Raw genomic sequence first — 53976 nt, forward strand, 5'->3', positions numbered from 1 at the left:
AGATGGCGTCCGCGCGGGTGAAATCGTCAAGCGTGACGGTGCCCTTGCCAACGCCGATGCTGCCCCGCATGCCCGTGCCGGAGGGCTCGTGGCACATGTTGGAGCAGTCGGGGAAGTTGTTCGTGCCATAGGCGCGCACGAACAACTGGTAGAGGAAGGCGGCCTCATTGCTGGTGCGGCCAGAGGTGTAGAAGATCGCCTGGTTCGGATCGGGCAACGCACGCAGGTGCTGCGCGACGAGCGCGAAGGCGGCGTTCCAGTCGATCGGGACGTACTTGTCGCTGGCTGCGTCGTAGGCCATCGGGTGCGTCAGGCGCCCCTGATCTTCCAGCGCGTAGTCGGACCACTCCGCCAGTTCGCGCACGGTGTGCTGTGCGAAGAACTCCGGCGTGGTGCGGCGGGACGTGGCTTCGGCAGCCACGGCTTTGACGCCGTTTTCGCAGAACTCGAAGGTGGAGGCGTGGTCCCGGTCAGGCCAGGCGCAGCCGGGGCAGTCGAAGCCGTCGGGCTGGTTGGCTGACAGCATCGTCTTGGCGCCCTTGGCCGCGATGCCCTGAGACAGCAATTGATGTGCAACGCTCTTGAGCGCGCCCCAGCCACCGGCCGGATGACGGTAGAACTCGATTTTCTGGTGCTTCATGGGTGGCGGGGCGGCTTTGAATCACGTATTAGGAGAACAGAACGGCAGCTTTTTGGAGTGTAATCCAAACCCCCCAGCCTAACGGCAGGCCCACGGCAGCCCAAGCCAGCACGACGGCCACGGCTGAGCCGGGATGCGCGTTCCATTCCAGCGACGTTTCCGGCGCGATCACCGACGGCGTCGGGCTCTTGGTGGCCGCAGCGTGACGCAGCTCGTCGAGTTGCGCTTCGGTCATGAAGTGCTTCGCGTTGACGGGGCGCACCAGCAGGTTGCAGATGAAGCCGAGGATCAGCAGGCCGGCCAGGATCATCATCGTGATGTCGTACACGGCCGCGCGTTCCACGCCATGGGCGATCTGGTATTCGCGCAGGTAGTTCACCAGCACGGGGCCCAGAATGCCGGCCGTCGACCACGCCGTGAGCAGGCGGCCGTGGATGGCGCCCACCATTTGCGTGCCGAACATGTCAGCCAGATAGGCCGGCACGGTCGCAAAACCGCCGCCGTACATCGACAGGATCACGCAAAAGGCCAGTGCGAACAGGGCGATATTGCCCGTGTGCGACGTCCACGGAATCGATGCGTACAGCACGAAGCCGAGCACGAAAAAGATCGCGTACGTCATCTTGCGGCCCAGGCGGTCTGACAGCGATGCCCAGAAGAAACGGCCGCCGATATTGAACAGGCTCAGCAGACCCGTGAAGCCAGCAGCGATGGCCGCGATCTGGCCCTTTTGCACAGCGGTCAGGTCCATGAACGACGTCGTCACGCCCAGCAGCTTTCCACCGAAGACTTCCTGCAGCAGCGGCGAGGCCATGCCCAGCACGCCAATACCGGCCGATACGTTCAGGCACAGCACGGCCCAGATCAGCCAGAACTGCGGCGTCTTCAGGGCTTCATTGGCGTGGACGTGGCGTTGCGTGACCATCGTGTCTTTCGCCTTGGCGGGCGAGGGTGTCCATCCCGCAGGTTTCCAGCCCGTGGGCGGTACGCGGTAACCCAGCGCACCGGCCATCATGAACACGAAGTAGATGCCGGCCAGTACGATAAACGTTTGCGACACGCCGACCGATTCGGGCGTGGCAAACAGCTTCATCAAGCGGTCAGCCAGCGGGGCGCCGATCATCGCGCCGCCGCCGAAGCCCATGATGGCCATGCCGGTCGCCATGCCGCGCTTGTCTGGAAACCACTTGATCAGCGTCGACACGGGTGAGATGTAGCCCAGCCCAAGGCCGATGCCGCCGATCACGCCCGAGCCAACCCAGAGCAGCCACAGCTGGTGCATCTGGATGCCAAGCGCGGAAATCAGCAAGCCGCCGCACCAGCACACAGCCGACACGACGCCAGCCTTGCGCGGGCCAACGCGCTCGAGCCAGCCGCCCCACATGGCTGCGGATGCGCCCAGGAAAACGAAGAACAGCGTGAACATCCAGCCCAGGCTGGACACGCGCCAATCACAAGTGGTGGTGAACAGCTCGGCGATCAACGAGACATCGGCGCCGCAGGTGAGCGGCTTGGTGATGCCCAGCGCGCGGCCAAGCGGCAGCCAGAAGACGGAGAAACCGTAGGCCATGCCGATGCACAGATGGATGGCCAGCGCGGCAGGCGGAACCAGCCAGCGGTTGAAACCAACCGCGGCGACGGTGCGCTCGCGCGAAAAAAATGGATGCAGGACTGCTTCGGACATCGAATCCCCCCGGATAAGTTGAGCCCGTGTTGTGACGTATGTTGTGAAACGTTGCGGCCGCGCCGGTCATTGCCGGTGCGTGCCAGTCGACTGCAGTTGGACTGCGCCGACATTGCCCGCGAAAGATAGTGGGGCAGCATGTTCTAGATCAATAGTTGTAGTCACCCGTTGTATTGCGAATTGCGCAACGTACAGCCTAATTGCTTAATTTATGTGACTTAAAACATAAATATCCGGGTGGGAAAGGTGGCGCTGCTGTTCAACCGATAACCGCCGGAGCGTGGTGTGCCGTCAGCCCCTAACCGCTGCGTTTGACCACGGGCAGGCGATTGCTCGCTGGCGGAACTCATCTGCCAACGCGCGCAAGCAGGTGAGGGCGGATTGCATTTCCTCTGCCCGCTGCGGATATGGCCCAATGCTCTGCGCAGCGCGCTCGATGCGGCGGGCAGCATCGCCAATCGACTGATGCCCCAGCATGCGCGCGGAGCCGACGATGCGGTGCGCCGCTTCAACAATCTGCGCATCTTCGCCGCCGTGGATGGCGTTCTCCAGGTTGGCGAGATCCTGTTCTGCCGTCTCGCAAAATAGATCGACGATAAAACGCCATTGCTGCAGATCATTGCCAAACAGCTCGATGAGTGTGGCGACAACCTGCGGCGGGAACTGGGCGGCGACGCTGGGGGGGACATTGGACGTGGGGAGCATGGTGGCGATGCGTGCGATGAGAACCAGAGGCGCACTCTGCTCGCCTCGGCTACGCGTCACCATGAGATTGGTCCGATTCTGGCGTGGGCCCAAATGAAAACGGGCACACCGCCGGTTAAGCGATGTGCCCGTTGTGCATTCAGCACCCGCGCGGCCTAAGGCAGCATGGCCGCTGTCGGATTGACGTCCGCATCGCGCGAGGGCGGCCGGCGATGACGGTGCGCCCACGTAAAGACCACCGGCAGCACCAGCAGCGTGAGAATCGTCGTGGTGACCATGCCGCCGACGATGACCAGCGCCAGCGGGCGCTGCGCCTCCGAGCCGATGCTGTGCGACAGCGCCGCCGGCAACAGGCCCAGGCCGGCCAGCATGGCCGTCATGATCACCGGGCGCAGGCGCAGTGCGGCGCCGTCCACGGTGGCTTCGCGCACGTTTTCGGATTGCGCCAGCCGATTGACGTACGAGATCAGGATCACCCCGTCCTGGATGGCGATGCCGAACAACGACAGGAAGCCAATCCCCGCCGAAATTGATAACGTTTCATGCGCGATATGCAGCGCCAGCAGCCCCCCGATGGCGGCAAACGGCACATTCAGCACCACCATCAGCGCATCCTTGAAGTTGCCGAACGTGCTGTACAGCAGCAGGAAGATCACGAGAATCGTCAACGGCACGATCACCATCAGCTTGCTCTGGGCGACCTTCATCTCGTTGAACTGGCCATCCCACTTGACGGTGTAGCCCTCGGGCAACTGCACGCCGTCGCCCACTACGCGCTGTGCTTCGTCCACGGCGCTGCCCAGGTCACGGCCGCGCACACCGAACTTGATGGCGATGTAGCGCTTGCCGAGTTCGCGGTAGATGAAGAACGGGCCGTCGGTCATTTCCACCTTGGCGATCATCGACAACGGGATGTGCTGGCCATCGGGCGTGTCGATCAGCAGTTCGCGGATGGCGTCGTACGACGCGCGTGCCTGCTGGTTCAGCCGCACCGCCAGGCCGAACGACTTTTCGCCCTCCAGGATCTGCGTGACCGGTGCGCCGCCGATGGCGTATTGCACGAGGTTCTGCACGTCGCTCACGTTGATGTTGAAGCGAGCAGCCGCCTGGCGGTCGATCGAAACGTTCAGCGTCGGCTGGCCCAGCTCGCGGAAGATGCCCACGTCCACCAGGCCCGAGACCTTCTTGAGCTGCGCCTGGATTTCGTTGGCCTTGGCTTCGAGCATGTTGAGGTCATTGCCGAACAGCTTGACCGAGTTCTCGCCCTTCACGCCCGAGAGCGCTTCATCCACGTTGTCCTGGATGTATTGCGAGAAGTTGTATTCGATGCCTGGGATCTTCTCCAGATGCTTGGATAGCCGTTCGACGAGTTGCCCCTTCGTCATGCCGGCGGGCCATTGGTCGGGCGGTGCGAAATACAGACCGTATTCCTGGTTGAACACGCCGGTGGAATCGGTGCCGTCATCGGGGCGGCCGATCTGCACCGAAACCTGGTTGATTTCCGGCTGCTTGACGAAGTACGCGCGTAGGTCGTTGGCTACTGACGACGAGTAGTCCAGGTCGACCGTGTTGGGCAACGTAATGCGCAGCCACAGGTTGTTTTCTTCCAGCGTCGGGAGGAACTCCGTACCGAGGAAGGTGGCGCTATACAACGTCAGAACGAGCGCCGTGATGGCCGTGGCAAAGACGGCCATTGGGCGTGCAATCAGCTTGCGCAGCAGTGGTTTGTACCAGCGCAGAATCGCCGTAATAAACGCCGGCGAATGCGGATGCAGCGTCTTGCCGAACACGAACGACGTGGTGGCCGGCACGAAGGTCAGACTCAGCACGATCGACGCCATCAGCGCAAAGCCCATCGTGAACGCCATCGGCTTGAAGATGATGCCTTCCACGCCCCCGATGAAGAACAGCGGCGAATACGCCACGATGATGATGCCGGTGGAAAAGATCATCGCGCGTTGCACTTCGCTGGTCGCCTTGACGATGGCGTCATCCAGTTTCTCGGCGCCTTCTTCCAGGTGCCGCATGATGTTTTCCATCACGATCACGGCCGCGTCGACAATCACCCCAAAGTCGATCGCCCCAAGCGAGATCAAATTGGCCGGCACATGGAAGTGCTCCATGCTGATGAATGACACGCACAGCGCCAGCGGAATCACCGCCGCCACCACAGCCGCCGCCCGGAAGTTGCCCAGGAAGACGAACAGCACGGCGAGCACCAGCGAGATGCCGACCACCAGCGTGTGTTCGACCGTGCCCATGGTGATGTCGAGCAGCACCTGGCGGTCGTAGAACGGCTTGATCTGAATGCTCTTGGGCAGGATGCCGTTGTTCAGCTCCGTTACCTTTTCGCGCACCTTGGCCAGCACCTCGCTGGCGTTGGCGTCGCGCTTGAGCAGCACGATGCCTTCCACCACGTCGGGCTGATCGTTGTATTGCACCTGGCCCAGACGCTGCACGTTGCCGACTTCCACCTCGGCAATATCGCGCACGCGCACCGGCACGCCGTTGTTGGCGGCCACCACCACGTTGCGGATGTCATCTACCGTTTGCAGCAGGCCGACGCCCCGCACGACGAACTGCTGCTCGCCGTCGCGCAGCAGATTGCCGCCGGTGTTGTTGTTGGCGTTGCCGATGGCCGCGATGAGCTGTGACAGCGTGATGCCGTACGACTGCAGCTTCGCCGGCGACGGCACGATGTGATACTCCTTCACCTTGCCGCCGAAGGAGCTGACGTCCGCCACGCCCTGCACGTGCTTCAGCTCTTTGGTGATGTCGTAGTCCTGATAGCTCTTGAGCGTGGTGAGGTCTACGCCGTTGCCCACCAGGCGAAAACGCATGATCTCGCCTGTGGCGTCGGAGTCCGGACTCAGCGATGGCTGCACGCCAGTCGGCAGATTGGCTGCCGCTACATATTGCGAGAAGTTCTGCCGCGCCTTGAAGCTGTCGGTGCCTTCCTTGAACTTGAGCGTCACCACCGACAGCCCGAACAGCGATACCGAGCGGAACGACTGCACATCCGGCACGCCGGCCAGCGCGTTTTCAATCGGGATGGTGATCTGCTGTTCGACTTCGGTCGTGCTGCGGCCCGGCCATTGCGTGATGGCCTGAACCGACAACGGCGCCACGCCTGGATACGCCTGCAGCGGCAGCTCGCGGAACGCCAGCACGCCCGCTACCAGCAGCGCGATCGCCAGGAAAACGATCAGCAGCCGCCGCTTGAGAATGCCCGCGATGGGGTTGAAGCCCATGCCTACGCCCCCGCCTTGACAATCATCTCATTGAGCAGGGCGGCGCCGCGCACGACCACCTGCGACGAGGCCTCAAGCCCGGCCGTCACGGCAAAGTTGCCGTCGGTGCCGGTGTCTTTACCGTGCACTTCCACGCGCTTGAAGTGCGTGGCATCGCTCTGCACGATCACGTAGTAGCTGCCGTGGTCTTTCACCAAGGCGGCCTTCGGCACCACCGTGGCTTGGCCGCTGCCGGTCTGGATGCGCGCGGTGGCGTACATCTCGGGGCGCAGCAAGCCGTCGGTGTTGGGCACGTCGCAGCGCACCGTCAGGGTGTGCGTGGCGGGGTCGATGTTCGGGGCGATAAAGCTCACTCGGCCAGTGAACTCGCGGTCCGGATACGCCGCCGTGTGCAGCGAGATCGGCTGGCCGATCCGCACGCTGGCAATGTCGTTCTCGTACACATTGCCCGTGAACCACAGCACACGCGTATCGACGATGCTCATGAACGAGTCGCCCACGTTCAGGAAGGCGCCCGGGTCCATGTTGCGCTTGACGATCGTGCCCGAGATGGGCGCGCGCAGCGTGAGGTGTTCAGCGGGCGTGCCGCGCTTGGCAATCTGCGCGACATCGGCATCGGACATGCCCAGCACATGCAGGCGGCCCGCGGCGGACTGCACAGTGGCGTCTGCATCGTCCTGCAGATCCTTCATGTTGGAACCCTTGAGCTGGCGGGCGGTATTCAGCGCCAGCAGGTATTCCTTCTGTGCCGAGATGAAGTCTGGCGAGTAGAGCTGAGCAATCGGTTGGCCCTCACGCACCAGCGCACCTTCGAACAGAAGAATCTGGTCCAGCCGCCCAGCCACGCGCGCCGATGCCAGCTTGGTGCGCTCGGCGTTATAGGCGAGCTTGCCGGGCGTGGAGAGCTCCACCGGCACTGAAAGCTGACCGACCTGCGCAACCTTCACCTGCTGCGGGTCGAAGCCGCCGGCCGGAATTTCCACGGAATCCGGCTTCGCGCGCGCCGTGGCCGCAGGAGCGGATGCCGCGGTGGCAGCGGGTTTTGCGGTCTCGGCGGGCGCAGCGGCAGGCCATTTGCGTCCGACCACCACACCAACAGCCAGAGCTGCGGCCAAGGCGATGACTGCAACAACGGGAGAGAACTTCTTCATGATGTTATTGAGCTTGAACCGGCGAGCGACCCGTGGCCGCGAGCAGCGCGTGATAGGCCTGCAAGGCCGTGGCCTGCGCCTGCGCGACCGCCAGTTCGGCGTTCTTGAGCGCGCCCTGGGCGGTGAGCAGGTCGTTGAAATCGGCGTTGTTGCTGGCGTAGTTGGTCATCGTCACGCGATAGGCCGCCAGCGCCTGCGGCAGTTGACGCTGCCTGTTGAAATCGAGCTGCGCAAGCGTCTGGCGCAGCGTGTTGTAGGAGGTATCAACGGCCAATAACGTCTGCTGGCGCACCGACACGTCATTCGCCTCGGTGGCAATCTGGCTTTCCACCGCCTGGTTCACGCCGTACTTCTCTTTGGTCAGGAACCAGAACGGGATGATCACGTCCAGCTCGATCTGGTAGCTGTTCGGGCGCACGCCATACGGCGGGTTGTCCGTCGTGACTGTGGCGATGACCTGGAAGTCGGGCAGGTAGGCCTTGCGAGCAAGCGTCACGCTCTTGCGTGCGGCGTCCATCAGGTCTGCCGACGCCTTGATCGACGGGTGCTCGCGCAGCGCCTGGTTTTCCAGCTCGGGCAGCGGTTCCTCCGGCAGGTGCACGGACTCGTCGTCAGCGCGCAGCACAAGCGGGAAGCTCGGCTCCTTGCCGATGAGCGTGTTGAGGGTCTGCAGCGTGCTGTCGTACTGGCGTTGCGCGGCAAACAGGTCGTTCTGCGCGCTGCTCTGCATGACCTGCGCGTTGAGGAAGTCGGCATACGCAGCGGCGTTGTTGGCGTAGCGCACACGCGTGATCTGCTTGACCTGCTCCAGGCGCGTGATGGTCAGCTTCTGCACATCGATCTGTTTCTGCAGCGCGATCGCCTGGTAGTACGTGGTGGAAAGCTGGGCGTAGAGCTGCAGGTACAGCGCGTCGTTTTGCGCGTTCAACGATTCCGCCTGGCGATCGGCAATCTCGGCCGCCAGCGCTTTCTTGCCCGGAAACGGGATCTGCTGCGTCAGGTTGTACTGGCTGCCGCCTGCGCGGTTGACCGCCAGCGGAAACCCCTTGGGGATGCTGTTCCAGATGTAGCCGAGCTGCGGGTTGTTGGGCGACGCAAGCTGCGGGGGGATCGACTTGGCCGAGAGATAGTTATGGCGCGCCTGGATTAGCTGCGGGTTGTTGCCCTTCAGTTCTTGCAGCAGCTCGACCAGATTGAAGCCGGCGCCCGTCACGCCCGGCACGGAAGGCTTGATCGGCGGCATGGTGGCGACCGGCATGCTGGCCGCGGCCGGGCCCGTTGCCGGCGTGGCTGCCCAGGCAGCGGCAAATGGCAGGCAGGCCACCGCGCACAGCACGGCCCTTACCCGTGGATGGAACGCACCCCGATGTTTCACTGCAGCAGACTCCCCTTGAGACGGGAGCGTTTTTACCGGCGCGAACTTTCAAGCGCCTTTCACGACTCAGCTAGCCGTCAGGGCGTGGGAAAAACGCGCCAAACCTGCCCTGCGGCGGCAGTCTGCGACAGTTATATGACAAGACATGACGGCCGTCTCAGGCCGGTGCAAGCGGGCATGGCATCCCGACGCGGGCGGCTAGAGCATCACGCGTGGCCTGCAAGCTGGCGATGCGGATATCAATGGCGGCAAGTTTCTCCCGCAGTAGCGCCGTAACGGCGGCATCGATGTCGGGTTGCTGCCACACCTGCGTCATCCCTTCGCCAATTTCTGCCAGCGTGAAGCCCAGTTGCTGAGCCGTGCGCACGTAGTTCACGAGTTCGACGGTTTCGGGCGGGTAAGCGCGGTAGCCATTACTGCGGCGTCGAGCACGGATCAGGCCTCGTGCTTCGTAAAAGCGCAGGCCGTCCCGCGAGACGCCGGTGGCGGCGGCCAGGTCGCCGATGGAAAGGTCGCCGGTACGCGCGTTGGGAGCGGAAGCAGCAAGTGCAGCAGGCATGGTGGCTTGGAAGAGTGAGACGGCCGAGGGCTTGACCTTGGAGCGTACACCAGGCTTTACCGTGGCGACTCCTTCACTTCACTCCTGGAGTTTCATCATGGTTTCTGAATCGACCTTCCTGCGTGTGGTGCGCGCCAGCGGCTGGTATGACCTGATCGTGACCGCGCCGTTTGCCACGCCGTGGACGTTCGCGCTGTTGCACCAGGCGCTCAGCGCATTGGCGCATGCGCTGGGCATCGGCAGCTTGCCGGCATTTGAGCCGACGCATCTGCTGATGGCCAATCTGATGGGATCGGTTGTGTGCGTGTGGTCGGTGTTGCGTATCCGGCAGCCGAGTGTGGCGCTGGGCCGGTACGACGCCGTGGCGCGCGGCCTCTTTGCGGCGTGGCTGGCCTATGCGCTGGCATCGGGTGCCACGCTGCTGGTGTTGCCGTTCCTGATTGTGGAGATCGGCTTCGGCCTGCTGCAATCGGTGCCCGTGGGCCGCTTGCCACGGCGGACTGGCACGCAGGCCGTTTAAGAGCTTGAATGCGTCAGCGCGCGGCCGGCGCGCTGGCCGGTGCTTCGGGCGGCAAGCCGGCCGGGATGTACGGGCCGCCGCCCAGCACCTGCATGCGCGAGAGCACGCGCAGCTGGTTGTCGAGCTTGGTCGGGTCGACAAAGCGTTTGACGTCGTCGCCGGCTCGGCGGGCCATCTCGGGCGTATCGACCCAGCCTGTCAGCGTGACCTTGCCGTCTGGGGTGGAGCGGATGCGGATCTGGCGCGTGCTGAGCGCCGTATCCTGATCCAGCGCCGCCTTGACCTGGTACGACAGCAGCGAATCGTCGAGCATGCGCGCGCCGGTGGTGTTCGGGCTATCGCCCCACGCGCAGGCAGTGAGAACAGTTGCGGCGGCGATTGCAGCCAGCACACCGGTCGAGGCAGCGAAGGGCAACTGAAGGAAACGCATCGATGCTCCTGAAGAGAGGGCGACAGGACCACATCATAAGCCTGCTGCCCACCCAATCTGCTTAATGCGTGCGGCGCTCCCAAAGGGTCTGCACCGCCAGCCAGCCCGGTCCCACCGTTGCCACGAGCGCAATCAGCACGCCCCACACAAAATGAAACTCGATGGCCGATGCCGACAGATTGGCCCAGTACGACACCGCCGCCACCACGTTGACGAAGAATAGCCCCGCTGCCGCCAACCGCGGCACGATGCCGACCAGCATGAGAGACGGGAAAACCAGTTCGCCAAACGTGCCGAGCGCAGCTGCAAGGGCGGGCGGCAACAGCGGCACCCTGTATTCCTCGGTGAACAGCAGCACGGTTGTGTCCCAGTCGTGCAGCTTGGTCAGGCCCGAGCGGAAGAACACGTAGAAGAGATATGCCCGCGCGATCAACAGGACGAGCGAGCAGAGCGTGCTTTGCGGCCCGGCAAACCGGTCAAGCGTTGTGCGGAGGCGCGTGAGCGGGGCGAAGGTCGTGGCGAGGGTGTTCATGGCGTGCCTCCAGTAAGCGGTGTTGTTGGGCATGCAGTGAGTGCGAGCAGCCCCGATCGATAGAGGCCAGACAGGCATGCGGTCAAATCAAAATCCGGCCGTTCAGCCAGCGTGGTTTCGAGCGCGGCCTGAAGCGACGGCGTAGCGTCGCAAGCTGCGAGGAACGTGGCAGTCGGGGCATCGAGATCGAGCACAGCAACGCGGTGCCCGTGCACGGCAATCACAGCCGCTTCGCCCACACCCAGGTCGATTTCGTTGAGTGCGATGGTTGCGCCGGGCTGGTGGGCGCGCCAGATCGAAACCGTGGGCCATGGAGAAACCACCCACTGCGCACGTTCGACCAGCCCGGCGCGGATGGTGTCGGCGGGCTGCGCGAGCAGGGTGGCGTTCGCCGCTTCCACGTGTGCATCCGGCGCGTAATGTGCCCAGTGCACGCACCATTCCAGCCGCGCCACGTCAGCGAGATACGGCACGCTGTGCGCCAACGGAGATTGCGCAATGACATCCGGCAGCGCATTTCCATAGCGATGCAGATTCGGCGATGTAGACGCTTGCACGGCAAGCGTGTCGCGCACCAGCGCATCAAAGCAGTCTTCACCGACGAGCGCGCGGCAGACGGGATACGCCCCCGCTAGTGCAGTGCGCAGAATGGCCCGACGCGCATTGCGGTAAATGGCAATACCGCGCGCATCTTCGTGGCTTGCCGGGTTGGTCAGTGCGCCGATGAGGTGCGTTTCCCAGTCAGGCAGTCGCATGGCGTGGCTCCTGCATGGGTGCATTGGCGTGGCGATCGAGTACCGCCTGCGCGCGGGCCGCTTCTTCCAGCAACACCTGCACGGGCGGCAGTTCGGCATCCCATTCGATCAGCGTCGGGCGCGGGCCATGGTTGGCAATCCACGCCTCGTACAACGCCCAGACGGGCGCGTGAACCGGCGCGCTATGCGTGTCGATCAGCATGCCGTCTTCCACGCTGAAGCCCGCCAGGTGAATCTCGCCGACCAGCGCAGGGTCGATATCGGCCAATACCGATTCGACGGTCACGCCATGGTTGACGTTGTTCACGTACAGATTGTTCAGGTCCAACAAGACGCCGCAGCCCGTACGCCGGGCGAGGGCGGTCAGGAATGCACCCTCGGAGAGGGCCTCGTCGGCATCGACCAACGCGCGGCAGTCGATGTACGCGGCGATGTTCTCGATCAGCAGCGGTCGCTTGAGGATGTCCTGTGCACGCATGACGTTGGCGCAGACGATGTCGAGCGATTCGCGGGAATAAGGCAGCGGCAGCAGATCATTGACGACCTGCGCGCCGCTGCGGTTGAAGCACAGGTGCTCGGAAATGGCGGCGGGCGCCACGGCATCGGCCAACGTGGCGATGGCGTGTACGTGCTCGACGTCCAGTCCATCCGCATTGCCCAGCCCCATGCCCACGCCGTGCAGGCTCACCGGCTGGCGCTCTCGCGCGGCCAGCAGCGCTGCGCGGGCGGGGCCGCCATACAGATAGTTCTCGCTGTGCACTTCCACCCAGGGGAAGCGGGCTTCCCCGTGTAACAGAGCGGGAAAGTGCGGTGCGCGCAGGCCTGCGCCGGCGCAGGTGGGCAGAGCGGTCTGCATGGCGGTCACCCGGCGTCGCGCGTTACTTGGACGGGGCCTGCATCGTGCCGCCCATCTGCGCGCAGGTGCCGGCCGGCACGTACTTCCACGACATTGGGTCCTTGTCCATCTTCGATTGGCCGGCGCAGGCGTGGGCGCTGCCCGGGCTGGCGCAATCGTTCTGGCCGGCCTTGGCGACGCCGTAGCACTTTTCCTTGCCGGCGGCATCAGCGGCCTGCACCGGTGTCGACAGAGCGCCCAGCGCGAGCAGGCTACCCAGAGCGGCGGCGATCATGGCGTGTTGTTTCATTTGTGTTCTCCTTGAGTGGCAGGTGTCGTTGAACGGCGGACAGGGCCAAATCCCTCGCCGTACGGTGCACTGCGGCATCGCGCAGATGTGTTCCGTGCACCTTCGTCGGCGCACGTGGGCGTTCCTGACACGGAGAACAGAAATTTTTTGATTTTTTTTTGAGGCAAACCGCCAATAAAAAAGGCGACCCCAATGGGCCGCCTTCAGGCTGAACAGAAAAGATTTACCTGGCGTGCGCGGCGCGCGTGCGTGCCGCCTTCTTGGCGGCGGCGGATCGGCCGGCTGCGCCCTTGGTAGCAGCGCCCTTCTTGGCCGCCGCCGAGCGCTCACTGCTCGAACGCTTCGAGGCAGCGCTATGCGCCTGCTTGGACAGCGACGACTTGGAAGCCGCCGAATGGCCTTCCTTCTTCAGCGTGCGTGTTGTGGTTTTGCTGCGCTTGGCAGTGGATTCCTTGCTGGCACTGGCGCGGCTGCCGGTCTTGTTGCCCGCCTTGCTGCCGGCCTTGACGTCATGTTCCGCCTTCTTGCGCGTGGCGGCCGACGCCTTGCCTTCCCCCGGCGGCTTGACGGCAACGCCAGAGCGGCGTGCCTTCGATAGACCGATCGCAATGGCCTGCTTGGTGTTTTTCGCACCGTGCTTGCCTTCGCGGATGTGATCCATCTCTTCCTTCACGAAGTTACCCGCCTGGGTCGAGGCGGCTTTGCCGTGGCGCTTGTCGGCGCGCGCACGTTCTACGGTTTTGCGTTCCGGCATGATGACGTCCTCCGTTGGGTTGGAGCGCCGGCCGGTCATGCTGGGCATCAGTCCACAGATCAACAAACCGGCAGCGCTTGCACACAACCACGCAACCGGCGTACCTGCATTGTTTGCGTTCAGCCCACGCGGAAATGCTCGATGCTCTGTCCTGCGTTGACGGCGCGCTTCAGCCAGTCGGGCATGTCGCCCATGCCGTCCCAGTGCTGGCCGTCGGCGCTCATGTAGACCGGGCCGATGGGGGCGGATGGTGCGGGCGGCGGCGGTGGCGCGTCAAAGCAGCCATGCGCCTGCAAATCTTCGACAGACAGGTCGTAGGTTTGCATTTGTTCCAGGATCCAAGCGATCGCGGTTTCGCGACCCGGCTCCGGCGGGTGACCTTCCTTCATCTTGTACGTATGTTTGGGGTTTCTGTCCGCTGGCTGCCAAAGGGAGAGAGAGGCAGGCGCAGGGCGCGCCGGGCGCCAGCGGAAAACGCACAAGAATAACAGCAGTTGGGCTGCTCATTCGTGTTGCAAATGTGGAGGCCTATTGCGTGTAGTGCCTTATTTGGCCGCTGGCGAATCGCTCTGTGCCCGCAACCACCGATACGGCGACCACCCCAGGTTCATGCCCGCCGCCGCCAGCAGGATCGCCCCCGCGCCCAAAAACTGCGCCAGTTGCAGGCGATGCCCGAACGCAACGATATCCACCACGATGGCAACAATCGGATAGATGAACGACAACGACCCCGTCAGATGCGTCGGCAGACGCTGGATGGCGCCATACAGCAGGATGTACATCAACCCCGTATGCACCACGCCCAGCGTGATCAACATCCCCCATGTGTGCGCATCAGCCGGCAGATGCCGCAGATTGGCCAGCGGCGCCAGCATCAGCACGCCCACGCACACCTGGATGAGGGCAATCAGGTGCGGCGGCGTACCGGCCAGCTTCTTGATCAGGAGCGCGGCCACCGCATAGGCAAACGCCGCGCCCAGCGCCATCGCAATGCCCGTCAGGTAATCGGTGCCCACGCTGGCCGCAGGTCCCACCTGAACAATCAGGACGACGCCGATAAAGGCGATGACCAGCCATGTGAGCTTGGCCGCGGTGAGCTTTTCTGACAGAAACAGCGCGCCCAGCCCGACCAGCATGAACGGCTGCGTGTTGTAGACCGCCGTGGCAATCGAGATGGATGCGCGCGGATACGCCGCGAACAGCAGCAGCCAATTGATGACGATTGCCACGCCGCCCAACGCGGCAATGCCCGCACGGCGCCACGTGATGGCACCGCGCAGCAGCCCCAGTCCGGCGCAAACCCCCAGCAGCGTCAGCGCGCCGAACACGCAGCGCCAGAACACAACGTCGGCCACGGGCTGGCCGGAGCGGACGACGAACCAGCCGATCGTCCCGGAAATGACCATGGCGGTGGTCATCTCGACCGTGCCGCGCGTCTTATCGTTCATGCGAACCACCTTGAGCGTTGGATGCAACAAGGATCGCATGCAGATTGGCTGACTTCCATTGCTTTTCTAAGGCAAAATCCACGTTGCTTCTCATGAAATAAGGCGAAACGCCGGAATGGATCACAGAAGGAAAAATGAACGCGATCGACGCCCTGGACCAACGCATTCTTGACGTCCTGCTAACCGATTCCCGCATCTCGCTCAAGCAGCTGGCCGAGCAGGTGGGGTTATCGTCCCCCAGCGTGTCGGAGCGCCTGCGGCGGCTGGAGGAGCGCGGCGTGATCCGGCATTACACCGTCGACATCGACCCGGCGGCGCTGGGCTACACGCTGCAGGCCATCGTGCGCGTGCGGCCCATGCCGGGCAAGCTGCATATCGTGCAGCAGCTGATCGAAGAGATTCCCGAGATCGGCGAATGCGACAAGGTCACGGGCGAGGACTGTTTCATCGCCCGGCTGTATGTGCGCTCGATCGATCAGCTCGACCAGATTCTCGATCGCGTGGCGTATCACGCCGAGACCAACACAGCCATCGTCAAGACGCAGCCGGTCAAGCGGCGTGCGCCGCCGTTTGCACCGGCTGACTGAGGTGCTGGCGGTTATTCGACAACAGCGGGCTCCTGGATGGCTGCATGCGCCATGGCTTGCCGCAGATCGGCAATCAGGTCTTGCGGTGCCTCCAGCCCGACATTGAGCCGCACCAGGCGGCCGCGATAGTGGCGGTTCGGTCGCGCCAGATCAGGATATGGCATCACCAGGCTGCTCGTGCCGCCCCAGCTCATGCCGATCCGGAACATGCGCAGCGCATCGATGAATGCGTTGACCTGCTCGGCCGAGACGCTTTCCTGGAATACCACCGAAAACACGCTCGTTGCGCCGGTAAAGTCGCGCTTCCAGAGTTCGTGGCCGGGGCATGACGGCAGCGCCGGATGGAGCACGGTGGCAACGCAATCCTGCAGATGAAGCCAGCGCGCCACCGCCAGCGTGGAGGCTTGCAGGCGCTCCAGCCGCAGCCCCAGCGTTTGCAGGCCACGCAGCGCCAGGCTGCAATCGTCGGGCGAGGCGCCCATGCCAAGGTCGGCAAATGCGCTGCCCACACGTTCGAACATCGCTTCCGAGTTGACCGAGACCGAGCCGAGCAACAGGTCGCTGTGCCCGCCCACGTACTTCGTCAGCGCCTGCATGCTGACGTCCACGCCGTGCGCAAAGGCATCGAAATACACGCCGGCCGTGTACGTGTTGTCGAGCGCCACCGGCACGCCGCGCGCGTGCGCCGCTGCCACGATGGCCGGCACGTCCTGCACTTCCATCGTGACCGACCCGGGGCTTTCAGTCCAAACCAGTGTGGTGTTTGGGCGGATGAGCCCGCCGATGCCCGCGCCGATGAGCGGGTCATAGGTTTCGACTTCGATGCCCATGCGTTTGAGCAAGCCGGCGGCCATGCTGCGGTTGGGCCCGTACGCGCTGAACGGCACCAGCGCATGGCTGCCCGCGCCGCAGCACGCGAGGTAGACGAGCGCGATGGCAGCCTGCCCGCCAGGGACGATAAAGCTGTGGCGCGCGCGTTCCAGTTGCGCAATCCGCGCGCCAAGTTCAATGGCCGTCGGTGTGCCGTAGAGGCCGTAGGTGTAGCCGTGCTGCGCATGGCGCCAGTCGTCCACGACCTGCGCGGCGTTGTCGAACAACACAGTTGAACCACGGTAGACCGGGGTGACCAATGACCGGAAACCGCCAGGGGCAAGCGTTTCGGGGTTGACGAGCTGGGATTGCCAATGCATGGGATGGCCCTCTGCGAACTTGTGGACCGTGAAATCCTATGTCACGTCAGTAGAGCAATTTCAGCTATTCTGCCCAGCCAGACGCAAAAATTTCTCGCTCCCCGCCCGTTATGGCCACACAGAAATCGCTCGAACTCGACGCATTCGACATCGCCATTCTCAATGCCGTGCAGCGGTGCTACACCACGCCGCTGCGCGTGATCGGGGAGCAGGTCAATCTATCGACGGCCGCGGTACAGCGGCGCATCAAGCGGATGGAGGAAGCGGGCGTTATCGTCGGCAACGTGGCGGTGGTCGACCCCGAACGGGTAGGCAAACCCATCACCGTGGTCGTTGAAGTGCATGCCGAGCGCACCAATACCGCGGCAATGGCCGCGCTCAAGAAGGCGCTCTCCGGCCCCGAGGTTCAGCAGTGCTACTACGTGACGGGCGAGGCCGATTTCGTCCTCATCCTGAACGTGGCCACGATGACGGAGTACGAAGCCCTTGGGCGTCGCCTGTTCGACGACAACGACAACATCAAGTGGTACCGCACGGCCGTGGTGCTCAACCGCGTGAAGGTCGGGCTCGAGGTGCCGCTGGGCTAGCGGTGCGCGCCGTTCCACCGCCCGCACAATGCGTCAATACGGGGATGAGGCTATAGTGCCCCAGCGCAGCGCCTGATAAGGTTCGCGCGCCATAACACGTACGCTGGCACGACCGGCGTCCTTGAAGGTACCAAAGGAGCTCCTATGCAGAATCCAAGAACAGGCATGCGGTGGATCGCCGCCGCAATCGCATCGATCAGCATCACGACCGTCACACACGCGGCATCCGTCGCACCCGTGGCCGCAGAAAACGGCATGGTCGTTGCGGCACAGCATCTGGCCAGCAAGGTCGGTGTGGAAGTACTCAAGCGCGGCGGCAATGCGGTGGATGCCGCAGTGGCCGTGGGTTACGCGCTGGCCGTGGTCTATCCGGCAGCCGGCAACCTGGGCGGCGGTGGTTTCATGACAATCCAACTGGCCGATGGCCGCAAGACCTTCCTCGACTTCCGTGAAGTCGCGCCGAAGGCCGCCACCGCCAACATGTATCTGGACAAGGACGGCAACGTCATCAAGGGTGCGTCCACCAAGGGCCACTTGGCCGTGGGTGTGCCGGGCACCGTGTCCGGCATGGAGTATGCGCGCCAGAAGTACGGCACCATGCAACGCGCTGCACTGATCGCGCCGGCCATCACGCTGGCCGACAAGGGCTTCGTCCTCGATCAGGGCGACGTCGACATGCTGCACACCTCAACCAAGGACTTCCAGGAAGACGCTGCATCGGGGGCGATCTTCCTGAACAAGGGGCAGCCGTTCCAGGTGGGCGAGAAGCTCGTCCAGCGCGATCTGGCCAAGACGCTGCGCGAGATCAGCAACAAGGGCACCGACGGTTTCTACAAGGGCTGGGTCGGGCAGGCCATTGCTGCGTCGAGCAAGGCGGGCGGTGGCCTGATCACGCAAGAGGACCTCATCGGCTACAAAACACGTGAACTGGCGCCGGTCGAGTGCGACTACCGTGGCTATCACGTGGTGTCGGCACCGCCCCCGAGCTCGGGCGGCGTGATCATCTGCGAAATGCTGAACATCCTGGAAGGCTATCCGCTCAAGGAGCTGGGCTGGCATTCCGCGCAGGCCACGCACTACCAGATCGAAGCCATGCGCCACGCCTATGTGGACCGCAACAGCTACCTGGGCGACCCGGACTTCGTGAAGAACCCGCTGGACCGCCTGCTGAGCAAGGACTATGCGGCCAAGATCCGTGCTGTGATCGACCCGAAGAAGGCTGGTGTGTCGAAGGACATCAAGCCAGGCGTCGAGCCGCATGAAGGCAGCAACACGACGCACTACTCGATTGCCGACAAGTACGGCAACGCGGTGTCGGTCACGTACACGCTCAACGACTGGTTTGGTGCGAAGGTCACGGCCGCCAAGACGGGCGTGATCCTGAACGACGAGATGGACGACTTCACGGCCAAGGTCGGCGTGCCGAACCTGTACGGCCTGGTGCAGGGGGAGGCCAACTCGATTGCCCCGGGCAAGCGTCCGCTGTCGTCGATGAGCCCGACCATCGTTACCAAGGATGGCAAGCCTGTCATGGTGGTGGGCACGCCGGGCGGCAGCCGCATCATCACGGCCGTCATGCTGACCATGATCAACGCGATCGACTACGGCATGAACGTGCAGGAAGCCGTCGACATGCCGCGCTTCCACCAGCAATGGCTGCCGGACGTGACCAACGTGGAGCCGTACGCGCTGTCGGAAGATACGCGCAAGCTCCTGACGTCGATGGGCCACAACCTGGGGGCGCCGCAGCCGGCCAACCACTTGGCTGCGATTATCGTCGGCGCACCGTCGCTGGGTGGCAAGCCGGTCGGCAACAACCGCTTCTATGGTGCGAATGACCCGCGTCGCAACACGGGGCTGGCGGCCGGTTATTGATCGGCATTGCACCACCGGCAGTACGAAAAAAGCCCGCCAAGTTTCGGCGGGCTTTTTTCTTTGCGACGTTTTCGGGGTCAGGTCGCCGCAGTCAACACCGGCAGATTGCCTTCGCCAAAGCCGTGGTGCCCACGGCGCTGCACGATCTCGAAGAAGATCTCGCCTGGATGGCGCTTGATGAACGTTTGCAGGAACAGTTTGGGCACGCCGTCGACGATCTCGCCGTCGACCAGAATGCCGTATCGGCGCAAGGCTGCCAGATCCAATCCGTGACCGGGCAGGCGTGCGTCGACGGTGTCGTAGTAGTGCGCCGGGGGCTCGACAAAGGTGAGGCCGTTGGCGGCCAGCGCGGCGGCTGTGCGCAAGATGTCGTCGGTGGCCAGCGCAATGTGTTGCACGCCTTCACCGGGGTGGTCGGGCAGGTAGGCGTGCATGAGGTGCGCGCGGTGCGTGCCTTCTTCATAAAGCGGGATGCGGATCATGCCGCACGACGACACCATCACGCGGGAATCCGCCGCGACGTGCCAGTTGGCATGCAATTCGTGGATTTCGCTGAAGCCGAGCTGGTTGCGGTAGAAGTCGATCCAATCCTGCAGGCGACCCGCGCCGACGGTCTGCGTCAGGTGGTCGACGCGTGCCAGCCCAACGCCGGCGTGGTGCCAGTCCTCATGTGCGGTCTCTGCGTCCAGCGGGCGGAAGTCGATGTCGTAGATGGAAATGTCGCCCAGGCCGCCTCTGGCACCGTGCTTGCCGCGCCAGCGATCGACAAAATGCAGGTGCGTATCGCCCACGCCCTGGATGGCGGGGATCACCAGTTCGCTCGGGCCGATGGGCTCGGCCTCGGCCGGCCATGCCCCCAGTTCGACGGCGCGGTCGTAGGCGTGCTGGGCATCGTCGACGCGAATACCGATGGCGCAGATGCCCACGCCATATTCCTCGGCCCAGCGGTGTGCGAAGGAATCGGCTTCGGCGTTGACGAGGAAGTTCATGTCGCCTTGCCGATACAGCGTGACGTCCTTGCTTACGTGCCGCGCGATGGCCTTGAAGCCGAGCGATGCAAACACCTGGCCGAGCGCAGCCGGCGCTTGCGTGGCGAACTCGATGAACTCCAAGCCGGCGGTCTTGAATGGCAGGTCGGCGTTGCGGCTCATGGTGAAACTCCTGTGGCTGAAGCAAAGAATGCAGACACCGCATTGTGTACCACGCGGGTGGCAATGCGCATCCCACAGTCGCTATGCGGCAGCCCTTTGTGGATCCGGCTGGCTCTGCAGCTTCGGTAGCCAAAGGAAAGCGATGGACGCCAACACGGCGCCGGCAAGCATCATCGGCACCACCATGGGCCAGGCGCCAAGGCTGTGCGATGTATCGTCAAAGGCGGCCGCGGTCTGCCCCAGGCAGAAGGCCGCCAGCATCATGATGAAGCCTGACCATGACACCGCGCGCCCCGCAAGATGCGGCAGCTCGCCCACCGCACCTGCCTGGCCGCAAGGCTGGTGAATGCCGTGGCCCATGCAATAGATGCCGTGTCCGAGCAGCAGCGGCCACGCTTGCCCGGGAAGCAGCCAGCAGCCCAAGCCCTGGATGCCCGCGCCGAGCAGGCTGAGCGTTGCGCCTTGCTGCACCGTCCGCACGAGGCTCTGCCGGCGCAGCAGGCGCCGGCAGCCCGTTGTACTGAGGATATAGACGAGCGATCCGCCGGCCGGTATCCAGCCATAAAGCTCGGGAGACAGGCCTAGGTAAGCGATATAGACCATCGGCGAAAGCAGCAGGAAGCAGAAGATGCCGGCGTAGGTCGTGGCTGCCAGCAACCCCCAGGCGCGAAAATCCGCGCTGGCGAAGATCTCGCGCACGCTGCCTGCCTGGGTCTGCGTCTCTTGCCGGGTTTCGGCAAAGCCGTGCCAGCACATCACCCATAGAACGATCGCATAGAAGCTCATGCCGGCCAGCACCCAGCGCCAACCCGCGTGTTGCGCGACAAAGGCACCCAGAATCGGTGCCACCAACGCAACGAAACCCAGCCCCGTGAGGCCACGCGCCATGACGTGCGGACCGTCGCGTGCCGGGTGCAGATCGCGTACGGCTGCGCGTGCGCACACCAGGATGGCGGCCATCGAAAACCCCTGCAGGGCGCGTGCAGCGGTCAACATGGAAGCGGTTACCGCCAGCGCTCCGGCCAGTGCAGCCACGGCATAGCACGCGAGCCCGATCAGCAGCACCTGACGACGGCCAAAACGATCGGCAAGGCTGCCCATCGGCAGTTGTCCAATGCCAAAGGCCAGCGCGAAGACCGTGAGGCTCGTGCTGGCCGAGCCCAGCGTCTGGGCAATGGCGGGAAGGGCGGGGAGATAACTGTCAGTCGCAACCGGCTGTGCCGACAGCAATAGCGGCAGCAGCAGGGCAAAGCTCAAAGGGCGACGCGTCATCGGCTCAGTATGCAATGGCTGCGCTGCGCCGCAACTCATCTGCGGTGGCGGTGCCGAAACCGAAGAACTCCAGGTACGCGGGAATCATTTCGAACAGCATGTCGGTGCCGACCTGGACATCGCAACCCTTGTCGAGCGCTGCGCGCAGCAACGGCGTGTACTCGGATTTCATCACCACCTCGCCAACAAAGCAGCTTGGCGCGATGCGTGCCACGTCGAAGGGCAGCGGATCGTCTTCTTTCATGCCCACCGGCGTGGCGTTGACCACGACATCGAAGCCGTCCGGATCATTCGAACCGGTGCGCACCACCAGCGCAGGATAGTGCTCGCGCAGACGTCGGCCCAGCGATTCCGCCGATTCTGCGCGGGTGTCATACAAAGCAAGCTCGCCCACACCCGCAGCGGCCAGCGACGCGGCAATCGCCGAGCCGACGCCGCCGGCCCCTGAAAGCAGCACACGCGCCCCTTCCAGTTGGCGCCCCTTGCGAAGCACGCCGCGCACGAAGCCTGCGCCATCGAACTGGTCGCCCAGCAACGTGCCGTCATCGCGCTTGAGCACCGCGTTGCAGGCCCCCGCGATGCGCACGGCCGGCGTGACCTCATCGACCAGATCCACCGTGGTGACCTTGTGCGGCATCGTGATCAGTGCGCCACGCAGGTTGGTGAAGCGGCAGATCGACTGGAAGCTCTGCGCGTAATCCTCTGCCTTGACCCCCATGGGCACCACAACGGCGTCGATGCCTTTTTGCTCGAACCAGGGGTTGTAGATCATCGGCGACTTGAACGTTTCGGTCGGGTAGCCGATGTGGGCGATGAGGGTGGTTTTTCCAGAAATCATGGTTCAGGGGTGCGGGTTTCAGGCGGCCAAGGCTCCGGCCCGCTGGCGGGCATATTCAGCCTTGTCGACGGGTTGGGCGGCTGGCTGGCCCAGGTCGTCCATATGGATGCGGTAGGTCTCGCGTGCGGTCATGGCGGCCACGGCGGCAATCACCGTGACGCCAAAGGCAATGGCGCCCACGGTTAGCCAGATGTTGGTGGCTCCCGGTGGGGCCACGGCGGTGAAGAGGGCCGGCAGCATGGCAGTGATGGCCGTGCCGATGTTCTGCGAAATCGCCATGGCCGACACACGGGTGCGCGTCGGGAACAACTCCGGATAGAAGCTCGGGAACACCGCGTTGTAGCCCTGGTAGACCACGCCCCACATCAGGATCGACATGAAAAAGGCGAGCGGCACGTTCTTGATGCTGATGGCGTACAGGTAGGCAAAAGCAAGCACCCCGGCGAGCAGCGAACCGAGCACGATCGGCGGCTTGCGGCCGATGCGGTCAGACAGGTCACCAACATACGGAATGACCAGCACTGCAACGATGTTGCCCACCACCGGAATCCACAGGTAGATGTCTTTGGCAAAGCCGATGCCGTATGCCGGCTGCACCGCATAGGCGGCGCCAAAGATGGTCGCGACCACCGGAATCACGTTCATCAGCGCCATGCAAACCACGCGCAGCATGTCAGGCGTGCTGTATTTGAAGGCGTCGAGCACTGGCGAGCGCGGGCGGCCTTGTTGTTGCTCAGCGGTAAACGCGGGGGTTTCGTGCACTTCACGGCGGATGACGTAGCCGGCGATGATGACGACGAAGCTCAGCAGGAACGGAATGCGCCAGCCCCAGGCGTTGAACTGGTCGACGGGCATGTAGTGCGCCAACGGCAGGAACACGGCAGCGGCCAGGATCTGCCCGGCCTGCACGCCTTGCAGCGTAAAGCTCGCGAAGAACCCGCGCCGGCCAAATGGGGCGTGCTCCAGGATCATGGAACTGGCGCCCGAAATTTCACCGGCCACGGCGAAGCCTTGGATCAGGCGCATGATGACGAGCAGTGTCGGCGCCCACAGGCCGACTTGGTCGTACGTGGGCAACAGGCCCACGGCAATCGTCGAAAAACCCATGAGGAACATGCACCAGAGCAGCACGTTCTTGCGCCCGTGCGTGTCGCCCAGATGGCCCAGCACGAATGCGCCGATGGGCCGCGCGATATAACCCACGCCATACGTGGCCAGCGAGGCGATGATGGCCGTCTTCGGGTCGCCCTTGGGGAAGAATATCTGCGGAAAGATCAGCGCTGCGGCGGTGGCGTAGATGAAGAAGTCGTAGTACTCGAGCGCCGAGCCGATCCAGCCGCTGGCGGCGGCTTTCTTCGACTGGTGCTTGCCCAGGGGCTCGTGGGCAGGGGCTGCGGTCATGGTTGTCTCCGGTTTTATCTGTGCGGCCTATCGTGCGATTCGTTTGATGAAGGGCCGTCTGTACACGCAACGCAGCGTAGTCCGCCGCCATGGCGGGGCACAAGCGACTGTGGATTGAAAACGTTCGATAATCGCACGGAATGGTGCGAATAACGTACGAGCCAAGGGTTTCTCCGAGTCTGTCTATCTCCCGGGGCGGAAGGCGCTACAGCACACGCATGATCGAAAGCGCGGTGTCCTGCAGCACCTGCAGCACCCGCTGCAAAGCGTGCTCCGTGGTTTCTTCACCGACCTGCATGTTCACGCTCAGTGCGGCGATCACGTTGCCGTGCCGATCCCGCAGCGGTACCGCCACCCCGCGCACGCCAATCTGCAATTGCTGCTCGACCACGGCGTAGTCCTGCCGACCAGCCTTGCGGATTTCATCGAACAGGCGGTCCCGCTGCAGGATCGTGTAAGGCGTATAGGGCGTCAGCACACAGGTTTCCAGCCATGCCTTGACCTTCTGCTCGGGTTGCGCGGCCAGCATCATCACGCCGGCCGAGGCGAGCGGCGCCGGCACGCGCGCTCCCAGCACGAATCCGGTGCTCATGACCCGGCTGGTGCTGGTGCGCGAGATGAAAACGAGCTCCCAATCATCCAGCACGCTGAGGTACGCCACTTCGCCCACGGCGGCGGTCACCTGCTGCAGGAAGGGCTGTACCGTGCGCGGCAGACGTGCTGAATCGAAGTACGACCAGCCCACCTTCAGCACGCGCGGCGTCAGGCTGAACAGCGTGCCTTCACTGGTGAGGTAGCCGAGGTGTTCGAGCGTCAGGAGGTAGCGGCGCGCGGCTGTGCGGGTGAGGCCGGTCAGCTCGGCGGCCTGGGTGGGCGTCAGCCGGGGGTGCTCGTGGTCGAACGCCTCCAGGATGGCGAGCCCTTTTTCCAATCCGGCGATCCAGTCGCGCCTGTCGAGCGATTCCTTCGTCATGGCGATAACCCTAAAAACGAGCGATATGTGCGCACGATTGTACGATCATCGAACGCTGTTGCGCGAATGCCGCTTGTCGGCATGTGGAGGCGCTCCTACGCTGCGGGCATTGCTTGACGCCCGACCACCGTATCGCCATGAACTCGCTTCACCCAGCACGTCGCCCCAAATGCATCGCCACGGTGTGCCTGTCCGGCACGCTGCCTGAGAAGCTGGAGGCTGCCGCCGCCGCAGGCTTTGACGGTGTCGAGATCTTCGAGAACGATTTGCTGAATTTCGATGGATCGCCGGCGCGCGTGCGGCAAATGGCAGCAGACCTAGGGCTGGCGATCATGCTGTATCAGCCGTTCCGCGATTTCGAAGCCATGCCGCGAGAGTTGTTCGCGCGAAACTTGGCGCGGGCCGAGCGCAAGTTTGACGTAATGGCCGAGTTGGGCGTCGAGATGGTGCTCGTCTGCAGCAGCGTGCAGGACATCGCCATCGACGATCCGGCGCTCGCGGCAGACGATCTGCGCCAGATGGCAGAAGCGGCGGCACGGCGCGGGCTGCGCGTGGGGTATGAGGCACTGGCCTGGGCGCGGCATACGCGGACCTGGCGGCAGGCGTGGCAGATCGTGCGACAGGCTGACCACCCGGCGTTGGGGCTGATTCTCGACAGCTTCCACACGCTCTCGCTGGGCGATTCGCTGGATGGCCTCCACGATGTGCCGGCGGACAAGCTCTTCTTCGTGCAGTTTGCAGACGCCCCGAAGTTGTCGATGGACGTACTGTCCTGGAGCCGGCATCACCGTAACTTCCCGGGGCAGGGTGACCTTGCGGTGACGGAGTTTGCGCGCGACCTGCTTGCTGCGGGCTATACCGGGCCGTTGTCGCTTGAGGTCTTCAATGACGAATTCCGCTCTGCGCCCGCACGACTAACGGCGCTGGACGGCATGCGTTCGCTGCGCTGGCTGGAGTCCGAAGCTGGCGGTGCGGAACTGCCGGCGCCAGCGCAATTTGAAGGCGTGGATTTCCTGGAGTTTGCCGTGGATGCTGCGGCAGGACGGGAACTTGAAACGCGCCTGCGTGCGCTGGGTTTCATCCTTGCGGGGCACCATCGCTCCAAGGCGGTTGACCTGTATCGGCAGGGCGGCGTCAACGTGATCCTGAATATGGAGCAGGACAGCGCAGCGTCGGAACACTTCCAGTTGCACGGGCCGTCTGTCTGTGCGATCGGCCTGAAAGTAGACGATGCCGAGCGCGCCATGGCACGCGCACGTGAGTTATGCGCCCAGGAATGGCGCGGGCCCGTGGGGCCGACTGAGCGCAGCATTCCCGCGCTGCGCGCGCCCGATGGCACGCTGCTCTATCTGATCGACGATCGTGAGGCCGATCGCAGTATCTACGAAAGCGATTTTGTCTTGCATCCTGGCGTGCAGGACGATGCAGCCGGGTGGGCATCGATCGACCACGTTGCACAGGCGCTACCCGCGCACCGGCTCGACAGCTTCGTGCTGTTCTACCGGGCCATCTTCGGCATGCACGCCGAAGCCGTACAGGAGATTGCCGACCCGTACGGCCTCGTGAAAAGCCGGGCGATGGTGAGTCCGAACCGCAACGTGCGGATTCCACTCAACGTATCGGAAAGCGGGCGCACGGCCACGGGCAGGTTCATCACCGCCTACGCGGGCTCGGGGGTGCATCACATTGCATTCCGCACTGAGCGACTGTTCGAGACCATCGAGGCCATCGACCGTGGCGCGGCCCGCCTGCAGCACGTTCCCGAGAACTATTACGACGACGTTGCCGCCCGACTTGGGCTGGATGACGCATTGCTCAACCGCCTGCACGACGACGGTCTTCTCTACGACCGCGACCCGCACGGCGATTTTCTGCACGCCTACACCGAACCCTTTCGCGAGCGCTTCTTCTTCGAGCTTGTCCAGCGCAACGGCTACCTGGGCTACGGCGCAGCAAATGCTGCCGTGCGCATGGCTGTGCAGGCACAACTGAGCCGCGGCGCCACTTCGGCTGACCACTGAGACACGAGAAATCTTGCGCTCACGGTTGTGCGGCCGTGGGCGCTATCCACGCAACACCACGGCTGCACGTGCGGCCGTCGCACATTCATACCCATCACACAAAGAGGAGACAAGGGAGCCATGAACAAGACAATGATTGCCGCACTGGTGCTCGGAGCCACGAGCCTGCCGGCGGCAGCGCAAACCGCCGGCGGCGTCACGCTCTACGGGCTGATCGACACCACCATCCGCTACAGCACGCACGAAAATGCGGCAGGCAACAGCAATCTGCAGATGACGGACGGCGTGCTGACCGGCAGCCGTTGGGGCCTGCGCGGCACGGAAGACCTGGGCGGCGGCACCAAGGCCATGTTCATCCTGGAATCGGGCTTCTCCCCCGATACCGGCGGTAGCCAGCAGGGCGGGCGTCTATTCGGACGCACTGCGGTGGTCGGCCTGGAAGGCGATTACGGCAAGCTCTATCTCGGCCGGCAATACACGCTGGCGCACGAGGTCCTGTCTTCATACGAGGCGATGGCGTTTGCCAATAACTCCATCGTCGGCTATCAAGGCGGCAACTACACAGGCCTGCGCTACGACAACACGGTCAAATACATCAAATCGTTCGGCGGCCTGCAGCTTGCCGGCGCATGGACGTTTGGCGAAGCGGCGGGCAGCTTCAGCAAGAGCTCGGCGGGCGCCGGCTCAATCGTCTACAGCATGGGGTCGGCTGAAGTGGGCGCGGTGTACCAGGTCACGCGTGATGTGTCATCTGCGTTCTTCGGCGCGGTGCCGGCAGCGCTGGCCAGCAAGCAGACGGTCTGGGGCTTCGGCGGCAAGCTGGATACTTCGATTGCCACGTGGTACCTCGGCTACACGAACAGCCGCCTCGACGTGGCCGACTACAAGAACCAAGCCGCCTATGTGGGCGCAAAGGTGCCGATCTCCGGCGCACTCAGCTTCATCGGCACCGTGCAGTACGACTGGATGAAGCACCTCGATGCCAGCGGCAAGCGCCTGACCACCGCCGGCATGCTCGACTACGCGTTCAGCAAACGCACCGATGTGTATGCCGAGGTGGACTACACGCATCTGCAGGGTAGCTGGGTGGCGTTGGACAGCGCCGCCGCGTTCAACAACTCCGGCAACCTGTACGGCAACAATTCGCGCTTGGGCGTGATGCTGGGCGTGCGACACAAGTTCTGATCGCTTGGATCGTGCTCGCAATGAAAAAGCCCGCCGTGACTCTGGTGGGCTTTTTCGTTTCTGCGATCAATGAAGCGGGCAATCTCGCGCGATCACGTCGCCCACCATTGCGGCGGTAGCGCCGGATAGCGTCCAGCCGAGGTGCCCGTGGCCCGTGTTGTAGAACACGCGCCCATGCCGCCCACGGCCGACGCGCGGCATCATGTCCGGCATCATCGGGCGCAAGCCGGCCCAGGGCACCACACGCGACGTGCCAATGGCGAAGTTGCGGCGCGTCCACGCGACCAGCGGTTCGATGCGGTCGGCGCGGATGTCGCGGTTGTAGCCGTTGAATTCCGCCGTGCCGGCCACGCGGAAGCGGCCCGCGCCCAGGCGGCTTGTCACGATCTTCGCGCTCTCGTCGAGCAGGCTGACCCACGGCGCGCCTTGCACGCTGGCTTCGTCGTCCAGGTGCACCGTGATCGAATAACCCTTGACCGGATACACGTTGATGCGATCGCCCACCAGTTGTGCGATATGCCGGCTGCCCACGCCCGCGCAGACGACCATCGCATCCGCGGCAAGGTCCTGTACGACATTCGCCGAGCTGGTAGACAGGCGGTCATCGAGCGTGGTTTGCAGGAGCAGGCGGACGCCGCTTTCGGTGGTTTCCACATCGCGCACATCTACGCCGTGCATGAACCGCACGCCGTGCTTCTCACACGCCTGCGCCAGGCCGCGCGTGAACTTGTGGATGTCACCGGTGGCGTCGGATTCGGTGAAGTAGCCGCCGTAGTAGTTGCCGCGCAGCGTCGGCTCAATGGCGGCAATCTCCTCGGGGCTCACGGGGTGTCGCTCAAGGCCACCTGCGACGAGCAGGGCGTTGGCCTTGCCTGCTGCCGCAAAGCTGGCCTTGTCGTGATAGACGTGCAGAATGCCGCGCTTCTGCAGGTCGAAATCGATCTGCTCGCGTTCGGCCATCGCAAACAGGTGCTTGCGTGCCTCGATGGCCATGCGTGTGGTCTCGATGGTGTTGCGGCGGTAGTGCGCGATGCTGGCGACGAACTCGCCGATCCACGAGTATTTGTGCCACGACGGCTTGGGGTTGAGCAGCAGCGGCGCGTCGTTGCGCAGCATCCATTTGATGCCCTTGAGGAGCGTGCCGGTGCTGTTCCAGACTTCTGCGTTGCTGGCGGAAAGCTGCCCGCCGTTGGCAAACGAGGTTTCCATGGCTGGATACAGGTGGCGGTCGAGCACCGTGACCTGATAGCCGAGTTGCGAGAGTGTGTAAGCAGTGGTGACGCCGGATATGCCGGCGCCGACGATGACGATGTGCGTCATGGCGGTCCCTATGGAGTGATGTCATGACCGGACGATCCGGTCGGCTCACCCCATCTGTCTTGGGACCTGAGAGCTTGGGCATCAGCAGCGCTGGCGCCTTCCCCTTCGGTGGGCGCACGCGTGTACGCCTCTCTCCAGATTCGCAGTCGACGCCACAGTCCTTTTGCCTGAGAGTTTCCGGGGTGGTTGCTCCATCGGCGCCGGGCGTTGCGCGTGTGCGTGTTGCGCCCGGTCTCTCCTGCGGCGTGTTGCAGCTGTCGTTGGTGCGTCAGCCGCGCCTGCGTGCTGCCGGTGTGGGCAGCGGGAGCGAGTGTGTCACGGCTCGTCTCGTTCGGCAAGTCGGGCTGCGCCGGAGGCAACGGACGGCGTGTCGTCCTTCAGGTCCACGCCACTGCGGCCGAGCGCCAGTGCGCCTTTGAGCAGGAACACCAGCCGGTTCGCTGCCTGGTCATAGGTCAGGCCCGCCGGCCGCACATTGGAAATGCAATTGCGCTCTGCATCCGAGCGGCCAACGCGCGGCGCGTAGGTCAGGTAAATGCCTAGGCTGTCAGGCGAACTTAACCCCGGCCGCTCACCGATCAGCATCACGACCTGCCGCGCGCGAAGCAACGCACCGATCTCATCCCCCAGCGCAACCCGGGATTGCTCGGCGATGGCGACCGGCCCGATCGACCAGCCGGCCGGCAGACGCTCACGCACGCTGCACAGCAGCGGCACGGCATGGCTTTGCACGGCCAATGCGGAGAGCCCGTCGGCAATCACGAAGACAAGGTCGAATGGCTCCGCTGGCCGCAGCGCGCCGAGTTCTGCGCGGCTGGCTTCGTCAAGCCGGCGGCCGAGATCGGGGCGGCGCAGATACTCGGCGCGATCGGCTGCCGCGCTGTGCACCGCCAGGGCCGTGAAGCCCGCCTGCCCAAGCGCGGCCGCTAAAGCTGCACGATTGAGTGGCAAGTGCACGGCATCGCGCGCCTGGGCGTGCGCCACGCCAAACGCGAGCACAGCGTCGGTCGTCTGGCTGTTGCCGGCGCGGCCCAGCGCAATGCGCGCGTCGGTGAAGGCGCGCAGGTGTGTCCATGGATTCGGCTGAACGAGGGGATATTTCGGCATGTTTGGCTTCCCGGCGGGATTCACAGCGCGTGGGCCAACTGCAGCAGCGGTTGCCGCGCCGTGGCGTCTTGCAGGCGCCCAGCGGCGTCGACAATACCCATGCTTTGCAGCCACGCCTCAAACTCCGGTGCAGGCCGCAGGCCCAGCGTGTCGCGCAGATAGAGCGCGTCATGAAACGACGTGCTCTGGTAATTGAGCATGATGTCGTCGGCACCCGGGACGCCCATGATGAAATGGATGCCCGCCACGCCAAACAGTGTGAGCAGCGTATCCATGTCGTCCTGATCGGCTTCGGCGTGATTGGTGTAGCAGACGTCGCAGCCCATGGGCAGGCCCATCAGCTTGCCGCAGAAGTGGTCTTCCAGCCCCGCGCGGATGATCTGCTTGCCGTCGTAGAGATACTCCGGGCCGATAAAGCCGACCACCGTATTGACCAGCAACGGCGAGAACGCCCGCGCCACCGCATAAGCTCGCGCCTCCATGGTTTGCTGATCGACGCCATGATGCGCATTGGCCGACAACGCGCTGCCCTGGCCGGTCTCGAAATACATCACGTTGTTGCCGACCGCACCGCGCGCCAGGCCCTGCGCGGCGTCATGCGCCTCGGCCAGCAAGGCAAGACTGATACCGAATCCCGCGTTGGCCTGTTCGCTGCCCGCCACCGATTGAAATACCAAGTCTACAGGCGCGCCCTGGTCAATGGCGCGCAGTGTGTTTGTCACGTGGGTCAGCACGCACGACTGCGTGGGAATGGCGTAGCGGTTGCGCAGTTCGTCAACCAACTGCAGCAGCGAGACGATGGCGCCGAGATTGTCGCCAGCGGGGTTGATGCCGATGGTCGCGTCGCCGCAGCCATAGAGCAGGCCATCGATGATCGATGCCGCAATGCCTTTGGGATCGTCCGTCGGGTGGTTGGGTTGCAGCCGGACCGACAACCGGCCGGGCAACCCGATGGTGTTGCGAAAGCGCGTGACCACGCGGCACTTGCGGGCCACGGAAATCAGATCCTGATTGCGCATCAGCTTGCTGACTGCGGCAGCCATTTCGGGCGTGATGCCGGGGGCAACGCCTGCCAGTGTCTGGCTGTCGGTCTCATGCAGGAGCAACCAGTTGCGGAACTCACCCACCGTGAGCGAGGCAATCGGCTGGAAGGCCTGCGCGTCATGCCGATCAAGAATCAGGCGCGTGACCTCGTCGTCTTCATAAGGCACCAGCGCTTCGTTGAGGAACACCGACAGCGGCACATCCGCCAACGCCATGCGCGCGGCCATGCGTTCGCCCTCGCTGGCCGCGGCCAGACCCGCCAGATAGTCGCCCGAGCGCGCCGGGCTGGCTTTGGCCAGGAGCGCCTTGAGATCGTTGAACACATGGCGTTGCGCGCCAATGGTCTGAGCGAAGTGCATGATGGGATACGCGGAAGCGTCCAATGACGGTGACGGCGATGCTTATCCTGCCACTTTAGTTGCCTTCTATGTCACGGCGGCAATGTTCTAATACGCATTTCCCAAACGTCGATCTCGCCCGTAAATGACCGCATCCGCCACACCGTCCCGCTTACACCAAGCGGGCTCTGCCATGGAAGTGCTGGCGGTCTTTCTCAAGCTGGGCCTCACCAGTTTCGGCGGCCCTGTCGCGCATATCGGCTACTTCCGGCGCGAGTTCGTAGACCGCCGCCGCTGGCTGGATGACGCAACATTCACAGATCTCGTTGGCCTATGCCAGTTTCTGCCCGGGCCTGCCAGCAGCCAGGTGGGATTCTCCGTCGGGCTGCTTCGGGCGGGATGGCGTGGCGGGTTGGCGGCATGGTGCGGCTTTACGCTGCCTTCCGTCTTGTTGCTGCTGGTTTTTGCGATGCTCGCGCCGAGCCTCGGCGGCCCGATTGGCGTGGGCCTGATCCACGGTTTGAAGCTGGTTGCCGTTGCGGTGGTGGCGCAGGCCGTGTGGGACATGGCGCGCAAGCTCTGTCCTGACTGGCAGCGCGCAGGTATTGCGCTGATCAGCATCGCCGTGCTAAGCGCGTTGACGACCGTTTACGCGCAACTTGTCGTGATCGTGCTTGGCGCCGTGCTGGGCTTGTTGTTATGCCGATCGTCGCGTCCGGCGAATGAGGGTCCGAGGGCGGGGCAGGGAACCGCATTCCGCGTGTCTCACGCTGCCAGTATCGTCAGCCTGGTGCTGTTCTGCGCGCTGTTGTTCGGGCTTCCGGTTGTGGCAGACCTTCATCCATGGATGCCCGCGAAAGTGTTCGACGCGTTCTATCGGTCGGGCGCGTTGGTTTTCGGAGGCGGGCACGTCGTGCTTCCGCTGCTGGAGCATCAGACGGTCGCGACGGGTTGGGTCACGCCGAACGATTTCCTGGCAGGCTACGGCGCCGCGCAGGCCGTGCCCGGGCCGTTATTCACCTTCGCCGCTTTCCTCGGCTGGACGATCGCGCCAGGGCTCAATCATTGGGCCGGTGCTGCGCTTGCTACGGTGGGCATTTTTCTGCCGGGCCTGCTGCTGGTCATCGCGGCGCTGCCTTACTGGCAGGCATTGCGCGCGCGTCCTTCCATGGCGGCGCTGCTGGCGGGTGTGAATGCCGCAGTGGTTGGATTGCTGGCGTTTGCCCTTTACACGCCGGTCTGGACGAGCGCCGTGCGGTCATGGAGCGACTTTGCCGTCGCGGCGATTGCGTTCCTGCTGCTGACGCGATGGAAAACGCCACCGCTGATTGTGGTGGCGTTTTGTGCGGCGGCGGGCGTTGGCGCTGCCATGCTGGGTTGAATCGCGCTCTTCCTACGAGCGGCAACCAGTAACTGCGCAGGGGCAGGGGGTCATTCGTCCATGAGCCGAACCCGGACCTTCTTGCCCTTCAGCGTGCCACCGTTGAGCTTGCGCAGCGCCTCGCGTGCGATGCCGCGGTCGACCGCAACGTAGGTCGAGAATTCGGTCACGTTGATCTTGCCGATCTGGTCGCCCCGAAAGCCGGCGTCGCCCGTCAATGCACCGAGTACATCGCCGGGGCGGATCTTCTCCTTGCGTCCGCCGAGAATCTGCAGCGTTTCCATTGGCGGCAGCAGCGGTGCGTCATTGCCGGTATCAAGCTCGTCGAGCTTGTGCCATTCGACCTCGCGCCCAAGCGCCTGTTCGATGTTGCCGACACGGCCCATCTCGTCCATGCTCGCGAGGCTCAACGCCCAGCCGTTCTCATCGGCGCGGCCCGTGCGGCCAATGCGATGCACGTGCACTTCGGGGTCGGGCGTCACGTCAACGTTGATCACCGCTTCGAGCTGTGCGATGTCGAGCCCGCGCGCGGCAACGTCGGTCGCGACGAGCACCGAGCAACTGCGGTTCGCGAACTGGATCAATACCTGATCGCGCTCACGCTGCTCGAGTTCACCATGCAGCGCCAGCGCGTGGATGCCCTCCGCGCGCAACACGTCGAGCAGGTCACGGCATTGCTGCTTCGTGTTGCAGAAGGCGAGCGTGCTCACCGGCCGATAGTGCTTGAGCAGCAGCCCGACCGCATGCAACCGCTTGTTGTCGGTCACCTCGTAGAAGCGCTGGCGAATCTTGCTGTCGTCGTGGCGCTCTTCGAGCTTCACTTCTTTTGGATTGCGCAGAATGCGCTGGCACAGCTTCGCAATACCTTCCGGGTAGGTCGCCGAGAACAGCAGCGTCTGGCGATCGGCCGGGCACTGGCGCACGACCGTCGCGATGTCATCGAAGAAACCCATGTCGAGCATGCGGTCTGCTTCGTCAAGCACGAGCGTCTTCAGCGCGCCGAGCGCAAGATTGCCGCGTTCCAGGTGGTCCATGATGCGCCCCGGCGTGCCGACGATGACATGTGCGCCATGCTCAAGGCTTGCCGCCTGCGGACGCATCGGTGTGCCGCCGCAGAGCGTCAGTACCTTTACGTTTTCTTCGGCGCGTGCCAGGCGGCGGATTTCCTGCGCGACCTGATCGGCAAGCTCGCGCGTCGGGCAGAGCACCATCGCCTGTACGTCGAAGCTGCGCGCGTCGAGCCGTGCGAGCAGTGCCAGCGCAAACGCTGCCGTTTTGCCGCTGCCCGTCTTTGCCTGCGCGATCAGATCGTGGCCCGCAAGCGCGATGGGCAGGCTTGCAGCCTGGATCGGCGTCATGTCGGTGTAGCCGAGCTGCGCAAGGTTCGCGAGCACGGCCGGGGCGAGCGCTAGGGTGGTGAAGGGCGTGGCGGTTGGTTCGATGGTCATGTCGTTGCGTTGGATCACTTGAGCGGCTTGCCTTCGATTTGCTTGTAGATGACCCGGCCGTCTTTGGTTTCGACGCGTTTGAGATAGTTGCGCGCGCCGCATAGCGCACAGCGGAACAGCGGTCCTTGGCCCTCATCCTTGATGACGACGTCGGACAGCTCCCACTGCGTGCCGCAGCTCTGGTTGATGCAAGTGAACACGGTTTTCTCTAAATGGATTGTTCGTTGCGCCTCGATGACGAGGCAGGTGGACCGGGGCCGCGAATGCGCCGATGTCAATCTGGATCAATACCTCAACCACAAATGGCGTTGCCGAGCCGTTCGTAGGAGATTGCGCTGCCCTTTGGCTATTTTGGCCTGACAGGTGGGAAAGTCATCTCGTCTCGCGACGCCCACGCCATGCGCCCAATGCATCCTGTTGGTGCAACAGATTTGCGGCTACAACGTTGAGAGCGATGGAAATATGGGGCCGATCTTGCAGATCGTCACGTTTTCCCCGCCGGACTCTAACACACCCATTTAGGCTCGTAAGGCGCGGGCGAAGCCTCTGTGACGAGTGGCAGGAAACTGCAGATGTCATTTCTTTGACACTGTCTAGAGTCCGCGCTCTTGTCCCGGTTTGAGGTGCGTCAAGTCTGGTCGGTAGCCGCTGGCATCTAATGGATCGCATATTGGCAATCGTTTGACGCCCCAACTATGCGCACCGCCCCCGTGCCGTCTTCACCAACTGCAGAACAGATCGATCTGCCGTTTCACGCTGCTCTTGCCCGCACATCGAATTCGCTGTCCCTCGCATCAATGCAGCTGGCGTTGCTCGACTGGGCACTGCATCTCGCCGTCTCGCCAGGCAAGAGGCTGGATCTGTGCCGCCTGGCGCTGACGCAGGCCGAACAACTCGAGCGTTACATCCGGGACTGTATGGCGTCCGGCCCTCAGGACGTGTGTCTTTGCGTCCAGCCGCCGGCCCATGACCGTCGTTTCTTGGCTGACGAGTGGCGCTTGTGGCCGTTCAACGTGCTGCACCAGTCCTTCCTGTTGACGGAGCAATGGTGGGAGGCGGCCACACGCGGCGTGTGGGGCGTCGCCAAGCATCATGAAGACGTGGTTGCCTTTGCTGCGCGTCAATGGCTCGACATGATGTCGCCAGGCAACCAGTTGGCAACCAACCCCATTGTCTTGCGTCGGACCTTTGAACAGCACGGTACCAATCTCGTGCGCGGCGCACTCAATGCGCTTGACGATCTGGAGCGCTCCATGAGCGGCGCGCCGGCCGCCGGCACCGAAGGTTTTATGGTGGGCCGCGACGTGGCCATCACGCCCGGCAAGGTGGTCCTGCGCAACCGCCTGATCGAGCTGATCCAGTACGCGCCGGCCACGAACAAGGTCCAGGCCGAGCCCATCCTGATCGTGCCGGCATGGATCATGAAGTACTACATCCTGGATCTGTCACCGCAGAACTCGCTGATCCGCTATCTGGTAGAGCAGGGCCATACCGTGTTCTGCATCTCCTGGAAAAACCCCGATGAGGCTGATCGCGCCCTCGACATGGATGACTACCTCAAGCTCGGTGTCTTTGCCGCGCTCGATGCCGTCAATGCCATCGTGCAGGGCCAGCGCGTCCACGCCACCGGTTACTGCCTTGGCGGCACGTTATTGGCCATTGCAGCGGCTGCCATGGCGCGCGATGGCGATGCGCGGTTGGCATCCATGACGCTCTTTGCCGCGCAGACAGACTTTTGCGAGCCGGGCGAACTCGGCCTGTTCATCGACGAGGCACAGGTCAGTCTGTTGGAAGCGCAGATGGAGCAAACCGGCTATCTACGCGCCAGCCAGATGGCCGGAGCCTTCCAGATGCTGCGCTCGTACGACTTGCTGTGGTCGCGTGTGGTGGGTGAATACCTGCTGGGCGATCGCGCACCGATGAACGATCTGATGGCCTGGAACGCCGATGCCACGCGCATGCCCGCGCGGATGCACAGCCAGTATCTCCGGCATCTGTTCCTGAACGACGACCTGAGCGAGGGCCGCTACCCCGTCAACGGAAAGCCGGTGGCCCTCAACGACATCGACTTGCCCATCTTCGTGGTGGGCACGCTGACCGACCACGTGGCGCCATGGCGCTCGGTCTACAAGCTGCATCACCTGACCGAGGCGGAGCTGACGTTCGTATTGACCAGCGGCGGCCACAACGCCGGCATTGTCAGCCCGCCGGCCAACTCGCACCGGCGGTTCCAGATGCAGACACGTAACGTCGGCGAGGTATCGGTGGCGCCGGATGATTGGTTGGCATCGGCACCCACCACCGACGGTTCATGGTGGCCGGCATGGCATGCATGGCTGGTCGCGCATGCATCGGGCCCCGCACCGGTGAAGCCACCGAAGATGGGCGCCCCGGCACTGCCGCCACTGGCGGACGCGCCGGGCGCCTACGTGCTGGAGAAATAAATGCGTGTGCAAAAGCAGCTTCGGGCGTGTGGCAGCTACGCCGGCACGCGTATGGCCGCCATGGTAGTCACCGCCACTGTGCTGGCACTGTCGGGTTGCATCTCGATGGCGCCGCCTTACGAGGCGCCCGCGTTGCCCGTGGCCCAGCACTACGACGCCGACGATGGCCGGGATGGCCTGTCAGCGTCAGCGACCGGTTGGCAGGCGTACTTTACGGACACGCGCCTGCAGGCGTTGATCGAGCAGGCGCTGGAAAACAACCGCGACCTGCGCACTGCCGTGCTGCGTGTGGAAGAGGCGCGTGCCGCGTTTGGCATCCAGCGCGCGGAGTTGTTTCCGCATCTCAATGCGCAGGCCGGCGTCAGTCGCCTGAGCATTCCGGCGGACGTAAGCCCCTTCGGCATGCCGATGCGTGTCACCCAGTACCAAGTGGGGGCCGGCGTCTCCAGTTGGGAGATCGATTTCTGGGGACGCGTACGCAACCTCAACGAGGCCGCACTGGAAAGCTATGTGGCATCCGACGCCGCACGCCGTGCGGTAGCGCTTGGGCTGATCGCGCAAGTGGCCGACAGCTATCTGGTGCTGCGTGAACTCGACGAGCGCATCGCGCTGGCACAACAAACCGTGGATAGCCGGACCGAAACACTGCGCATCTTCTCGCGCCGCGTGGCGGTGGGCGCGACGTCAAGATTGAACCAAACGCAGGTCGAGACCCTGCTGACCCAGGCGCAGGCGCTGCTAACGCAATTGCAGCAGGCGCGCGACGCGCAGGCGCACGGCCTGGCCTTGCTTGTCGGCAAACCAATCGACCTGCCGCCGGTCTCCGAGCCACTTGACGAGCACCGCATGCTGGCCGAACTGCGCGCAGGCCTGCCTTCCGACCTGCTGACGCAGCGCCCGGACATTGCCGCCGCGGAGCACCGGCTGCGTGCTGCGCACGCCAGCATCGGCGCGGCACGGGCCGCTTTCTTTCCCCGAGTGGCACTGACCGGCGCTTACGGCACGCTGGGTCCGGAACTGGGCAACCTGTTTGCGCCCGGCACACGCGCCTGGGTATTTGCGCCGAGTATCAGCCTCCCGCTCTTTGAAGGTGGAAAGCTGCGCAGCAACCTCGACCTGGCAGAAGCCCGCCGAGACCTTGCCGTGGCCGGTTACGAGAAGATCGTGCAGAGCGCATTCCGCGACGTGTCCGACGCGCTCTCTGCACGCAAGTGGCTGGCCGACCAACTCGACATTGCGAAGGCCGCACTGGCGGCACAAACCGAACGCGCGCGGCTGTCGCAACTACGTTTCGACGCTGGAGCATCGACGTTCCTGGAGGTGCTCGACGCCCAGCGCGACCTACTGGCCGCGCAGCAGCAACTGGTGCAGGTACGCCGTGCGCTTCTCTCTAGCCGCGTTGGCCTGTATGCCGCACTGGGTGGCGGCACGCAGGCCGTCGAATCCGAATCTGATCTGCAACCTCACCTGAGCCTGACGCCGCCCCCGCGCGTATCGGGCGTATCGGGCGGAACAACACCATGACTACGACTCCCCGACAACGATGGATTGCGCTGCTGGCGGCCGCCCTGGTGATGGCTGGCGGAGCGTTCGCGTGGAAGGCTTTACGGCAAGAGGGCCCCGGCAAGGGCTTTGCGAGCGGCAATGGCCGCATCGAGGCCACAGAAATCGATGTGGCCACCAAGCTGCCTGGCCGCGTGCAGGACATTCTGGTGGACGAGGGCGACTTCGTGACGGCCGGCCAGCCGCTTGCGCACATGCAGGTGCAGACGCTGGAAGCGCAACGCGACGAGGCCCTGGCGCGGCAGCAGCAAGCGGTCTCTGCCGTGGCGAGTGCGCAGGCCCAGGTGGCCGTGCGAGAGGCCGATCGGCAGGCTGCGCTGGCGCAGATTGCCCTGCGCGAGAGCGACCTGGATGCCGCTCAGCGGCGGCTGGCGCGTTCTGAAACGCTGTCGCACGAAGGCGCTTCGTCAATGCAGGAGCTGGACGACGACCGCGCCCGCGTGCGCAGCGCCAAGGCCGCGCTGGTGGCGGCCCGCGCGCAAGCCGAGGCCGCGCAGGCGGCCGTGCTGGCCGCTCATACGCAGGTGGCCGGCGCCGGTTCCACCGTCAAGGCAGCAGACGCAACCGTATTGCGCATCAAGGCCGATATTGACGACAGCGCCTTGACGGCCCCGCGCGACGCCCGTGTGCAATACCGCATTGCCCAGCCCGGTGAGGTGCTGGCCGGCGGCGGGCGGCTGCTCAACCTCGTGGATCTTTCCGACGTCTACATGACCTTTTTCGTGCCGGAGACGGACGCGGGCCGCATCGCCATGGGCAGCGAGGTGCGTATCGTGCTGGACGCTGCGCCGCAATACGTGATTCCGGCGCGCGTGTCCTTTGTGGCCAGCACCGCGCAATTCACGCCCAAGACCGTGGAGACGGCCAGCGAGCGCCAGAAGCTGATGTTCCGCGTGAAGGCGCAGATCGATCGCGATCTGCTGCGTAAGCACTTGAAGCTGGTGAAGACCGGCCTGCCCGGCATGGCGTGGCTCAAGCTCGACACGCAGGCCGAATGGCCGGCCGCCCTGGCGATCAAGGTCCCGCAGTGACGCGGTCTGCCGAGCCATCCCCCTTGCATGAGGTGCCCCTCGCGGCGCCGGTGGCGAGCCTTGCCGGCGTGAGCCTGCGCTACCGCAAGACGCTGGCGCTGGATGGCGTCACGCTTGACCTGCCTGGCGGCTGCATGGTCGGGCTGATCGGTCCGGACGGCGTGGGCAAGTCCAGCCTGCTGTCATTGGTGGCCGGCGCGCGTGCCCTGCAGGACGGTGCGGTACATGTGCTGGGCAGCGACATGGGCGACCACCGTGCGCGCGCGGCGGTCGGCCCACGCATTGCTTACATGCCGCAAGGGTTGGGGCGCAACCTGTACCCCACGCTGTCGATCGAGGAAAACCTGCAGTTCTTCGGGCGCCTGTTCGGCCACGATGCAGCGGAGCGCCGCCGCCGCATTGATGCCCTCACGGCCAGCACCGGCCTGCGGGCGTTTCTCTCGCGGCCTGCCGGCAAGCTGTCGGGTGGCATGAAGCAGAAGCTGGCGTTGTGCTGCGCGCTGATCCACGACCCGGACCTATTGATCCTGGACGAGCCGACCACGGGCGTCGACCCGCTCTCGCGCAGGCAGTTCTGGGACTTGATTGCCAGTATTCGCGCCACGCGCCCGGGCATGAGCGTGATCGTGGCCACCGCGTACATGGAAGAGGCCGAACGCTTCGACTGGCTGGTCGCCATGGACGCGGGGCAGGTGCTCGCCACCGGCACACCGGCTGGCCTGCGCAGCCGTGCGGGTACCGATTCCCTCGAGGCCGCCTTCATTGCACTGCTTCCGCTGACGCGCCGGCAGGGGCATCACGCCGTGGTCGTGCCGCCCCTGGTGGCCGGTGCAGAAGACGATGTTGCGGTGCAAGCGAACGGCCTGACCATGCGCTTTGGTGATTTTGTCGCGGTCGACCACGTCGACTTCCGCATCCGTCGTGGAGAGATCTTCGGCTTTCTCGGCTCGAACGGCTGCGGCAAATCGACCACCATGAAGATGCTCACCGGCCTGCTGCCTGCCAGCGAGGGCCAGGCGTGGCTGTTTGGCCATCCGGTCGACCCGAAAGACATCGACACACGCCGCCGCGTGGGGTACATGTCGCAGGCGTTCTCGCTGTATGGCGAGCTGACCGTGCGTCAGAACCTTGTGCTGCATGCGCGTCTGTTCCAGGTGCCCGAAGCCGAGGTGCAGTCGCGTGCGGCTGAGATGCTGACCCGCTTCGGCCTGCAGGAGGTGTCCGACAGCCTGCCTCAGAGCTTGCCGCTGGGCATGCGGCAGCGTTTGTCGCTGGCGGTGGCGATGGTGCACAAGCCGGAGCTGCTGATTCTGGATGAGCCGACCTCGGGCGTGGACCCGGTCGCGCGCGATATGTTCTGGCGCCTGATGATCGACCTCGCACGGCGGGATCGCGTGACCATCTTCATCTCCACGCACTTCATGAACGAGGCCGAGCGATGCGACCGCATCTCGCTCATGCACGCCGGCCGGGTGCTGGTAAGTGATGCGCCCGCTGCGCTGGTGCGCGCTCGCGGCACGCAGACGCTGGAGCAGGCGTTCGTAGTCTATCTGCAGGAGGCTGCCGAAGCGTCTGCGGGCACCGACGAGGTTGCTGCGCCGCTGCCGGTGCGCACGGCGGCGGCCAGCGCACCTGCCGGCATACCCGCCCGCCGCCGCTTCAGTCTTGCGCGCGCATTGAGCTATTCGCAACGTGAGGCGCTGGAGCTGCGCCGCGACCGCGTGCGCGCCACGCTGGCGCTGCTGGGCACGGCCATCCTTATGTTCATCATCGGATATGGCATCAGCCTGGACGTGGAGAACCTGACCTACGCCGTGCTGGACCGCGACCAGACCGTGCTCTCGCACGACTACACGCTCAACCTGGCGGGCTCGCGTTATTTCATCGAAAAACCCCCAATTCGCGACTACGCTGAGTTGGACCGCCGCATGCGCAACGGCGAGTTGTCGCTGGCGATTGAAATCCCGCCTGGCTTTGCACGCGACGTGGAACGCGGCGCGGCTGTCCAGATCGGTGCCTGGGTGGACGGTGCCATGCCCACCCGCGCCGAAACCGTGCGCGGTTACGTGCAGGCCATCCACCAGCTTTGGCTTGCGGATACTGCGGTGCACCGGCTGGGGGTGCGTCTGGCGGCGCCCAGCAGCATCGAAACGCGCTATCGCTACAACCCCGACGTGAGAAGCCTGCCTGCCATGGTGCCCGCCGTGATTCCGATGCTGCTGATGATGATTCCCGCCATGCTGGCGGCGTTGTCGGTGGTGCGCGAAAAGGAGTTGGGCTCCATCATTAATTTCTACGTGACACCGGTCACTCGCGCGGAGTTCGTGCTTGGAAAGCAGTTGCCGTATATCGTGCTCGCCATGCTGAACTTCCTCTTGCTGGCACTGCTGGCAGTGACGGTGTTCGGTGTGCCGATCAAGGGCAGCTTTGCGACGCTCGCGTTGGGGGCGCTGATCTTCGTGACGTGTTCGACAGGTTTCGGGCTGTTTGCGTCCACCTTCACGCAAAGCCAGATCGCGGCCATGTTCGTCACCATGATCGGCACGATCATTCCGTGCGTGCAATTTGCAGGGCTGCTCAATCCCGTGTCGTCGCTGGAAGGAGCGGGGGCCATGATCGGGCGTGTGTATCCCGCCACGCACTTCCTGACCATCAGCCGGGGCGTCTTCAGCAAGGCGCTGGATATGGGGGCGTTGGGCAGCGCCTTCTGGCCGCTCCTGGCGGCGGTGCCGGTCATCCTGGGCGCCACCTTGCTAATGCTGCGCAAGCAGGATCGGTAGGAGAGCCACGCCATGCCGAGCCTTCAAGCTGATCGACGCACCGCCCGCCTGAATAACATCTTCCGCCTTGGTATCAAGGAGCTGCGAAGCCTGGCGCGCGACTCGATGATGCTGGTGTTGATCGTCTACACCTTCACCCTGTCGATCTACGTGGCGGCAACCGCCATGCCAGAGAGCCTGCACAATGCCTCGATCGCCATCGTTGATGAAGACAGCTCGCCGCTGTCGGCGCGCATTGTCTCGAGCTTCTATCCTCCGCATTTCCGCACGCCTGCGTTGATTCCGCTCACGGAGGTGGACCCGGGCATGGACAGCGGCCGCTATACGTTCGTGCTCGATATCCCGCCCAACTTCCAGCGCGATGTGCTGGCCGGACGCGCACCGTCCATCCAGCTCAACATCGACGCCACGCGGATGAGCCAGGCCTTTACCGGCAACGGTTACATCCAGCAGATCGTTTCGGGCGAGGTGAGCACCTTCCTGCAGCGCCACCGCGCCGCGCCCGCCACACCGGTCGACCTGGTGCTGCGCACGCGCTTCAACCCCAACCTGGAGCAGACGTGGTTCGGCTCGTTGATGGAGATCATCAACAACGTCACCATGCTGTCGATCATCCTGACCGGCGCCGCACTCATCCGCGAACGCGAGCACGGCACGATCGAGCACCTGCTGGTGATGCCAGTCACGCCATTCGAGATCATGGTGTCCAAGGTCTGGTCGATGGGACTGGTGGTGGTGTTCGCCGCGCTGGTGGCGCTGGTGTTCGTGGTGCAGGGCGCGCTGCATGTACCGATCGAAGGCTCGATCCTGCTGTTCATGCTGGTGGCCACGCTGCATCTGTTTGCCACGACCTCCATGGGGATCTTTCTTGCGACGGTGGCGCGGTCCATGCCGCAGTTCGGCATGCTGCTGGTCCTGGTGCTGCTGCCACTGCAGTTGCTCTCGGGCGGCACCACCCCGCGCGAGAGCATGCCCAGCGTGGTGCAGGACATCATGCTGGCCGCGCCGACCACGCATTTTGTATCGGCGTCGCAAGCCATTCTTTATCGCGGTGCGGGGCTCGAGGTCGTGTGGCCGCAATGTCTGGCCATCTGCGTCATCGGCACCGTGCTGTTTGTCGCATCATTGACGCGCTTTCGCCAAACCATCAGCCAGATGGCATAAGGAGCCAACATGGATACACCTGCCAACGTGCCTCTCGCGCTCCAAAAGGCGCAGATCGCATTCGGATTGCAGGCATTGGGTCTGCTCAAGACAACACGGCAGCACTGGTATGCACTGGGCGCCGAGTTGCTCGCCCAAGACGTCGCCCGCACCGAGTCTGCGCTGGCCGACCTGCAAAGCGTCGAGGACTGGAGCGCGTTTGCAGCACTGCTGCCCAACGCATTTTGGCAGGCCAGCCAGCGCACCATGGATGTACTGCAAGGCGTGCTGCAGACGGCCATCTCGAACCAGTCGAGCCTCGTGGCGGATTACCAGCGCGTCATGCTGGAATGGCAACAGGCTTCCGTACGCGCGTTGAGCACGACCGGCAACGCCATGCCGGTCCATACAGCGCTGCAGGGCATGCTATCGGCGTGGGGCGTGCCGGGCGATGCATTGCTCCGCTCTGCAACCGAGCGCTCAAATCCTGTCCGTACACCCGGCAAGGGCAACGGTCAGCTTCACAAAGCTTCCTGACGAACACACATGGGCCCCGATCATCTGCCTGTACCGCCGGCGTTGCTACCGGCCGGCGATCTGAGCGTGGTGCGCAATCGCACCTTTGACGAAATTGCCATTGGCGACACGGTTGCCATCCTGCGCACGCTCACAGCGGAGGACATCCAACTTTTTGCCGTGTTGTCAGGGGACGTCAACCCGCAGCACCTGGATCCTGAGTTTGCCGCGTCCACGCGCTTTCACGGTGTGATTGCCCACGGCATGCTGGGCGGAGCGCTTATTTCCGCTTTGCTCGGCACGCGTTTGCCGGGGCCGGGAACGATCTACCTTGGGCAGACGCTGAGGTTCCTTGCACCGGTGCGCATTGGCGACACCTTGACCATTCGCGTGACGGTGGTCAGCAAGGAGGATGAGAGAAAGCGGCTCAAGCTGGCATGCACGTGTACAAACGACAGCGGCACAGTGGCCATCACGGGCGAGGCAGAGGTCATCGCGCCCACCGAGCGGATCGAGCGTCCGCGCACCACGCTGCCGGATGTGCGGATCACCACCGGCAGCGATGGCATCCATCGGTTGCTCGACCATGTGCGGCCTCTTGGTGCGATTCGTATGGCCATCGTCCACCCGTGCGATGCGCTGAGCCTTTCTGGCGTGATGGATGCGCATGCTGAAGGGCTGATCGTGCCTTGCCTCGTCGCCCCGTATGCCAAGCTGATGCGTGTAGCCGCCGAAGCCGGCCTCGACCTCAGCGGCATCGAGATCGAAGACGTGCCGCACAGCAGTGCCGCTGCCACTCGCGCGGTGGAGCTTGTGACGCAGGGCAGGGCAGAGGCGCTGATGAAAGGCAGCCTGCATACCGACGAGTTGATGGCGGCGGTGGTGCGCGAGGAGGCCGGACTGCGCACCAAACGTCGGATCAGCCATTGCTTCCTGATGCAGTCGCCCGCGTATCCGCGCCCGTTTATCGTGACGGATGCCGCCATCAACATCGCGCCGACCCTGGATCAAAAGGCTGACATCGTCCGCAACGCCATCGACCTGGCCCATGCGATCGGCGTTGAACGGCCTCGGGTGGCGATCCTTGCTGCGGTCGAGACCGTGAACCCGCGCATGCCTGCCACGCTCGATGCGGCCGCGCTATGCAAGATGGCGGACCGCGGCCAGATTGAGGGCGGAGTGCTGGACGGGCCACTGGCTTTCGACAATGCGGTATCGGCTGCTGCCGCGCGCATCAAAGGCATTGTTTCGGAAGTGGCAGGGCAGGCCGATGTGCTGGTGGTGCCCGATCTGGAAAGCGGCAACATGCTCGCCAAACAGTTGGAATACCTGGGTGGCGCAGCCAGCGCAGGCATTGTGCTCGGCGCCCGCGTGCCCATTGTTTTGACCAGCCGCGCCGACTCGCGCGAATCGCGCATCGCGTCGTGCGCCCTTGCCACGTTGCTGGCCCACCGCTACCGCAATCTACCGCCATGAACGATTGCATCGTCGTACTGAACTGCGGCTCGTCGAGCATCAAGTTTGCAATGTTCGATGCCACCTTGCACCCATTGCCGCGTGTGCCCATGTGGAGCGGGAAAGTGGAGGGGATTGGCACTGATCACCCCACGGCGACGGAGGCTGGCGCGCCGACACAGGCGCTAGCGCTAGACAGCGCGCAGCCGTATCACGCCGCGCTCATGCACATTCGCCAGCGTGTCGAGCACAGGCTGGACGGCCGCCGCCTGATGGCTGTGGCGCATCGGGTGGTGCATGGCGGCTCCAAATACTTCGCGCCGGTACGCGTGAACGCCGATGTGCTGTCCGATCTGCGCAGCTACATTCCGCTGGCGCCGCTGCATCAGCCGTTTGCGTTGGAGGCCATCGAGGCGCTGCTGTCGGACTTGCCCGATGTGCCGCAAGTCGCGTGCTTCGATACCGCGTTCCACCGCACGCTGCCGCAGGTTGAGACGATGCTGCCGCTGCCGTACACGGCATGGGAGCGCGGTCTGCGTCGTTATGGCTTTCATGGGTTGTCGTACGAGTACATGTCGATTGCTTTGCAGGAACGGCATGGCGACATCGCACTCGGGCGAACCATCGTCGCGCACCTGGGCAGTGGCGCCAGCCTGTGTGCAATGCACGGGCTGAAGAGCGTGGCCACAACGATGGGGTTTTCCGCCCTCGATGGCCTGATGATGGGGACGCGATGTGGCGCGCTTGATCCGGGTGCAGTGCTCTACATGATGGAAACGGAGCATCTTTCCCCCACGCAGGTTGGGCACGTGCTGTATCACGAATCGGGCCTGCTTGGGGTGTCAGGGCTGTCTTCCGACCCGCGCGACATCATTGCGCACGAGGCTGACAACCCGCGCGCGCAAGCGGCGCTCGCGCTCTATGTGCGCCGGATCGTCCGCGAGATCGGCGCCTTGGTGGCAGTACTCGGCGGCCTGGATTTTCTCGTCTTCACGGCGGGTATTGGCGAGCACAACGCCGTACTGCGCGAGCGCATTGTGGGTGGACTTGGTTATTTGGGTGCCAATCTGGATGACGAGGCCAACCAAGCGCACGCAGCAGTCATTTCCACTTCAGCGAGCCGGATTCGCGTGGCGGTAGAGCCTACAAACGAGGAGTGGGTGGCAGCACGGCATGCCGTCAAGCTGTGCTCATAAGGTTTTTTGGGGAAATCGCTGATTTCCAGGGCCTGCTGTCGTGTCGCGAGGATGCATCGTATTTATTTAACATAACACAAATAGGTTGAGTCCTCGATTGGCTCAACGGCGCGGCTTCGGCGGGTGAGGGTGTCACAAAATTTGTGACACCTAGGCCGACCGCAACGAGGAGGGCGACCAGGCCGCTATGCGCCATCCTCGGTGAAAAAACTTCCCACAACGATCGCTGGCCAGCTCGTTCGGCGCGGTCAGCGTCTGCTGCCATGATGATCGGCAGCGGGTTCTCCATTCCCAGCTCGAGGGCAACGCGCAGACATTGCTCGTTGTCCATGATTCGCAGGCCTTTCCGGTAATTGTTGACGGCACTGTGCGACCAGCCCATGTGCTCGCACAGTGCTTTGTCGGTCTTCAGGCCGTGTCGCTCGATCACGGCATCCAGGTACTTCACGCTTTTCATGGTCGACACCCCTCTTGTTAATCCACGATCCGTGGATTAATCTACGGTCCGTGGATTCACGGAACGTGGATTTAGACGAAATATAACCGGTTAACCGGGCAGGGGGTAAACGATGCAGCAGAGAGACCACAGGCAGCTTGACCTGGTCGGCGGCCTTCAGCACCCGCACCAGGCACAGATCCTCCACGTCCTCGGCTCCTGCCGTGACATCCACCCCAGCTATTACTGCGATCGCGACGAGGCTCTTCGTCGCATGTCTGAGCTCGTGCACAGCCACGCTGGTGCCGATGCTGAGCTGCCCGACGTTCTCGCGGATCGGTACTGCTGATGCGCTGCGCCCATTTCGTTCTGTGCGTTTGGTTCTTGTTCGGCTTGCTGTGTGTTTGCGCCGGTGTCGGCCTGGCCGTTGTCGCCTTTTGCAAGGCTTTCTCTCTGGTGGTGGGCTGATGCGAGTCGATCTGGAAACCGGGGAGATTCTCGACCTGGAAGCAGGTGAGGGCGCCTGCCAGCCGAAGGACGGAGCGGCAGCGACGGACGAGGCGCCTGCAGGCGCTTGCCCCCCGCTACTAACAGGGGGGGAAAGTCCAAACGGAGGCAGAGCGGTCATTGACTGGCTGTCTTTCACGTTCACGGAATGGCAGGAATCGACGCTTATGTCGATGATGCTGGCGCTGTTGTCGACCTGGTGCGGTCGAAACGTTGGTGCCGAGCCGGCGAATGGCCGTCACGGCTTCAAGCAGTCTCAGCTGCTGTACGTGTTCCACGAACACAAGTTCGTTCCTGTCGGCGTCATGGCCTGGGGCGGGGAGCAGCAGCGGGGCAGGGCATATGTCTCGCTCAACGGTACGTGGTGCAGCTTGATCGAGCCGGACATGTGGCCGGTCGTGCGCGGTTGGATTGAGTCGGTTCGCGCGACTCTCACGCGTGTTGACCTTGCAGCTGACTTCGTCAACGGTGAGTACTCGATTGAGGATGCCGTCGACTGGTATCGATCGGGCGAGTTCAATGCTGGCGGTCGTATGCCGAAGCATTCTTGCGAGGGCGATTGGCTGCATGCCAATCCGATCGGTGGTCGCACGCTGTACGTCGGAAAGCGTGGTAACGGGAAGTTCTCTCGCCTCTACGAGAAGGGCAAGCAGCTCGGCAATGCCGACAGTCCTTGGATGCGTTTCGAGTGTGAGCTCGGCAACCGCGATCGCATTCTTCCCCACGACATCATCACTCGGCCCACGGAGTACTTCGCGGGTCAATACAAGGTGTGCGCACGCATCGTCGATGCAGCAGCTGCGCGCATTCGCACGACGAAGCTCGAAGGCGAGATCACCATCGGTCGGCTGAAAGCCGCTGTGAAAACGTCTTACGGTCGCTTCTTCCATGTGCTCCGTCTTATGACTCCCGATCACGCCAGGCTGGTCGACGAGCTCGCAGTTGAGGGCGTGCCCTCACGCCTGGCGAAGTTCGCACTACATGAGTTCCTCCACCCCAAAGCGTCAGAGACGCCAACTGAAAAAGGACCGCCACCATGGCACTCGCAACAACCTTCAACGTGATCATCAAGGGCGCTTCGTTCTTCGATGGTGAGATCGATGGCAAGCATCAGAACAGTGGTTGCCTGCATATCGAAGATGAGCTGGAGACGCGTTCCGGCCGCAACAAAGGTACTCGCACGGTCGAGTACAAGACGATCGATGCTGACCTCGTCAAGCCTTTGGTCGAGAAGTTCGAGTTCCCGATCTCGGCCGAGATCACGATCGAGAAGGTGAACACCAAGCGCGGTACCGGTGACATCGTCACGGCCATTAAGCCGATGAGTCGTGTCGCTGGTAACCCGGGCGTTGAAGCCAAGAAGGTGGCGTGATGCTCGCGGTGCTCGCGTGGTGCGGTGTTCGTTGGGCGGCTCGCCGTCTCGATCGGAAGCGATTCGCGAATCGCTACATGGTTGCAGCGAAAGCGTCGCGTCGGCAGCGTTTCTGGGTCGCTGTCTCGCGGGCACTGTTGAGGTATTGACATGGCTCAGTGCGTGCAAATCGTCAGTGGTCAGCTGCAGCTCGATAGCACTCCAGCATCGTCGTGCACCGGGTATCTGTTGCTGACTGCTGATGAGGTCACGCTGTTGCATGCGGTGCCGCCACTCTCTGCGAGTGACGGTGCCCTTATTGGAAGCGCGATGCTCGGTCTTTGGGCTCTCGCTTTCGTTTTTCGGTCCGCAGCGCGGGCCATCATTCAACGTGAAGAGGAGTAGGGCATGAATAAGTTTTCGCAAGTTGCAAAGCGCGTTGGTTCGAGCGTGTACGGCAAGACGGCTGTGGTTGCGGGTGGTCTCGGTCTGGCTGGCCTGGCACACGCGGACGGTCCCGATGTGTCGGCTGTCGTCGCTGTCATCACTGGTGGCCTGGCTGCGATCGGTCTCATCGGCGTGGCTGTGCTGTCGGTGTACGGCACGATCGCGATCTACAACTGGGTCAAGCGCCCGATCAAGTGATGCACGCAGGGGAGACGTCCCCGGCCTGGTGTGCGACGGGGACTTCGGTCCCCGTTTTTATTGGAGCTCGTCATGGAAGGCTACTTCGTTCTCATTGCGATAGCGGGTGCTGGATGGATTCTTTTCTCGTGAGGGTGGTGAGCTATGCCCTGGTCCTTTTTTTCTCGTCCTGCGCGCATCTGGACAGGTTTCCGGCTGGTTCTTGTGACACTGGTTTTAGTTTCTGTCTGTGGCCTGAGTTGGGCTTCTGACACTACTGGGCGTCAGTGGTCACTTGTTGGTGGTGGCTTCGAGAGCGGTTCTGCTGCTGGTTCCTGTCAGGCGTATTTGGCTTATCTGATTTCTGCGGGGCAGGCGCAGTCCACTGCGACGTTCGATACCGTGCAGTTGTCGTCGAGCGGAATGTCCGGAGAGTGTTTCTTGACTGCGCCTGGTCAACATTACGTTTTCACCTCTGTTGCTGTTACTGGTAGCTGCGTTGCGGGTTATGTGTTGCAACCTGATGGGTCGTGCAAGTCGAATCAGCCTTCGTGTCCTGCAGCTGGCGCTAGCGCACCAGGTGGTAACAGCGCGACTGGCACCAGTCCGACGCAGACGATCTTGAATCCGCAGGTCTGTGTTGGTGGATGTACTTACAACTACAGCTCGTATTGGACCGGTGCCACGCCTGGTCAGAACGGGAGTTATCCCGCGCAGTACACGGGTCTTAGCTCAACCGGTTCTGCGTGCAGTGGGACCGGGACCCCTTCAGCTGCTCAACCATCGCCTACTGATCCTCCTAAACAGTGTGGTGTTAGGCAGTACGCCGGCACTGTGAATGGTGCGAACGTATGTATCGATTATCCGATCCAGACCACTGGCGGTAGCACGTCGACGACGACAACTGATCAGCCTGCGAGTAGTCCGGCTGCGAGTTCGAGTAGCTCGTCTCAGACGAGCACCACGTGTGATGGCACCACTTGTACGACTACGACGGTGGTTACTGGTGGCGGTGGTGGCGTTGGTGGTGGAGGCAGTGGCAGTGGGGCGAGTGGGGCTGCAGCGAGTCCTTGCAGCACTTCGCAGGTCAGTACTGGCGCTCAGGTTAATGGTGGTCCTGGTACGTGTACGTCTACGACCACTGAGCCGCAAGAAGACTATTGCAAGAAGAATCCGACAGCCGCGCAGTGTAAGAAAAATTCTGCGAGTGGTGGTGCCACGTGTGATGCGCCTCCGACCTGTGATGGTGATGCGATTAGCTGTGCGATGTTGCAGCAGCAGTGGAATACACGCTGTGAATTGCAGAAGCACGATGACTCCACGGATCTCGGTTCAAAGCTTGCCAATGGCCAGGATCCTCTCGCCGGTAAGTTGCCTACGCCTGGTGGTGCCGAACAGGTGGATATGAGCTCGAAGTTCTCGAATGTGGACGACATGGGTTTCGTCGCTCAGTGTTTGCCGGATATCGATATTGCTTTGCCACTGCCTGGTGGTTCGTCCAATTTTCACGTGTCTACAGCGCCGCTGTGTGACATCGGGAAGTTGCTCGGTTATCTCAACATGCTGAGCACGTTGATGCTTTGCGCCTACATGCTCAAGGGGAGTTTCTAAATGCCTTTCGCTGCTTTGTTGGCTTCGGCCATTGTTGGTTTTCTCGCGCAGGCCTGCGTGTCACTGGTGGGTCGTGTGTTGGTCGCTCTCGGTATCGGCTTCGTGATGTTTACGGGCGTCGACGCGATGATGAGTGGGTTGAAGACGCTGTTTCAGCAGTACGTGGCTGGTACCGGTACGTTGCCCTGGAATGTGATCGGCATTCTTGGTGTGCTGAAGGTTGGCACCTCCATGAACATGATCCTCACGACGTTGGGGATTCGCGCGTCGCTTTCCGGTTTGAGCGGTGGTTCGATTCGCAAGATGGTTCAGAAGTGAGGCCGCTATGCGTATGACTTGCGAGGGGTGTGGTGTGGAGTTTGAGACGTTTACATGCGACTACGTGTGCGTGCGGTGTGAGACGGCGGGGCAGGTTGCCTTGGATGAGTTGAACGATGAGCCGTGTCGCATGTGTACTGGGATTGGTGAGTGGTGGGATCGGCCTTGTCCCGTCTGCCTTGGAAAGGGTTAAGGTGCTGACATGCTGACACTCATCACTGGTCAACCTGGTAACGGAAAAAGTCTCTACACGATCGCCACGGTGGAGGCGAAACGCCAGGCCGAGAGTCGTCCGGTCTTCTATCACGGCATTCCTGAGCTCACGCTTCCGTGGACCAAGCTGGAGGATCCTGCGAAGTGGTACGAGTGCCCTGAGAAGTCGATCATCGTGATCGATGAGGTTCAGAAGGTCATGCCGCCGAGGCCTTCGAGCTCGAAGCCTCCGCAGCTCGTGTCGGAGCTGGAGACGCATCGGCATCGTGGGTTCGATCTGTTCTTCATGACGCAGGACCCTAGCCTGGTCGACAACCATCTGAAGAAGCTCGCCGGCGAGCATATTCACCTGGTTCGTCAGTGGGGTCGGCAAAAGGCGGACCTGTTCAAGATGCAGAAGGTGCAGGACCCGACGAATGCGAACTTGAAGCGCGCGTTGCACAGCACGTTTCCGTATCCGAAGCAGGTGTTCGACTGGTACAAGTCCGCCGATGCTCACACGCACAAGAAGTCGATTCCGAAGAAGTATTACCTGCTGTATGCCTTGCCGGTCTTGCTCGTCGTTGCACTGCTCGGTGGCGTATGGAAGTTGTGGAAGTTGTCGCATCCTGACCAGGTGAAGCCTGCGGCTGCAGCTGCTGCACCTGGTGCGTTACCTGGTCAGCCTGGTGTTCCTGATGCACCAGCTGCGGCACAGCGTGGTCCGATGACTGCGACGGAGTATCTCGCGAGCTATCAGCCTCGCGTCGCTGGCCTGCAGTACACGGCTCCCGCGTATGACGAGCTCACGAAGCCGTCGAGGGTGCCGGTGCCTGCCGCCTGTGTGCAGATCCGTGGTGGCTGTGAATGCTGGACGCAGCAGGGCACGCACCTGGAGACGACGCAGCAGGTGTGTGACCAGGCGGTGAAGCGTGGTTTTTTCGAGGCGTTTGAACCTGACGGTCGCGCTAGGAACCAGGAGCGTGTCCAGGTGGCGCAGCAACCCGCGTCTGCGCCCGCTGCACAGCCTCAGGAGGTTCGGATGGTGTTGGACGTCGCCAAGCCTGAGGAAAAGGCCCAGGAGCCTCGCAAACGCACGGTCATAGGGTCGGGGAGGGCTCGGCGCGTTGATGAGCTTGAAGCCTTTCCAGAGGGTTAGCGTCTAGCGTCGGGAGTGTCCGCGCCTTTGACCAGGCGGTAGAGGTGGGGCGTGGGCAGGATCTCCGGCGGTTGTCGCACGGCTAGTGCGGCTGGCGGGACCGAGCAGCGGGTATGACCAGGAGTATCGAAAATGGTCGCGTGGATCCAAACACCCCATTCTTTGCAAGCTCGCTTTTCAGCAGTGGTTGACTGCCATTTGCTCGTCTAGGGTCCGCAGGTTGTTCTTGATCATCTCCACCATGAACGCACCGCCTGGCGAGTTCATTGTTTCCACCAACGATGCACGGCTTTTCGCCAGGCTTAGGCAGTTCGATTTCCGCTGTTCTTCGCGCTGTTGCTTCGCAGCTCGTTCGGCCGGTGTGCCGAATTCCATCGTCGCTTCCATCGCTCGTTCACACGGCTTGTCCGTGATGACCGTTTTGCCGTTGATCTTGCAGGTGTTGACCGTCTGTGCCGCGGCTGTGGGGATGGCGATACAAACGAGGAGCGGTAGGATTGTGCGCATTTCGTCGCCTAGGCTGTTAGATCGACGCAACGATATCACGCAGGGGTTGAGTGTCCGAGATCGAGGTTCGGGCGCTGGCGAGGGAGATCCGGCATTTGTACTGGCATATCCGTACGCTGCGCCGTGGCATCCAGGATGCGGCTCGCCGCCGCTATTACAGGAAGATCGCAAAGAATAAAAAACGCCTGCTCGAAGCAGGCGTTTCAAAGAGGGAGGTGTTGGACTTGCTGATGTGTTGCCGGTCACGCGGGTGCCGGTTCTTGGCGTGCTTGGATTGCACGCAGCGCCTGTTGTAAGCGGGCCCAAAGGTTCCTGCGATTTAACATAACACAAATTATGAGAAATAAAGATGTTGGCGCCAAGTTGTAATGTCCGGTTATAGCCAAGTTCAAATGTCCGAGTGACTGAGCGTAGCCTAGACGGCTCCTTGCTTTGAAGGAGTCGGCCATGCGCCCGGACACGGTTACCTTGACGAT

At 63.3% G+C, this 53976-nt stretch carries 49 protein-coding genes and 1 riboswitch; of the genes, 21 read left to right on the forward strand and 28 right to left on the reverse strand.

What is annotated here, in order from left to right:
• From NG898_RS25750 to NG898_RS25780, 7 genes are all read right to left on the reverse strand, one after another.
• On the reverse strand, window positions 1–640 hold a 640-nt coding region (locus tag NG898_RS25750; protein WP_252695051.1), incomplete at its 3' end, for a molybdopterin-dependent oxidoreductase.
• Window positions 641–668: 28 nt separating this feature from the next.
• The gene (locus NG898_RS25755; RefSeq protein ID WP_252695052.1) at window positions 669–2324 is read right to left on the reverse strand and encodes an OFA family MFS transporter; all 1656 of its coding nucleotides are present in this window, start codon (window positions 2322–2324) and stop codon (window positions 669–671) included.
• Between the two features lie 291 nt (window positions 2325–2615).
• Window positions 2616–3029 carry an Hpt domain-containing protein gene (locus NG898_RS25760; RefSeq protein WP_252695053.1) on the reverse strand — a complete coding sequence of 138 codons (414 nt, stop codon included), beginning with the start codon at window positions 3027–3029 and terminating at the stop codon, window positions 2616–2618.
• Between the two features lie 155 nt (window positions 3030–3184).
• Window positions 3185–6280: an efflux RND transporter permease subunit gene (locus NG898_RS25765; protein ID WP_252695054.1), complete on the reverse strand. Its 3096-nt coding sequence runs from the start codon at window positions 6278–6280 to the stop codon at window positions 3185–3187.
• Window positions 6281–6282: 2 nt separating this feature from the next.
• Window positions 6283–7431, reverse strand: a complete 1149-nt coding sequence (locus tag NG898_RS25770; protein WP_252695055.1) for an efflux RND transporter periplasmic adaptor subunit — start codon at window positions 7429–7431, stop codon at window positions 6283–6285.
• Between the two features lie 4 nt (window positions 7432–7435).
• Complete coding sequence (locus NG898_RS25775) at window positions 7436–8806, reverse strand: TolC family protein (RefSeq protein ID WP_252695056.1); 1371 nt, start codon at window positions 8804–8806, stop codon at window positions 7436–7438.
• A gap of 157 nt (window positions 8807–8963) precedes the next feature.
• Window positions 8964–9365: a MerR family transcriptional regulator gene (locus tag NG898_RS25780; protein WP_252695057.1), complete on the reverse strand. Its 402-nt coding sequence runs from the start codon at window positions 9363–9365 to the stop codon at window positions 8964–8966.
• A gap of 97 nt (window positions 9366–9462) precedes the next feature.
• Between NG898_RS25780 and NG898_RS25785 the strand changes: the two genes are divergently transcribed.
• Window positions 9463–9885, forward strand: coding sequence for a hypothetical protein (locus NG898_RS25785; RefSeq protein ID WP_252695058.1), 423 nt, complete (start codon window positions 9463–9465; stop codon window positions 9883–9885).
• Window positions 9886–9898: 13 nt separating this feature from the next.
• Here the strand turns inward: NG898_RS25785 and NG898_RS25790 are convergent, their stop codons facing one another.
• The 8 genes from NG898_RS25790 to NG898_RS25825 all read right to left on the reverse strand — a co-directional run bounded on the left by NG898_RS25790 (window position 9899) and on the right by NG898_RS25825 (window position 14949).
• Entirely contained in the window at window positions 9899–10315 is a 417-nt protein-coding gene (locus NG898_RS25790) for a BON domain-containing protein (RefSeq protein ID WP_252695059.1), read from the reverse strand.
• Between the two features lie 61 nt (window positions 10316–10376).
• Window positions 10377–10847: a DoxX family protein gene (locus NG898_RS25795; protein WP_252695060.1), complete on the reverse strand. Its 471-nt coding sequence runs from the start codon at window positions 10845–10847 to the stop codon at window positions 10377–10379.
• Window positions 10844–11602 (reverse strand): HvfC/BufC N-terminal domain-containing protein, encoded by a 759-nt coding sequence (locus NG898_RS25800; RefSeq protein ID WP_252695061.1) that lies wholly within the window; start codon window positions 11600–11602, stop codon window positions 10844–10846. The genes NG898_RS25795 and NG898_RS25800 overlap by 4 nt, the downstream gene beginning before the upstream one ends.
• The gene (gene bufB, locus NG898_RS25805; protein ID WP_252695062.1) at window positions 11589–12458 is read right to left on the reverse strand and encodes an MNIO family bufferin maturase; all 870 of its coding nucleotides are present in this window, start codon (window positions 12456–12458) and stop codon (window positions 11589–11591) included. The genes NG898_RS25800 and bufB overlap by 14 nt, the downstream gene beginning before the upstream one ends.
• Before the next feature lie 22 nt (window positions 12459–12480).
• Window positions 12481–12747 (reverse strand): BufA1 family periplasmic bufferin-type metallophore, encoded by a 267-nt coding sequence (locus NG898_RS25810; RefSeq protein WP_024978729.1) that lies wholly within the window; start codon window positions 12745–12747, stop codon window positions 12481–12483.
• 223 nt (window positions 12748–12970) lie between these two features.
• Window positions 12971–13501, reverse strand: a complete 531-nt coding sequence (locus NG898_RS25815; protein WP_252695063.1) for a DNA-binding protein — start codon at window positions 13499–13501, stop codon at window positions 12971–12973.
• 119 nt (window positions 13502–13620) lie between these two features.
• A complete protein-coding gene (locus tag NG898_RS25820) occupies window positions 13621–13890 on the reverse strand; it encodes an H-NS family nucleoid-associated regulatory protein (protein WP_045203842.1) in 270 nt (89 codons plus the stop codon).
• 156 nt (window positions 13891–14046) lie between these two features.
• Complete coding sequence (locus NG898_RS25825; protein ID WP_252695064.1) at window positions 14047–14949, reverse strand: DMT family transporter; 903 nt, start codon at window positions 14947–14949, stop codon at window positions 14047–14049.
• Between the two features lie 134 nt (window positions 14950–15083).
• Here NG898_RS25825 and NG898_RS25830 point away from each other — a divergent pair, with 134 nt between their 5' ends.
• Complete coding sequence (locus NG898_RS25830; RefSeq protein ID WP_252695065.1) at window positions 15084–15536, forward strand: Lrp/AsnC family transcriptional regulator; 453 nt, start codon at window positions 15084–15086, stop codon at window positions 15534–15536.
• An 11-nt stretch (window positions 15537–15547) separates the two neighbouring features.
• Here the strand turns inward: NG898_RS25830 and NG898_RS25835 are convergent, their stop codons facing one another.
• Window positions 15548–16726, reverse strand: a complete 1179-nt coding sequence (locus tag NG898_RS25835; protein ID WP_252695066.1) for a cystathionine beta-lyase — start codon at window positions 16724–16726, stop codon at window positions 15548–15550.
• A 110-nt stretch (window positions 16727–16836) separates the two neighbouring features.
• Between NG898_RS25835 and NG898_RS25840 the strand changes: the two genes are divergently transcribed.
• The gene (locus NG898_RS25840) at window positions 16837–17313 is read left to right on the forward strand and encodes an Lrp/AsnC family transcriptional regulator (protein WP_252695067.1); all 477 of its coding nucleotides are present in this window, start codon (window positions 16837–16839) and stop codon (window positions 17311–17313) included.
• A gap of 144 nt (window positions 17314–17457) precedes the next feature.
• The gene (gene ggt, locus NG898_RS25845; protein ID WP_252695068.1) at window positions 17458–19188 is read left to right on the forward strand and encodes a gamma-glutamyltransferase; all 1731 of its coding nucleotides are present in this window, start codon (window positions 17458–17460) and stop codon (window positions 19186–19188) included.
• A gap of 77 nt (window positions 19189–19265) precedes the next feature.
• Here the strand turns inward: ggt and NG898_RS25850 are convergent, their stop codons facing one another.
• From NG898_RS25850 to NG898_RS25870, 5 genes are all read right to left on the reverse strand, one after another.
• Entirely contained in the window at window positions 19266–20339 is a 1074-nt protein-coding gene (locus NG898_RS25850) for a 4-hydroxyphenylpyruvate dioxygenase family protein (protein ID WP_252695069.1), read from the reverse strand.
• A gap of 81 nt (window positions 20340–20420) precedes the next feature.
• Window positions 20421–21611, reverse strand: a complete 1191-nt coding sequence (locus NG898_RS25855; protein ID WP_252695070.1) for an MFS transporter — start codon at window positions 21609–21611, stop codon at window positions 20421–20423.
• Window positions 21612–21615: 4 nt separating this feature from the next.
• Window positions 21616–22449: a shikimate dehydrogenase family protein gene (locus NG898_RS25860; protein WP_252695071.1), complete on the reverse strand. Its 834-nt coding sequence runs from the start codon at window positions 22447–22449 to the stop codon at window positions 21616–21618.
• Window positions 22450–22467: 18 nt separating this feature from the next.
• Complete coding sequence (locus NG898_RS25865) at window positions 22468–23850, reverse strand: MFS transporter (protein WP_252695072.1); 1383 nt, start codon at window positions 23848–23850, stop codon at window positions 22468–22470.
• A 205-nt stretch (window positions 23851–24055) separates the two neighbouring features.
• A complete protein-coding gene (locus NG898_RS25870; RefSeq protein WP_092975953.1) occupies window positions 24056–24823 on the reverse strand; it encodes an IclR family transcriptional regulator domain-containing protein in 768 nt (255 codons plus the stop codon).
• Window positions 24824–24960: 137 nt separating this feature from the next.
• Here NG898_RS25870 and NG898_RS25875 point away from each other — a divergent pair, with 137 nt between their 5' ends.
• Window positions 24961–26844, forward strand: coding sequence for a bifunctional sugar phosphate isomerase/epimerase/4-hydroxyphenylpyruvate dioxygenase family protein (locus tag NG898_RS25875; RefSeq protein WP_252695073.1), 1884 nt, complete (start codon window positions 24961–24963; stop codon window positions 26842–26844).
• 120 nt (window positions 26845–26964) lie between these two features.
• Entirely contained in the window at window positions 26965–28029 is a 1065-nt protein-coding gene (locus NG898_RS25880) for a porin (protein ID WP_252695074.1), read from the forward strand.
• A 66-nt stretch (window positions 28030–28095) separates the two neighbouring features.
• Here NG898_RS25880 and NG898_RS25885 read toward each other — a convergent pair whose 3' ends face one another.
• The 3 genes from NG898_RS25885 to NG898_RS25895 all read right to left on the reverse strand — a co-directional run bounded on the left by NG898_RS25885 (window position 28096) and on the right by NG898_RS25895 (window position 31859).
• Window positions 28096–29349 (reverse strand): D-amino acid dehydrogenase, encoded by a 1254-nt coding sequence (locus NG898_RS25885; RefSeq protein WP_252695075.1) that lies wholly within the window; start codon window positions 29347–29349, stop codon window positions 28096–28098.
• 145 nt (window positions 29350–29494) lie between these two features.
• Window positions 29495–29600, reverse strand: a riboswitch (glycine riboswitch).
• A 64-nt stretch (window positions 29601–29664) separates the two neighbouring features.
• Window positions 29665–30456, reverse strand: coding sequence for an ethanolamine ammonia-lyase subunit EutC (gene eutC / locus NG898_RS25890; protein WP_252695076.1), 792 nt, complete (start codon window positions 30454–30456; stop codon window positions 29665–29667).
• 20 nt (window positions 30457–30476) lie between these two features.
• Complete coding sequence (locus NG898_RS25895; protein ID WP_252695077.1) at window positions 30477–31859, reverse strand: ethanolamine ammonia-lyase subunit EutB; 1383 nt, start codon at window positions 31857–31859, stop codon at window positions 30477–30479.
• A 124-nt stretch (window positions 31860–31983) separates the two neighbouring features.
• On the opposite strand from NG898_RS25895, the gene chrA reads away from it, so the two are divergent.
• Window positions 31984–33219, forward strand: a complete 1236-nt coding sequence (chrA, locus tag NG898_RS25900) for a chromate efflux transporter (RefSeq protein WP_252695078.1) — start codon at window positions 31984–31986, stop codon at window positions 33217–33219.
• Window positions 33220–33269: 50 nt separating this feature from the next.
• Here the strand turns inward: chrA and dbpA are convergent, their stop codons facing one another.
• Together dbpA and NG898_RS25910 are read right to left on the reverse strand one after the other, a co-directional pair.
• Window positions 33270–34667, reverse strand: a complete 1398-nt coding sequence (gene dbpA, locus NG898_RS25905) for an ATP-dependent RNA helicase DbpA (RefSeq protein ID WP_252695079.1) — start codon at window positions 34665–34667, stop codon at window positions 33270–33272.
• 14 nt (window positions 34668–34681) lie between these two features.
• Complete coding sequence (locus NG898_RS25910; protein WP_024978748.1) at window positions 34682–34867, reverse strand: hypothetical protein; 186 nt, start codon at window positions 34865–34867, stop codon at window positions 34682–34684.
• Window positions 34868–35362: 495 nt separating this feature from the next.
• On the opposite strand from NG898_RS25910, the gene NG898_RS25915 reads away from it, so the two are divergent.
• From NG898_RS25915 to NG898_RS25950, 8 genes are read left to right on the forward strand one after another with little or no spacing between them, the layout of a single operon-like run.
• On the forward strand, window positions 35363–37111 hold the full coding sequence (locus NG898_RS25915) for a PHA/PHB synthase family protein (protein ID WP_252695080.1): 1749 nt from the start codon (window positions 35363–35365) through the stop codon (window positions 37109–37111).
• Window positions 37112–38635, forward strand: a complete 1524-nt coding sequence (locus NG898_RS25920) for an efflux transporter outer membrane subunit (RefSeq protein ID WP_392397897.1) — start codon at window positions 37112–37114, stop codon at window positions 38633–38635.
• On the forward strand, window positions 38632–39705 hold the full coding sequence (locus NG898_RS25925) for an HlyD family secretion protein (protein ID WP_392398033.1): 1074 nt from the start codon (window positions 38632–38634) through the stop codon (window positions 39703–39705). Before NG898_RS25920 ends, NG898_RS25925 begins: the two co-directional genes overlap by 4 nt.
• The gene (gene rbbA, locus NG898_RS25930; RefSeq protein WP_252695081.1) at window positions 39669–42485 is read left to right on the forward strand and encodes a ribosome-associated ATPase/putative transporter RbbA; all 2817 of its coding nucleotides are present in this window, start codon (window positions 39669–39671) and stop codon (window positions 42483–42485) included. The genes NG898_RS25925 and rbbA overlap by 37 nt, the downstream gene beginning before the upstream one ends.
• A gap of 12 nt (window positions 42486–42497) precedes the next feature.
• Window positions 42498–43649, forward strand: a complete 1152-nt coding sequence (locus NG898_RS25935) for an ABC transporter permease (RefSeq protein ID WP_252695082.1) — start codon at window positions 42498–42500, stop codon at window positions 43647–43649.
• Between the two features lie 9 nt (window positions 43650–43658).
• On the forward strand, window positions 43659–44165 hold the full coding sequence (locus NG898_RS25940) for a hypothetical protein (protein ID WP_252695083.1): 507 nt from the start codon (window positions 43659–43661) through the stop codon (window positions 44163–44165).
• Between the two features lie 9 nt (window positions 44166–44174).
• Complete coding sequence (locus NG898_RS25945) at window positions 44175–45620, forward strand: bifunctional enoyl-CoA hydratase/phosphate acetyltransferase (protein ID WP_252695084.1); 1446 nt, start codon at window positions 44175–44177, stop codon at window positions 45618–45620.
• Window positions 45617–46795, forward strand: coding sequence for an acetate/propionate family kinase (locus NG898_RS25950; protein WP_252695085.1), 1179 nt, complete (start codon window positions 45617–45619; stop codon window positions 46793–46795). The genes NG898_RS25945 and NG898_RS25950 overlap by 4 nt, the downstream gene beginning before the upstream one ends.
• On the opposite strand, the gene NG898_RS25955 is transcribed toward NG898_RS25950, so the two are convergent.
• On the reverse strand, window positions 46779–47252 hold the full coding sequence (locus NG898_RS25955; protein WP_252695086.1) for a hypothetical protein: 474 nt from the start codon (window positions 47250–47252) through the stop codon (window positions 46779–46781). The genes NG898_RS25950 and NG898_RS25955 overlap by 17 nt on opposite strands.
• Before the next feature lie 446 nt (window positions 47253–47698).
• Here NG898_RS25955 and NG898_RS25960 point away from each other — a divergent pair, with 446 nt between their 5' ends.
• The 6 genes from NG898_RS25960 to NG898_RS25985 all read left to right on the forward strand — a co-directional run bounded on the left by NG898_RS25960 (window position 47699) and on the right by NG898_RS25985 (window position 52993).
• Complete coding sequence (locus NG898_RS25960) at window positions 47699–48802, forward strand: replication initiation factor domain-containing protein (protein WP_252695087.1); 1104 nt, start codon at window positions 47699–47701, stop codon at window positions 48800–48802.
• Complete coding sequence (locus NG898_RS25965) at window positions 48775–49110, forward strand: hypothetical protein (protein ID WP_252695088.1); 336 nt, start codon at window positions 48775–48777, stop codon at window positions 49108–49110. Before NG898_RS25960 ends, NG898_RS25965 begins: the two co-directional genes overlap by 28 nt.
• A 387-nt stretch (window positions 49111–49497) precedes the next feature.
• On the forward strand, window positions 49498–49734 hold the full coding sequence (locus NG898_RS25970) for a major capsid protein (RefSeq protein WP_252695089.1): 237 nt from the start codon (window positions 49498–49500) through the stop codon (window positions 49732–49734).
• Between the two features lie 1245 nt (window positions 49735–50979).
• Entirely contained in the window at window positions 50980–51324 is a 345-nt protein-coding gene (locus NG898_RS25975; protein WP_252695090.1) for a virulence factor TspB C-terminal domain-related protein, read from the forward strand.
• A complete protein-coding gene (locus NG898_RS25980) occupies window positions 51325–51642 on the forward strand; it encodes a DUF2523 domain-containing protein (RefSeq protein ID WP_252695091.1) in 318 nt (105 codons plus the stop codon).
• Window positions 51643–51844: 202 nt separating this feature from the next.
• A complete protein-coding gene (locus NG898_RS25985; RefSeq protein ID WP_252695092.1) occupies window positions 51845–52993 on the forward strand; it encodes a zonular occludens toxin domain-containing protein in 1149 nt (382 codons plus the stop codon).
• Between the two features lie 177 nt (window positions 52994–53170).
• Here NG898_RS25985 and NG898_RS25990 read toward each other — a convergent pair whose 3' ends face one another.
• On the reverse strand, window positions 53171–53500 hold the full coding sequence (locus NG898_RS25990) for a DUF4124 domain-containing protein (RefSeq protein WP_252695093.1): 330 nt from the start codon (window positions 53498–53500) through the stop codon (window positions 53171–53173).
• Between the last annotated feature and the right edge of the window lie 476 nt (window positions 53501–53976).

The organism is Ralstonia mojiangensis (genome assembly GCF_023955645.1).
Classification (GTDB): domain Bacteria; phylum Pseudomonadota; class Gammaproteobacteria; order Burkholderiales; family Burkholderiaceae; genus Ralstonia; species Ralstonia mojiangensis.

Excerpts from the sequence above, each read along its gene's own strand:
- NG898_RS25755 (WP_252695052.1), bottom strand. The coding sequence starts at position 2,324 with ATGTCCGAAGCAGTCCTGCATCCATTTTTTTCGCGCGAGCGCACCGTC.
- NG898_RS25760 (WP_252695053.1), bottom strand. The coding sequence starts at position 3,029 with ATGCTCCCCACGTCCAATGTCCCCCCCAGCGTCGCCGCCCAGTTCCCG.
- NG898_RS25765 (WP_252695054.1), bottom strand. The coding sequence starts at position 6,280 with ATGGGCTTCAACCCCATCGCGGGCATTCTCAAGCGGCGGCTGCTGATC.
- NG898_RS25770 (WP_252695055.1), bottom strand. The coding sequence starts at position 7,431 with ATGAAGAAGTTCTCTCCCGTTGTTGCAGTCATCGCCTTGGCCGCAGCT.
- NG898_RS25780 (WP_252695057.1), bottom strand. The coding sequence starts at position 9,365 with ATGCCTGCTGCACTTGCTGCTTCCGCTCCCAACGCGCGTACCGGCGAC.
- NG898_RS25785 (WP_252695058.1), top strand. The coding sequence starts at position 9,463 with ATGGTTTCTGAATCGACCTTCCTGCGTGTGGTGCGCGCCAGCGGCTGG.
- NG898_RS25790 (WP_252695059.1), bottom strand. The coding sequence starts at position 10,315 with ATGCGTTTCCTTCAGTTGCCCTTCGCTGCCTCGACCGGTGTGCTGGCT.
- NG898_RS25795 (WP_252695060.1), bottom strand. The coding sequence starts at position 10,847 with ATGAACACCCTCGCCACGACCTTCGCCCCGCTCACGCGCCTCCGCACA.
- NG898_RS25800 (WP_252695061.1), bottom strand. The coding sequence starts at position 11,602 with ATGCGACTGCCTGACTGGGAAACGCACCTCATCGGCGCACTGACCAAC.
- bufB (WP_252695062.1), bottom strand. The coding sequence starts at position 12,458 with ATGCAGACCGCTCTGCCCACCTGCGCCGGCGCAGGCCTGCGCGCACCG.
- NG898_RS25810 (WP_024978729.1), bottom strand. The coding sequence starts at position 12,747 with ATGAAACAACACGCCATGATCGCCGCCGCTCTGGGTAGCCTGCTCGCG.
- NG898_RS25815 (WP_252695063.1), bottom strand. The coding sequence starts at position 13,501 with ATGCCGGAACGCAAAACCGTAGAACGTGCGCGCGCCGACAAGCGCCAC.
- NG898_RS25820 (WP_045203842.1), bottom strand. The coding sequence starts at position 13,890 with ATGAAGGAAGGTCACCCGCCGGAGCCGGGTCGCGAAACCGCGATCGCT.
- NG898_RS25825 (WP_252695064.1), bottom strand. The coding sequence starts at position 14,949 with ATGAACGATAAGACGCGCGGCACGGTCGAGATGACCACCGCCATGGTC.
- NG898_RS25830 (WP_252695065.1), top strand. The coding sequence starts at position 15,084 with ATGAACGCGATCGACGCCCTGGACCAACGCATTCTTGACGTCCTGCTA.
- NG898_RS25835 (WP_252695066.1), bottom strand. The coding sequence starts at position 16,726 with ATGCATTGGCAATCCCAGCTCGTCAACCCCGAAACGCTTGCCCCTGGC.
- NG898_RS25840 (WP_252695067.1), top strand. The coding sequence starts at position 16,837 with ATGGCCACACAGAAATCGCTCGAACTCGACGCATTCGACATCGCCATT.
- ggt (WP_252695068.1), top strand. The coding sequence starts at position 17,458 with ATGCAGAATCCAAGAACAGGCATGCGGTGGATCGCCGCCGCAATCGCA.
- NG898_RS25850 (WP_252695069.1), bottom strand. The coding sequence starts at position 20,339 with ATGAGCCGCAACGCCGACCTGCCATTCAAGACCGCCGGCTTGGAGTTC.
- NG898_RS25855 (WP_252695070.1), bottom strand. The coding sequence starts at position 21,611 with ATGACGCGTCGCCCTTTGAGCTTTGCCCTGCTGCTGCCGCTATTGCTG.
- NG898_RS25860 (WP_252695071.1), bottom strand. The coding sequence starts at position 22,449 with ATGATTTCTGGAAAAACCACCCTCATCGCCCACATCGGCTACCCGACC.
- NG898_RS25865 (WP_252695072.1), bottom strand. The coding sequence starts at position 23,850 with ATGACCGCAGCCCCTGCCCACGAGCCCCTGGGCAAGCACCAGTCGAAG.
- NG898_RS25870 (WP_092975953.1), bottom strand. The coding sequence starts at position 24,823 with ATGACGAAGGAATCGCTCGACAGGCGCGACTGGATCGCCGGATTGGAA.
- NG898_RS25875 (WP_252695073.1), top strand. The coding sequence starts at position 24,961 with ATGAACTCGCTTCACCCAGCACGTCGCCCCAAATGCATCGCCACGGTG.
- NG898_RS25880 (WP_252695074.1), top strand. The coding sequence starts at position 26,965 with ATGAACAAGACAATGATTGCCGCACTGGTGCTCGGAGCCACGAGCCTG.
- NG898_RS25885 (WP_252695075.1), bottom strand. The coding sequence starts at position 29,349 with ATGACGCACATCGTCATCGTCGGCGCCGGCATATCCGGCGTCACCACT.
- eutC (WP_252695076.1), bottom strand. The coding sequence starts at position 30,456 with ATGCCGAAATATCCCCTCGTTCAGCCGAATCCATGGACACACCTGCGC.
- NG898_RS25895 (WP_252695077.1), bottom strand. The coding sequence starts at position 31,859 with ATGCACTTCGCTCAGACCATTGGCGCGCAACGCCATGTGTTCAACGAT.
- chrA (WP_252695078.1), top strand. The coding sequence starts at position 31,984 with ATGACCGCATCCGCCACACCGTCCCGCTTACACCAAGCGGGCTCTGCC.
- dbpA (WP_252695079.1), bottom strand. The coding sequence starts at position 34,667 with ATGACCATCGAACCAACCGCCACGCCCTTCACCACCCTAGCGCTCGCC.
- NG898_RS25915 (WP_252695080.1), top strand. The coding sequence starts at position 35,363 with ATGCGCACCGCCCCCGTGCCGTCTTCACCAACTGCAGAACAGATCGAT.
- NG898_RS25920 (WP_392397897.1), top strand. The coding sequence starts at position 37,112 with ATGCGTGTGCAAAAGCAGCTTCGGGCGTGTGGCAGCTACGCCGGCACG.
- NG898_RS25925 (WP_392398033.1), top strand. The coding sequence starts at position 38,632 with ATGACTACGACTCCCCGACAACGATGGATTGCGCTGCTGGCGGCCGCC.
- rbbA (WP_252695081.1), top strand. The coding sequence starts at position 39,669 with ATGGCCGGCCGCCCTGGCGATCAAGGTCCCGCAGTGACGCGGTCTGCC.
- NG898_RS25935 (WP_252695082.1), top strand. The coding sequence starts at position 42,498 with ATGCCGAGCCTTCAAGCTGATCGACGCACCGCCCGCCTGAATAACATC.
- NG898_RS25940 (WP_252695083.1), top strand. The coding sequence starts at position 43,659 with ATGGATACACCTGCCAACGTGCCTCTCGCGCTCCAAAAGGCGCAGATC.
- NG898_RS25945 (WP_252695084.1), top strand. The coding sequence starts at position 44,175 with ATGGGCCCCGATCATCTGCCTGTACCGCCGGCGTTGCTACCGGCCGGC.
- NG898_RS25950 (WP_252695085.1), top strand. The coding sequence starts at position 45,617 with ATGAACGATTGCATCGTCGTACTGAACTGCGGCTCGTCGAGCATCAAG.
- NG898_RS25955 (WP_252695086.1), bottom strand. The coding sequence starts at position 47,252 with ATGAAAAGCGTGAAGTACCTGGATGCCGTGATCGAGCGACACGGCCTG.
- NG898_RS25960 (WP_252695087.1), top strand. The coding sequence starts at position 47,699 with ATGCGAGTCGATCTGGAAACCGGGGAGATTCTCGACCTGGAAGCAGGT.
- NG898_RS25965 (WP_252695088.1), top strand. The coding sequence starts at position 48,775 with ATGGCACTCGCAACAACCTTCAACGTGATCATCAAGGGCGCTTCGTTC.
- NG898_RS25970 (WP_252695089.1), top strand. The coding sequence starts at position 49,498 with ATGAATAAGTTTTCGCAAGTTGCAAAGCGCGTTGGTTCGAGCGTGTAC.
- NG898_RS25975 (WP_252695090.1), top strand. The coding sequence starts at position 50,980 with ATGTTGCAGCAGCAGTGGAATACACGCTGTGAATTGCAGAAGCACGAT.
- NG898_RS25980 (WP_252695091.1), top strand. The coding sequence starts at position 51,325 with ATGCCTTTCGCTGCTTTGTTGGCTTCGGCCATTGTTGGTTTTCTCGCG.
- NG898_RS25985 (WP_252695092.1), top strand. The coding sequence starts at position 51,845 with ATGCTGACACTCATCACTGGTCAACCTGGTAACGGAAAAAGTCTCTAC.
- NG898_RS25990 (WP_252695093.1), bottom strand. The coding sequence starts at position 53,500 with ATGCGCACAATCCTACCGCTCCTCGTTTGTATCGCCATCCCCACAGCC.